Genomic DNA, 44,206 nt, shown 5'->3' with positions numbered 1-44,206 from the left:
GCCCTGAGCAAGGTGATCCCGATGGCCTTCTGGAACGACCTGCGCCAGCAAGGGCTGATCAACGCCCAGGCCCCGGTACCTGCTGTTTAAACCGATCTTGAAGGGCCGCTGCGCGGCCCTACCCGAATCAATGGGGCCACGCCCCGGGAGAATCATCATGGCAACTGCACAAGCTTCCATCACCCTGGCAACCGATGCCAACCATGTTTGGCAACTGATTGGCGGTTTCGACGCGCTGCCCGACTGGCTGCCGTACATCCCCGAAAGCGCCCTGAGCGAAGGCGGCCGCGTCCGTACCCTGAAGACCGTGGATGGCGAGACCATCATCGAGCGCCTGCTGGACTTCAACGAAGCCGGCCGCAGCTACAGCTACACCATCCTCAAGGGCCCGGCGCCGGTGCGTGACTACCAGGCGACCCTGCGCGTGGTAGCCGAGGGCAGCGGTTCTCGTGTGGAATGGTCCGGTTCGTTCGTGCCGGTGGGTGTCAGCGATGCCGAAGCGACCGCGCTGTACACCTCCATCTACCAGGATGGCCTGGCAGCGCTGAGGCAGACACTGGAAGGTTGATGGATGAATTGGGGCCGTAAAACGGCCCCAAGCCTCAGCAGCCTGCCCCGCATCCGAACCGTTTTTACCCGCCGCTGACCACGGCCTTGTTTATTTTCGAAGACTTATATGCTGGACTTCAGGCAACTCCGTTATTTTGTCGCCGTGGCCGAGTTCGAACACGTGGGCAAGGCGGCGGAACAACTGCACATCTCCCAGTCTCCGCTCAGCCGGCAAATTGCCCAGCTTGAAGAGCGCCTGGGCCTGCAGCTGTTCGAACGCAGCCAGCAACGGCTGCGCATTACCTCCGACGGTCGCACCTTCCTGCACGAGGCCAAGGCCCTGCTGAAACATGCCGAACGCCTGGAATCACTCGGCCGCAGACTGGGCCGGGGCGAGTCGGGTGGGCTGTGCATCGGCTACGTCAGTGACGCCATCCATACTGGGGTGTTGCCCAAGGCATTGCGCCAGGTTCGTGAGGAACGGCCGGGCATCCATATCGCCCTGTACAACCTGACGGCTCAAGAGCAATTCGAGGGGTTGCGCCAGCGCAGCCTCGATATCGCGCTGGTGTGCGAGCCGATACCGGCGGGGGATCTGGACTTGCTGGCAACACCGGTATTCGAAGACCCGCTCTACCTCGCGCTACCCTTTGGGCACCCACTGGCAGACAAGGCGCAGATCGAGCCCGTCGATCTTCACGAGCAGGACTGGATCATGGTCGACGGGCACGCGACTCCCAACCGTCGTGAGCGTTTCATGGCTCGTTGCGTGGAGGCAGGCTTTACGCCGCAGATCCGGCTGGAGGCTGCCGAACCGCTGAGTGCGTTGGGGCTGGTGTCAGCGGGATTAGGGTTGGCGCTGATACAGCAGAGCATTGGCAATGGCAGCAACCCTGACGTGATCCTGCGCGAGTTGCCGTGGTTGCAGCAAAGCATCGGCCTCTGGGCAGCCTGGCATCGTGTTGATCTGCGACCGATTGTGGGTGACTTTCGTCAGCTTGTATTGGCTGGTGCGGTGGATTAAGCACCATCGAGGAGCTTCTCGACGTGCCGCTGTTCGTGCGCCAGCACAATGCCCTGGTGGCCAATGATGCCGGGCTTTGTGTGGTGCACTATGCACTGTTGATCCATGGCGCCTGGGCCATTTGCGCGATGAGGTGTTGGGGATCGTGCTCAGAGGCTGTCAGGATCGCCGAAGAACATCTGTATCCGCGACCGCAACCACCGCTCTGCCGGGTCATTGTCCTGCGCCCCGCGCCAGGCCATGTGCAGCTCGAAACTGCGCACATCCAGCGGCAGATCCTCGGCCCGCAACCCACCCGCCGCGGTCAACGCATCCGCCGTGTAGTCCGGCACCGTAGCGACAATATCGGTGCCCGCCAGCAAGCTCCCCAGCCCGTTGAACTGCGGCACCGCCAGCACCACGTGGCGCTTGCGGCCAATCTCGTCCAGCGCCTCGTCGATGAACCCCGACAGGTCCCCGGCAAACGACACCAGCGCATGCGGCCGCGCGCAGAAGTCGTCCAGGGTGATGGCGCCGGGCACGCTGTCGGCGCGCAGCAGTTTCGGCATGCTGCGGCGCAGCACCTTGCGCTTGGCGTTGGCTGGCAGTTCGCTGGTGTAGCTGACCCCCACCGAGATCTCGCCCGAGGCCAGCAGCGTCGGCATCAGCAGGTAATTGACCCGGCGCACCACCAGCACGATACCCGGCGCTTCGGCGCGGATGCGCTTGAGCAGCTGCGGCAGCAGGGCGAATTCGGCGTCGTCCGACAGGCCGATGCGGAACACCGCATTGCTGGTGGCCGGGTCGAATTCGGCAGCGCGGCTGACGGCGGTGGAAATCGAGTCCAGCGCCGGGGACAGCAGGGCGAAGATTTCGTGGGCCCGGGCCGAGGGCTCCATGCTGCGGCCGGTGCGTACGAACAGCGGGTCGTCGAACAGGTTGCGCAGGCGCGACAGGGCCGCGCTGATGGCCGGCTGGCCGAGGAACAGTTTTTCCGCGGCACGGGTCACGCTGCGTTCGTGCATCAGCGTTTCGAACACGATCAGCAGGTTGAGGTCTACGCGACGCAGGTCGTTTCGATTCATCGGTGCGCTTCGCCTAAAGTGGGGCAGAGGTGAATCTTAAGGCCAAAGGCTGGTACCCTGCACGGGTTTAGGGGGACCAATCGCAGGGAAAGTCAGGTGCCCAATCGATGACAAGCATGTCGACTATTAATGACCACTGATGGTCTAACCGGCAAAGCCCGGATAAAGTCCGTGGTAATTAGAGATTCACAAAGGCGAGGTATGCGATGTCCCGCATGATCCGTTTCCACAAGTTCGGCGCTGCCGATGTGCTCCGTTGCGAGGAGCAGGCCGAATCGTCACCTGCTGCCGACGAGGTACAGATCCGCGTCGAGGCGGTTGGCGTCAGCTGGTATGACGTGCTCTGGCGCCAGAACCTGGCACCGTCCCAGGCGCGCCTGCCGGCGGGGATCGGCCACGAGATGGCCGGGGTGGTGACCGCGGTCGGCGAAGGGGTCGAGGATATTGCGGTGGGCGACCGGGTTGCCAGCTTCCCGGCCACCAGTGCCAACGACCACCCGGTGTATGGCGATGTCATCGTGCTGCCGCGTACGGCCATTACCCGTTATCCGGATGTGCTCACCCCGATCGAGGCCAGCGTGCACTACACGCCGCTGCTGATCGCGTATTTCGCCTACGTCGACCTGGCCCGGGCGAAAGCCGGGCAGACCGCACTGGTCACCGATGCCAGCCACTGCGCGGGCCCTGCCTTCGTGCAACTGGGCAAGGCCCTGGGGCTGAAGGTGTTCGCCGCCACCAAGGAGCCGGAACAGCGTGAGTACCTGCTGGGCCTGGGCGCCGACAAGGTGATTGTCACCGAAGAGCAGGACCTGTTGCTGCAGATTGGCAAGTACACCGATGGTCGTGGCGTGGACATGGTCCTGGATGGCATGGGCGGGCCGCAGATGTCGCTGCTGGGCGATGTCCTGGCTCCACGTGGCAGCCTGGTGCTGTATGGCCTGCAAGGCGGCAACCAGACGCCGTTCCCGGCCTGCGCGGCGTTCCAGAAGAACATCCAGTTCCATGTGCATTGCATCGGCAACTTCACCGGCAAGCCGGAGCTTGGCATCAGCCAGGATCAGGTGGCGCTGCAGCGCGCCCTGCGTGATATCAACCAGTTCACTGCCGACCAGTTGCTGACACCGCAGATCATCAAGGTGTACCCGTTCGAACAGGTGGTCGAGGCGCATCGCTACATGGACCAATGCCCGTGCGGCGGGCGTGTGGTGCTGGACATGGCGCAACACTGACAGCGGTCTGCATCTATCAGGAAACCCGGGCAGAGTCCCGGGTTTTTTGTGCCCAATAGAGACTGGTTTTACGTTAAAAAAAGAAGTTTCCTACAATTAAGTACGACGCGGACTATATTTGAACTGATTGCTCCGGGGCTTGCCGAAATATCCCGCCAAGTTTTTTGTCTTGTACTGTTCTCGTCTGGCAGTCAATGTGTTTTCTCACTTCCGCTGAATGGTTTTTTTACCCTGATCTGTATCTTCTATTCGCTTTGCATCCCTCGATAATGGCTCAATGATAGTTTGCGCAAGGAGCGTGGAATGAGCATGGCTATGCCCAGGCCAGGGCGGTGTATGGCAGCGGCGGGGCGTCGCGACGATGCGTTTTTCTCGATGTCATGGCGACAGTGATGGTTACGTCATTACTTCCAATTAGTTGTAGGAAATTTCTTCTGGAAAAGTTCGGGGCATGTTGATGTTCAGGTCCTCTGATCAACGTGCGCTGGCTGCATGAAGTTGATGAGGTGATCTCGTGACTGCTATTCACGACCAGGCAATGCACTATATCTACCAGCAAGTACTCGATCGCTTGCTCAGTCATATGTCACAAGCGCAGCGCGCTTCCTTGCAATTGCTGATACAACGGCTGCTGGTTGCTGCAGGCGGGCCCGACTACATCGGTACCTGCCGCTTGCTGGTGCTGCAAGGCAACGATCGCCGCAGCGCCCGGCTGCTGGCCATGCTGCGTGCCGCACAACTGAGCATCGCCCTGCGTGCGCCGGTAACCTTCCAGCTGCGGGTGCTGGTGGTGAGCCTGCCCGTGGCTGACAGTGCCACGCTCGAATGCCATGAGCGCAGCTTCAGTGCGCTGTTCTTGCAGGATGACCCGCGGGTGCAACTGCAAATGATCAAGGGGCGTGAAGTGGTGCCGTTCAGCCGGCATGCCTCTGCCGCGCCCGACAACTGGCTTTTGGCGAGGGAAGCCATGCTGATGTTCGGTCACCTGGTCGACGCCAGGCCCGAAGCGCTGCTGGGGTGTCGCCTGCACCTGGAACTGGCGGCGGCCGTCGGCTTTGCGCTGCAGGCCCATTCACCTGCGGATGTATTTATCACCGCCATCCCTGCGCGCCAGCGCCGCCGGTACCTGGCCTGGGCACGGCGCAGCCTGCGCCTGGCAGGGGAGCGTGGTCCGCATGTGGTGCACCAGTGCCTGGCGACGCTGGCACAAGGGCTGAGCCGCCTGCACGGCAGTATCGGGTTGCCATCGGGTGCCTTGGCGGGGCCGACCTCGGCGAGCGTGCCGCAGAGTACGTCGGTGCGGTTGATTGCCATTGACGACCTGCTGCCGCCGTTGCTCGAAGAGCAGCAGCTGGACCTCATGCTCGGTTGTCGCTTCGAGGGGGGGCAGGACGCCTGGCCATTGGCCGCGTTCGTCGAGCCGTTGGCCCCGGTGCAGCTGCGGGAGCTGCACGCACGCAGTCTCGAGCCGCAGGGCAGTCGCCCGGCATTGCGGCTGGCTGGCCAGCCGGGCGCCAACAAGCGGCGCGACACGCATCAGCTGCAGTTCGGCAAGGCATATGGCATCAACCAGATCCAACAGGTGTGCCTGCTGTTCAGCCCGTTTGCCCGGCAGGGGAAGAACCTGGAGCGTTTTCTGCAGTGCTGGCATGCCGACATGCTGGTGGCGCTGCCATACCTGCATCGGGCCTTGCAGGGTAAACCCTGCCCTGAAGCGGTGAAAAACTGGCTGGTGAATACCAGCGGCCTGCCGCTGGGGCAACTCCGGTTGATCTATGGCGGAGGCCTGCCGCTGGCCTCCTGGCGTCTCATGAGCCACCTGGCCCGTCGCGATGTACAGCTGAGGTTGCTGCCACGGCGGGCAGCGGGGCGGCGGCGTGGTCATGCGGGGCCGCCTTGATGGAGCAATCGGGCTCCGGCGAGTTCGCCTATCGCAAGGTCTATCGCTACCTGGAAGCCCTGATCGACCAGGCGCCACGCAGTGGCCCGTGCCGATTGCCGTCGTTGCGCGTGTTGGCCCGGCGGTTGCGGGTGTCATTGGCCACCGTGCAGAGTGCCTACAGCCTGCTGGAAGAAGAGGGCCGCGTGCAGTGCCTGCCCAGGTCGGGCTATTACGTACAGGGCGCTGCCAAGGGGGATGCTGCGGCCATGCCCCGGCAGGCACCCTTGCCGGCACAGCCGATGCTTGAGCGCACCCTGTTCACCCACGAGCGGCGCCTGGCACGTCAGCGCACGCACAGTGTCGCCCCGTGGGACGCGCCCGGCAGCGCCCGCCTGCGCAATGCCGTCGCTGAACGCTATACCCGTTCCTCCAACCAGTACTGGCGTGCCGAGGACGTCCAGCTGGCGCCAGATGTGCAGGCTTTGCTGGAGACTTTGCTGGCGGCGCTGGCCCTGCAAGGCGGGACCGTGGTGGTGCACTCGCCCTGTTGCTGGCAGGTGCTGCGTGCGTTGGCCCGTGCCGACATGCGAGTGCTGGAGGTACCACTGGATACCCGCGGCAACCCGGACCTGCGCGCCCTGGCCCGGCTGCTGGCCAGCGAGCCAGTGTGCATGCTGGTCATGCCGTCGTGCCTTGGCATGCCGCAGGGGCGGCTGGTTTCACTGCACTATCAGCAGCAGCTTGGCCAGCTGCTTGGCCAGCACCCTGTATGGTTGCTGGAGAACGACCTGGACAGCGAGCACTGTTACAGCGGGCCGCCGAATACGCGCCTGCGCGATTGGGTCGATCCTCGTTGGCTATTGGTTATGGGGGCGTTCGATGCCGCAGTGGGGAGCGAGGCGCCCTATGCCTACCTGCTGGGCCATGATGCCGGCCTGACCAGGGCTTTCGCTGAGCGTGCATTTCGGCTTGCACCGCTACGCCTGCAAGCGCTGGCGCACATGCTGGGCAAAGGCGAAATCGAGGCGCAACTGGTGCGGCTGCGCACCGACCTGCAAAAGCGCATGCAATGCCTGGCGCGTGAGTTGCAGCTGCAGTTCGGCCAGCGGGTGGTGCTGGAAATGCCGGAGGGTGGCCGGACACTGTGGGTGCGCTTTCGCCAGCCGCTGCCGTGGGAGGGTATTGCAGCAGCGCTGGCTGGTTCAGCACTGCATGCCTTACCGGGCGAGCAGTTCAGCCTGCAGGGTCGCTACCAACAGTGTCTGGCGATGGCGTGGCTGGGTGATCACCCGGGGGAGCTGCAACAGGCGGTAGAGCGCCTGGCTCAGGTGCTGGAACTGCGCTGTGGCCGGCCTGCCGGCGCTACACCTTGAGCCGCCGGGGTTGCGTTGCAACCCATCGCCGGCAAGCCAGCTCCCACGGGCGCAGCGTTTAACTCAAGGTTGTCGCTGTACCTGTGGGAGCCGGCTTGCCGGCGATTAGGCCGTGGCAGGCAAACGCCTCCTGTCAGCGATTCGCTTGCTCCTGCCCTTGCCGCAAGCGGGTACTGACCAGCGCTGCCACCACCAGCAACGCGGCGATGATCCACAAGCCATTGCGGGTACTGCCGGTGGCCTGCTCGATCAGGCCCATCACCGATGGGCCGACGAAACCGCCAAACAGGCCGCAGGTGGTGACAAAGGCCAACCCTGCCGCCAGGGCGCTGCCACTCAGGCGGCTGGAGGGGAAGACGAAGATGATCGACTGCACCACGAACAGCATCAGGGCAGTCAGCGAAAACCCGATCAGGCCGATGAACGAGTTGGCCAGCGACGCCAGCAGCAGCCCGGCCGCCATGGTCAGCAGGCCGCCGAACAGCAGGGTGCGGCAACGGCTCGGCGAGGTGGCCAGGCGTGGGAAGGTAGCAGCGCCGATGGCGGCAGCAATCCACGGTACGGCGGTCAGCAGGCCGACCTGGAAGGGCGACAGCGCGCCGTAGGTGCCGATGATGCCCGGCAGGAAGAAAATCACCGTGTAGATGGTGATCTGGTGCACGAAGTACACCACGATCGCCAGCCAGATCTGCCGGTCGCGGAACATCTGCCCCAACTTGCTCTGCTGCGGTGCGGCGGCCCGCTCCGCAGCCAGGCGGCGCTCGATGTCCGCGGTTTCGGCGGCCGACAGCCAGGGCGCCGAGGCTGGGCCATCGGGCAGTTTCTTCCATACCACATAAGCCAGGGCCACTGCCGGCAGGCCTTCGAGCACGAATAGCCATTGCCAGCCGTGCCAGCCCAGCACACCGTCCATTTCCAGCAGGGCACCCCCCAGCGGGCCGCTGAGGATGTTGGCCAGGCACACGCCCAGCAGGAAGTAACCCGTGGCGCGGGCACGCTGTTCACGGTCGAACCAGTAGGTCAGGTACAGCATCACGCCGGGGAACAGGCCCGCTTCGGCGACCCCGAGCAACAGGCGCATGACGTAGAACGAGGTTTCGCCCTGGACGAAGGCCATGCCCGCCGAGAGCAGGCCCCAGGTGATCATGATGCGGGTGATCCAGAAGCGTGCGCCCACCCGATGCATGATCAGGTTGCTGGGTACTTCGGCCAGGGCATAGGTGAGGAAGAACAGGCCGGCGCCCAGGCCGTAGGCCGCTGCCGACAGGCCGAGGTCGATGCCCATGCTGGCCTTGGCCAGGGCAATGTTGGTCCGGTCAAGGAAGCTCATCACGTAGACAACGATGAGCAGTGGCATCAATTTGCGCAGCAGCAGGCCGTTCAGGCGCTGTTCTGTGGTGGCGGCAGGGGCGGGCGCCGCTGCAGTACCGGTGAGGATTGTCATTGTTTTTTCCCCGTGAAAAGTGCTGGTGGCGTGCCGCGCAAAGGCGGCACACCCAGGTAGGTGGGTCAGGAACGGTTGATGTCGAGCCACACCGCGCCGTTGGGGTACTGGTAGCGTTCCAGGGTCTCGGCATGCATTTCGATGCTGTAGCCTGGGCGTTGCGGTGGCATGTAGCGCCCGCGCCGGATCACCACCGGGTCGATGAAATGCTCGTGCAAGTGGTCGACGTACTCCAGCACCCGGTTGTGCAGCGAGGCCGATACCGCGATGTAGTCGAACAGGGCAATGTTCTGCACATATTCGCACAGGCCGACACCGCCGCCGTGCGGGCACACCGGTACGTCGTACTTCGCCGCCATCAGCAGCACGATCAGCACTTCGTTCAGGCCACCCAGGCGGGCCGCGTCCAGTTGGCAGAAGTCCAGCGCGCCGGCCTGGAACATCTGCTTGAACATCACCCGGTTGTGGCAATGTTCACCGGTGGCCACGCCAATCGGGGCAATGCGCTGGCGGATGGTGGCGTGCCCGAGGATGTCGTCCGGGCTGGTCGGCTCTTCGATCCACAGTGGCTCGAAGGCGGCCAGGCGGCGCATGTTGGCGACGGATTCCTCGACGCCCCATACCTGGTTGGCATCCATCATCAGGGTGCGCTCCCAGCCAATTTCGTCGCGCAGGATGCTGGCGCGGCGAATGTCTTCCTCCAGGTCCGCGCCGATCTTCTGCTTGATGTGGGTCCAGCCATCTTCCACCGCCTCGCGGGCCAGCTTGCGCATCTTTTCTTCGCTGTAGCCCAGCCAGCCCGGCGCGGTGGTGTAGCCGGGGTAGCCTTCGCGCAGCATCTGCGCTTCGCGCTGGGCCTTGCCCGGGGCCTGGCGGCGCAGCAGGGCGATGGCTTCTTCGGGGGTGAGCACATCGGTGACGTAGCTGAAGTCCAGGCAGCGCACCAGCTGCTCGGGCGTCATGTCGGCCAGCAGCTTCCACACCGGCTTGCCTTCGTGCTTGGCCCACAGGTCCCACACGGCATTGATGATCGCGGCGGTGGCCAGGTGGATCACGCCCTTTTCCGGGCCCAGCCAGCGCAACTGGCTGTCGCTGACGGTGAAGCGGTGCCAGAAACCGCCCATGTCGGCCGTGATTTCCTCCAGGGTGAGGCCGACGATCAGCGGCGCCAGCGACTGCACCGCCGCCGCGCAAATCTCGTTGCCACGGCCGATGGTGAAGGTCAGGCCGTGGCCTTCCAGGGCCTCGGCGTCGGTGTGCAGCACCACGTAGGCGGCCGAATAATCGGGGGCGCTGTTCATGGCGTCGGAGCCGTCCAGCGACAGCGAAGTGGGGAAACGAATGTCGCGAACGCTCAGGTGGGTAATACGTATGCTCATGGTCGGCTCTTGTTCTGTTCAAGCACTGGGAGACCTGACTGTAGGTTGTCGAGCGATACAGGCATAATCGCCAAATCTTAACCAGCGATACCGGATTCGATATGTCTCGCTTGCCACCCGACAGCGCCCAGGCGCCTGCCAGCATCGGCGCATTGAAGATCTCCAGCCGGCAGATCACGCTGCTCAACGCCTTGGGCGAGTTCGCTAACCTGCGCCGTGCTGCCGCGGCGATGCACACCACGCAACCGGCAGCGAGCCTGTTGCTGCAACAGCTCGAGGAGCGCCTTGGCGTACGCTTGTTCGAGCGTTTGCCACGGGGCATGCAAGCGACGCTGTATGGCGAAGTGATGATCCGCTATGCGCAGAACGCGCTGCATGAGTTCGAGCACGCCCAGGCGCAGATTGCCGAGCTGGCGCGCGGGGCCCAGGGCCTGGTGCGGGTGGGCAGCGTCATGGGCCCGGTGCCGGGTGTGCTGACCAAGGCGGTACTGGCCTACAAGCGCGACCACCCCAAAGTGCGCATTTCCCTGGAGGTCGGCACCAGCGACACCTTGCTGCCGGCCTTGCTGCGTGGCGACTTCGACATGGTGGTGGGGCGCCTGCCGGACCAGAGCGACAGCCAGGACCTGAACATCGAACTGTTCGAAGGCGGTGAGCAGATGCGCGTTATTGCCCGCGCAGGCCACCCGCTGGCCAATGCCACCGGGCTGCAACTGGCCGACCTGGTGGCCTTGACCTGGATACTGCACCCCATCGGCAGCCCGATGCGCCGCCGCGTCGAAAGCGCGTTGCAGGCCGGCGGCATGGTGCAGTCGCTGGATATCGTCGAAACTGCCTCGATCCTGGCTACCACCGCCATGCTCGAAGCCTCCGAGATGATTGCGGTGGTGCCCGATGACGTGGCCAAGCATTATGCCCGCTATGGCATGGTCGCCATCCTGCCGGTGGAACTGCCACTGGCCATGGCCAACCTGGGCGTGTTGACCCTGCGCTCGCGGCCCAACTCGGTTGCCCTGGACACCTTGCTGCACTACCTGCGGGCGCAATAGCCCTGCCTTTTCACTTGCCTGAGGCCCTGCGTCAATGCCGCCGGACATGACCCATTCCAGCTTTTGCAACTGGATACGCTACAAGCACCTGGTGCTGATCGACACCTTGGCGCGCACCCGCAACATGCACGCCACCGCCACGCGCATGAACCTGAGCCAGCCGGCACTGAGCAAGATGTTGCGTGACCTTGAGGAGCAGTTCGGCTTCGCCCTGTTCGAACGCCTGCCGCGGAGCATGCCACCCACCGAACTGGGCGAATATGTGGTGCGTTATGCTCAAGGCGCGCTGGCCGAGTCGCAACAGTTCGTCGATCAGGTAAACCGCCTGCGCAACGGCGGGCACGGCTTTATCCGCGTCGGTGGGATATTTGCCGCCACCGCGCTGGTGCTGCCGCAGGCCATCGCCGCGATCAAGGCGCGCAGCCCGTTGCTGTCGATCGAAGTGGTGGAGCATTCCAGCGATCACTTGTTGACCATGCTGGAGCAGAACAAGCTCGACATCATGATTGGCCGCTTCACTGAAGAACGCTTCAGCCAGCTGTTCGACTTCCAGCCCCTGGAGCCGGAACCGTTCAGCCTGGTGGTCAACAGCGAGCACCCGCTCAACCAGCTGGAAAGCACGCCACTGACGGCGCTGGGCGACTGGCCGTGGGTGCTGTACCCGGTGGGCACGCCGATCCGCAACCGCCTGGAGCAGGCCTTCCGGGTTGCCGGCATCGCCACGCCTGCCGACAGCGTCGAAACCATCTCCATGCCGATGTTCCTGCAATTGCTGCAGGCGGCGCCGATGATCGCCATGTTGCCGCGCTCGATGGTTGCCGCGCAGCTGGCCAGCGGCCAACTGAAAGAACTGCGCAGCCCCTTGCACCTGGCGGCGCTGGAGTACGGCGTGGTTACCCGCAAGGACGAGCCGCTGAGCGCTTCGGCCCGGGCGTTTGTCGAGATTTTGCTGGAGGGCGCGCGGCGCCGTCAGCAGGAGCAGAGATAAAACCCATGGGGCCGCTGCGCAGCCCATCGCAGGCAAGCCAGCTCCCACGGGTGCAGCGTTGCTCTCGAGGTTGTCGCTGTACCTGTGGGAGCGGCCTTGTGTCGCGAAAGGGCCGCAGCGCGGCCCCAGGATTGATGCGCAACAGTTGAAATTGCTGGGGCTGCTTTGCAGCCCTTTCGCGACACAAGGCCGCTCCCACAGGGATCGCGCCACCTTGTGGAATTTGAGCAAGACAGTTGCTCCCACAGGGACAGCGCATGGCTTGATGTCAATGCAGTCGGTGTGGGAGCTGGCTTGCCTGCGAAGGGCTGCGCAGCGGCCCCAATGGCCCTCAAATGTGATTGATAAACGCGCTCTGATACCTGTTTTTGATAACCCAGGGTTATCGCACGATCGGATCATCTCATTGGGAATGTTGCCCAAGGCTTCTTACAGTGGTCGCAGCCATAACAAGAAGCCAGCCGCACCGCCCTGAGAGGTCCCATGCAACTGATTGCCAAGTCCGGTGACCTTGCCGTCATCCGCCTCAACCCGCTGGACAACGTGCTCATCGCCCGCCAGGCCCTGCCGCAAGGCCTGCGCCTGGACGCCGAGGCGGTTACCGTGCGCCAGCCGATCCCCTCGGGCCACAAGGTCGCTACCGAGCGTGTGGAGCAGGGCCAGCCCCTGCGCCGTTACGGGCAGATCATCGGTTTTGCCTCGCAGGCCATCGACGCCGGCGATCACGTGCATGTGCACAATGTGCAGATGGGCGATTTCGCCCGTGACTACGCCTTCGGTGTCGACACCCGCAGCCAGCCCGGCCTCGAGGCGCAGTTTCAGGGCATCGTGCGCGCCGATGGCCGGGTCGCCACCCGCAACTACATCGGCATCCTCACCTCGGTGAACTGCTCGGCGACCGTGGCTCGGGCCGTGGCCGACCATTTTCGCCGCGACATCCACCCTGAAGTGCTGGCCGATTACCCGAACATCGACGGCGTGGTAGCGCTGACCCACGGCGCCGGCTGTGCGGTGGACCCCAGCGGTGAAGCCTTGGGCCTGTTGCGTCGCACCCTGGCCGGGTACGCCGTACACCCCAATTTCGCTGCCGTGCTGATCATCGGCCTGGGCTGCGAAACCAACCAGATCGAAAGCCTGCTGGAAACCCAGGGCCTGCAGGCCAGCGCCCAGCTGCGCGCCTTCACCATCCAGGGTATCGGCGGCACCAGCAAAACCATTGCCGCCGGTATCGAGCAGGTCAAGGCGCTGCTGGCCGAGGCCAACCAGGTGCAGCGCCAGCCGGTCAGTGCGCGGCACCTGGTGGTCGGCCTGCAATGTGGTGGTTCCGATGGCTATTCCGGCATTACCGCCAACCCGGCGTTGGGCAATGCCGTCGACCGCCTGGTGGCCGCCGGTGGCACCGCGATTCTCTCCGAGACCCCGGAAATCTACGGTGCCGAGCACCTGCTGACCCGCCGTGCGGTCAGCCGCGAGGTCGGCGAAAAACTGGTGGCCCGCATCCGCTGGTGGGAAGACTACTGCCAGCGCATGAACGCCGAACTGAACAACAACCCCTCGGCCGGCAACAAGGCCGGGGGCCTGACCACCATCCTCGAGAAGTCCCTCGGTGCGGTGGCCAAGGCCGGTTCCAGCAACCTGGTCGATGTGTACCAGTACGCGGAAGCGGTGCGCGCCCAGGGTCTGGTGTTCATGGATACCCCCGGTTACGACCCGGTTTCGGCCACCGGCCAGGTGGCTGGCGGGGCCAACCTGATCGCCTTCACCACCGGCCGTGGCTCGGCCTACGGCTGCGCCCCGGCGCCGTCGATCAAGCTGGCCACCAACAACCGGGTGTTCGAGCACCAGGAAGAAGACATGGACGTCAATTGCGGTGGCATCGCCGACGGCTCCACCAGCATCGAGGAGCGCGGCGCGTTCATCTTCGAACAGATGCTGCGCATCGCTTCCGGTGAACGCAGCAAGAGTGAGCTGCACGGCTACGGGCAGAACGAATTCGTGCCCTGGCAGATCGGTGCCGTGACCTGATCGCCAGCCCTGTTCCATTTCCGAGGCAACCGCAATGACTCAAACCACACATTACAACGTGCAAGCGCTCACCACCTTCGTCGAGCGGCTGTTCGAAAAGGCCGGCGCCGATGCCGAAGTCGCCCAGGTAGTGACCCGGGTACTGCTCGAAGGCGAATTGCTGGGCCATCGCACCCATGGCCTGAACCTGGTCAGCCGCTACATCGACGGCATGCTCGGCGGCCAGGTCAAGGCCCGCGCGCAGGTACTGGAGCAGGTATCGGACAGTGGCATTTCCAGCCTGTTCGATGGCCACTACGTGTTGGGGCCGTACTGCGTCAGCCGTGCCCTGGACTGCGCGGCAAAGGGCGCCACTTCGCAGGGTATCGGTATCGCCGTGGTGCGCCGCGCCGCGCATATCGGCTGCCTGGCAGCCTACCTCAAGCCCTACACCGACCAGGGCCTGGTGGCCATGCTGTATTCCTCGGACCCATCGGTAGGGCTGGTCTGCGCCCATGGTGGCGCCGACCCGGTGTACACCCCCAACCCGATTGCCGCGGGCATCCCGACCCAGGGCGAGCCGATTCTGCTGGACGTCAGCATGTCCACCGTCACCCTCGGCCTGGTCGGCCAGTGCCGCGATGCCGGCAGCCGCCTGCCGCACCCGGTGCTGGTGAGCAATGACGGGCAACTGAGCGACGACCCGCGCGACTTCTTCACCAGCCCGCAAGGCAGCATCCTGCCCTTGGGTGGCCAGGCTTTTGGCCACAAAGGTTTCGCCCTGGCGCTGCTGGTCGAGGCCCTGACCTCGGGGCTGGCCGGCCATGGCCGCAAGGATGCACCAGACCAGTGGGGTGCATCGGCCACCGCCGTGGTCATCGACCCGCGTTTCTTCGGCGGCCTGCAAGCGTTCACCGACGAAACCAGCTTCCTTGGTCGGCTGGTCCTGGCCAGCCGGCCACTCGACCCCGAGCGCCCGGTGCGCCTGCCTGGGCAGGCTGGCCTTGCCCTACGCCGCCAGGCCCTGGAGCAGGGCGCAAGCCTTTCGTCACAGCTGGTGGCCGACCTTGACCGCCTGGCCGGGCAGCTGCAACTGCCGGCACTTTCCCAATGAATGACAGTAAGGGTACACAGATGACTGATCGAGCGAACGGCAAGCGACCGCTGCCTCTGAATCACGATGCCAGCGCGTTCGACAGCGGCAGTTGGGTAGGGCGGGCCTGGCTGCCGGAGCAGGGCCCTGCGGTGGTGCTGGTGAAGGCCGGCGCCGTGCACGATATCAGCGCCCATGTAGCCACCGTCTCGGCCCTGCTGGAAGTGGCCGACCCGGTGGCCTACCTGCGCAGCCTGCCGCTGGCCGAGCCGCTGATCGGGCTGCCAGCCTTGCTGGGCAACAGCGACCCGGCCCGGCGCGACCCGCACCAGCCATGGCTGCTGGCACCCATCGACCTGCAGGCGGTGAAGGCTGCTGGGGTGACCTTCGCCACCAGCCTGCTGGAGCGCGTGGTCGAAGAGCAGGCCAAGGGCGACCCGGCCAAGGCCGATGCGATCCGTGACACCCTGGCCAGCCGCATCGGCGCAGACCTGTCGCAGATCGTGCCGGGCTCGGCCCAGGCCGAAGCGCTGCGCAAGGTGCTGGTGGAGCAGGGCCTGTGGTCGCAGTACCTGGAAGTGGGTATTGGCCCGGATGCCGAGGTGTTCACCAAGGCCCAGCCGCTGTCGGCGGTCGGCCACGGCGCCGACATCGGCATCCACCCCAAGTCGAGCTGGAACAACCCCGAGCCTGAAGTGGTGCTGGCGGTGTCGAGTGATGGTCGCATCAAGGGTGCGATGCTCGGCAACGACGTCAACCTGCGCGACTTCGAAGGCCGTAGCGCCTTGCTGCTGTCAAAAGCCAAGGACAACAATGCCTCCACCGCGCTTGGCCCGCTGCTGCGCCTGTTCGACGAAAGCTTCGGCCTGGACGACGTGCGCGCCGCCGAAGTGGACTTGCAGGTGGTGGGCGAAGACGGTTTCATCCTCGCCGGCCGCAGCTCCATGCGCCAGATCAGCCGCGACCCGCAGGACCTGGTGCAGCAAACCCTCAACGAGAACCATCAGTACCCCGACGGCCTGGTGCTGTTCCTCGGTACCTTGTTCGCCCCCAAGCAGGACCGCGACCAACCGGGCAACGGCTTCACCCACAAGCCGGGCGATGTGGTGAGCATCAGCAACCCGCAACTGGGTACCCTGTGCAACCGCGTGACCACCAGCGACCTGGCACCGCAATGGCACTTTGGCCTGCGTGCGCTGATCGACAGCCTCGGCCGGCGCGGGCTGCTGGACGTTGCAACCACCGCGCGCCAGCCTTGAGCGGCGCGCTGCGTCAGGGAGGGCGCAGCATGAACGAAGGATCGCCAAGGCGCTGACAGCGCGGCAACAATAATAATAAAGGTCATCACATGAACCCTATGAAGAAGTACCAACGCGTCACCGTCGTGTTCCTGCTGTTGATCGGCATCGTCAACTACCTGGACCGTAGTGCGTTGTCGATCGCCAACACCTCGATCCAGAAAGACATGATGATCAGCCCGTCGCAGATGGGCATCCTGTTGTCGGCGTTCTCCATTGCCTATGCCTTTGCCCAGCTGCCGATGGGCATGATCATCGACCGCCTGGGCAGCAAGATCGCTCTCGGCGCCTCGCTGCTGGGCTGGTCGGTGGCCCAGGCAGCGTTCGGCATGGTCAACAGTTTTGCCGGCTTCATGGGCCTGCGGGTGCTGCTGGGGATTGGCGAGGCGCCGATGTTCCCGTCGGCGGCCAAGGCCCTGTCGGAGTGGTTCGATGCCAACGAACGCGGCACCCCGACCGGCGTGGTCTGGTCCTCGACCTGCCTCGGCCCGTGCCTGGCGCCACCCTTGCTGACGCTGTTCATGGTCAACTTCGGCTGGCGCGGCATGTTCATCATCACCGGCGTGATCGGCGTGGTGCTGGCGCTATGCTGGCTGACCTTCTACAAAAGCAAGGCCCGCTACCTGGCGGAGCTTGCTGCCGAGGGCAAGCCGTTGCCGAGTGGGCAGCAGGCGCCGGCAGCCACTGCACAAGCGCCGAAGGCCTCGTACTTCGCCGGCTGGCTCGACCTGTTCAAGCACCGCAGTACCTGGGGTGCGGTGCTGGGCTTCATGGGCGTGATCTACATGCTCTGGCTGCACCTGACCTGGCTGCCTGGCTACTTCGAGCGTGAGCACGGCCTGGACCTGTACAAGACCGCCTGGGTAGTGTCGCTGGCCTATGGCTTTGGCGCAGCGGGCACGATCGTTGCCGGGCGCTTCTGCGACTTGCTGGTGAAGCGCGGCATGAGCGTGCTGGCCAGCCGCAAGTTCAGCGTCATCACCGGGCTGGTGCTGGCGGCGCTGTTTACCCTGCCGCTGTCGTTCGTCACCGGCCTGACCGGTTGCATCGTCCTGCTGTGCCTGGCGCTGTTCAGCATCAACATGGCCAGTGCCACTGCCTGGATGATCGTCAACACCATCGTCGACAGCCAGCGCGTGGCCTCGTTTGGCTCGATCCAGAACTTCGGCGGCTACATTGCCGGCTCGGTGGCACCGATCGTTACTGGCTTCAGCATCCAGTACTCGGGCTCGTTCACCACGGCGTTCATGATCAGTGCGGTAGTGGCGCTGTGTTCGGCGGTGGCCTACTTCCTGCTGCTGCAGGCGCCGATTGGCAGTGCCAAGGTCAAGGCGGCGGAGATGGTTGCCGCGACTGAGTAACCTTTGCGCCGTCGCCTGTAGGAGCGGCCTTGTGTCGCGATGGGCTGCGCAGCAGCCCCGGGATTTTGAAGCCAACGCCGAAATCGCCGGGGCTGCTGCGCAGCCCATCGCGACACAAGGCCGCTCCTACAGACTGCGCCACCGAGATGACCCACGGCACTTGCCAGGCATACTGGTCTGTATGTATAACCAGTATCCATTCCAGCCGCCTGACCCCCAGCCCGTGATCGCCCATTCCGTCGACGACCCGTTCTACTACCTGCACAATTTCCGCCAGGTGCTGCTGTGGGTCGAACAGCGCTACGAAGACCTGCTCGACGATCAGGAACTCGCTTTCATCCGCACCTTCAGCCAACTGGACGCCCCGGCACAGGCCCTGATGGTGCGCATGGTCATGCGCAAGGGCGAGCTGTTTCGCAGCGATCGCCTCGACTATGCCGAAATCGGCGATACCGGGCAGGCCCTGCAGCCGCTGCTGGCCCTCGGCTGGGTACGGGAGCCCGCACAACTGGAACTGCAGCAACTGTTCGCCCTGCTGCGCAAGGACGAACTTGCCCGTTGTTTTGCCCCGCAGCTGAGCCGCCCTCGCGCTGCCAAGCATGACCTGCTTGCACAACTGCAACCCCTGGGCCTGCAAGCCCGTTCATTGGCCGAGTGGTTTCCGGACAGCGGCGTACGCATCCTCCAGTGGTGCCTGCAACCCTTGTGCGACCGCATGCGCCTGCTGTTCTTCGGCAACCTGTACCAGGACTGGTCGGACTTCGTCCTCGCCGACCTCGGGTTGTTGCGCTACGAACAGGTGCCGTTCAGCACCGATTCGCGTGCCCTGCAGCAACGCGCCGAAGTCGACCTGGCCATGGCCTTGCACCAGTGCGCCGAGCGCCTGGAGCAGGGCGACGACCCGCTGTCGATCCTGGCAGCCATGCAGGGCCTGCACAGCGACAACCCATGGTTGGCCCGGCGCCATGCGCGCCTGCAATTCGCCCTGGGCCAGCAATGCGAGCGCCTGGGCGACTGGGCGCAGGCCATGGCTGTGTACACGCAGTGCAGCCATGCCCAGGCGCGCATCCGCCAGGTGCGGGTGCTGGAGCGCAGCGAGCAGTGGCCCCAGGCCCATGCACTGGCGCTGCAACTGGCGGCGGCGCCGGCCAACGCCCTGGAAGTGCAGGCGCTGGAACGCATGTTGCCACGCCTGGCACGCAAGCTCGGTGGCCCGCCACAGCGGCGCCAGCGTGTCGCGCCCCTGGAGCTGATCGAGCTGGAACTGCCCCGGGAACTGGCAGCGCTGGGTGTGGAGGAGGCGGTACGCCAGCACCTGGCCGAAGCCGGTGGGCCGGTGCATTACGTGGAGAACACGCTGTTCAACAGCCTGTTCGGCCTGCTGTGCTGGGAGGCGATCTTCGCCCCGGTGCCTGGCGCGTTCTTCAACCCGTTCCAGGCCGCCCCGCAGGACCTGCACGACGGCGACTTCCAGCAACGCCGCAGTGCTCTGTTCGAACGTTGCCTGGGGCGGCTGGACGATGGCAGCCATCACCGGGCGATTCTCGACTGCTACGCCGCCAAGCAAGGGCTGCAGTCGCCGTTCGTGTTCTGGTCCGTGCTCAGTGAAGCATTGCTTGAGCAAGCCTTGGCCTGCCTGCCGGCGGCCCATTTGAAACAGTGCTTCCTGCGCCTGCTGCAGGACATCCGCAACAACCGCGCCGGCATGCCCGACCTGATCCAGTTCTGGCCCGAGCAAGGTCGCTATCGCATGGTCGAGGTCAAGGGCCCTGGCGACCGCCTGCAGGACAACCAGCTGCGCTGGCTGGAGTTCTGCCGGGCCCACGGCCTGCCTGTCGCGGTGTGCCACGTGCGCTGGAGCGAAACACCGTGAGCTACAGCGTAGCGGTACGCGCCTTGTGTGAATTCAGCGCCAAGGTCGGCGACCTGGACCTGCGCTTCACCCCATCACCCACCGCCCAGGAGGGGATCGAGGGGCATCGGCGGGTGGTGGCGCGACGCGCTGCGGGCTACGAGTCGGAAATTGCCCTCGAAGGCCAGTTCGAAACCCTGAAAGTGCGTGGCCGCGCCGACGGTTACGACCCCGCCTGCAACCGCCTGGAAGAGATCAAGACCCACCGTGGCGACCTGTCGCGCCAGCCGGCCAACCATCGCCAGTTGCACTGGGCGCAGGCCAAGGTCTACGGCTGGTTGATGTGCCAGGCACGGCAAATGCCGGCCATCGAGGTGGCGCTGGTTTACCTGGACGTGGACAGCGATGGCCAGACGCTGATCAGTGAACACTGCACGGCAGCCGAACTGCAGGCCTTCTTCGAAACCCAGTGCCAACGCTTTCTGGCGTGGGCACAAGGGCAGGAGCAGCGTCTGGCCGAGCGTAACCAGGGCCTGCAAGCGCTGGGCTTCCCCTATCCGGCGTTCCGCCAGGGCCAGCGACAACTGGCGGAAACCCTGTACAAGGCGGTGAGCACCGGCCGTTGCCTGATGGCCCAGGCCAGCACCGGAATTGGCAAGACCCTCGGTACCTTGTTCCCTCTGCTCAAGGCCATGGTGCCGCAGCAGCTGGACAAGCTGTTCTTTCTCACCGCCAAGACCCCGGGCCGGGCCCTGGCCCTGGATGCCATGCGCCAGATCACCGATGCCACGCCGCAGCCGGCCTTGCGCACGCTGGAGCTGATCGCCCGCGACAAAGCCTGCGAGCACCCCGACAAGGCCTGTCATGGCGAATCCTGCCCCTTGGCCGCAGGCTTCTACGACCGCCTGCCGGCCGCGCGGCAGGCAGCGGCAGCGTTGCCCTTGCTCGACCGCGCCCAGCTGCGCGAAGTGGCCCTGGCGCACCAGGTGTGCCCGTACTACCTGGGCCAGGAAATGGCGCGCTGGGCAGATGTGCTGGTGGCGGACTACAACTACTACTTCGATGCCCATGCCTTGTTGTTCGGCCTGACCCAAGCCAACCAGTGGCGGGTCGCGGTACTGGTGGACGAGGCGCACAACCTGGTAGAGCGCGGCCGCGGCATGTACAGCGCCAGCCTCGACCAGGGCCAGTTGCTGGCCCTGCGCCAGAGCAAACCGCCCGGGCTGGTCAGTGCGCTGGACCGGCTGAACCGGCAGTGGAACGCCCTCTACAAGGAGCAGCGTGCGCCATACCAGGCCAGCGAGTCGCTGCCAGAGGCCTTGCTGCGTGCCCTGCAGCAATGCATCGGGCTGATCCAGGAACAAATGAACCAGACGCCTGCGCAAATGGACCCGCAGGTGCTGCAGTTCTTCTACCAGGCGTTGCAGTTCAGCCGGGTTGCCGAGCTGTTCGACGAGCACTTCCTGTTCGACATCAGCCAGCGCCAGGGCCCGCGCAAGCGGCGGCTGGCCACCCTGTGCCTGCGCAATGTCACCCCGGCGCGCCTGTTGGGCCCACGCATGCAGGCGGCGCGCAGCGTGACGCTGTTTTCCGCCACCCTGAGCCCACGGCACTTCTACAGCGACCTGCTGGGCATGCCGGCCGATACCGCCTGGCTGGAAGTGGCCGCGCCGTTTCGCGCCGAACAGCTGGAAGTGCACATCGCCAGCCAGGTATCCACCCGTTACCAGCAACGCCAGGCTTCGCTGGCGCCGATCGTCGAGCTGATCGCCCGGCAGTATGAGCGCATGCCGGGCAACTACCTGGCGTTCTTCAGCAGTTTCGAGTACCTGCAACAGGTGGCCGGGCTGCTGGCCGAGCGGCATGCACAGATACCCATGTGGGCCCAGGAACCGGGCATGGACGAAGCGGCCCGCCAGGGTTTTCTCGACCGTTTTGTTGCGGATGGCCGCGGGGTGGGTTTTGCGGTGCTGGGTGGTGCATTCGGGGAGGGGGTGGACTTGCCGGGCACACGGCTGATCGGCGCGTTTGTCGCCACCCTCGGGCTACCGCAGGTCAACCCGGTCAACGAGCAGTTCAAGCAGCGTCTGGGGCGGCAGTTTGGTGCGGGGTTCGATTACGCCTATCTCTACCCGGGCGTGCGCAAGGTCATCCAGGCGGCAGGCCGGGTCATCCGGGGCGACCAGGACCGTGGCGTTCTGGTCTTGATCGACGAGCGCTTCGCCGAACCCCGGGTGCAGCAGATGTTCCCGGGGTGGTGGCCAGCGCCGGGTTAACGCGGTCCGGCAATTTGTGCGTCTGCGCTGAAACCTTGGGGCTGCTTAGCAGCCCATCGCCGGCAAGCCAGCTCCCACAGGTACAGCGCAGGCCTTGAGGTCGGCGCGGTCGGTGTGGGAGCTGGCTTGCCGGCGATGGGCCGCAAAGCGGCCCCAATCTGGGCATCAAGGCTAGCCAGGCATACCGTCAGCCCGTGGCCGCAGCAAGATGGGCAGGTAATGTTGCAGGAACAGCAGCAGCGCCAGGCTCCAGCACACTACTGAAAGGCTCACCCCCAGCGGCGTGAACAGCGGCAGCACCACCCGCGCCAGCGTCGCCAGTTGTATCAAGGCAAAGGCCCAGGCAATGCTGGTCGGCACCTGCAGCGGCCTGCCGGTGTGGCCCAGGCTGACCCGTGCCATCATCGCCAGGATCAAGCCGCTCATGGCGCCCACGGTCAGGGCGTGGGTCACCAGGCTCGGGCTCAGTGCCACCCCGGCATGCCACAGCGCCATGCCCAGGCAGGCAATGGCAATCCAGGCATAGGCCAGGTGCAGCGACCACAGCAGGGGCACCCGCCACAAGCCACGGTCATGCCACAAGGCCAGGCGGGCGGTATGCAGGGCGAACAAGGCGCCGAACAGCGCGGCCAGGCCGATACGTGGCGTATCGGCCAAGCCCGAGGCGAAGGCCACCGGTACCGCCACGCTCAGCAGCAGGCAGGCCCGGGCCAGCCAGGGGCGGGCAGGGGACGGGGCCATGTTGCCCAGGCCGCGCCGGGTGAAGAACGGGATCACCCGCCCGCCAAGCACGGTCATCATCGCGGCCACCAGCCACAACCCGGCAAACACCCCGCGGCGCTGCCACAGTTCGTCCTGGCGCAGCCAGCCGACCAGGGTCAGCCACTGGCAGGCGGCGATCAACAGCACCAGGCCGACGATCGGGTAGTTGTTACGCAAGCGCCGTTGCACGATCGGCCGTGCCAGCGCCAGTGCCACCAGTGGCAGGAAGCTGCCCTCGATCACTACCAGCAAGCTGCCCGGTAATGGCAGGAACCAACTCGCCCGGCCCAGCAGCCAAAGCAGGAACAAACCCTGTAGCGCGCGCCCGTTCAAGCCTGGGATGCCGCTCCAGTTCTGCACTGCAGTCAGCAGGAAACCGGCGATGATGGCGGCAGCAAAGCCATAGAGCATTTCGTGGCGGTGCCAGGCGAGCATGCCGCCGGGGGGCGTGGGCTCCAGCGCACCGGCCAGTACGCCGCCCCACAACAGCAAGGCGAGCAGCGCAAACAAACTGCCACCCAGGAAGAATGGGCGGAAACCCAGGCCCCAGACGGCCTGGCGTGGGCGTGAATCGATCGGCTGCACAAGCATGGGCGGACCTTCGTTCGTTCAGTAGGCTCAATTGGGGTAAGATCACGATCCGTGCCAGCTCCGAACCCCTTGTATATCAAGGTGATGGCACCTCTCCGGGTCCGAATGACATGCGTTTTCTGCTGTTATTTGGACCTGCTTGTATGTCGTATTGACTTGCTTCAGGGTCTGGCCGGTTCGCCGCTGGCCAACGCTTCGCTACAGGATTCACGTTTTGTCCGACCTCTCGAAAAATCCGCTGCTGCAGTACATGGCCCGCCTGGCCCCATCCAGCCAGCAAACCATGCGCTACATCCTTCAGGACGCTGCCGACCGGCTGGGGTTTGTCGACTGCAATATCGTCGACGTGCCCTGGCATCGGCTCGAGCCCGGCCATGTGATCGCCCTGGTGGCGGCGCTGCGTGCCGACGGTTACGCACCCAACAGCTCGTCGCTGTACGTCAACGCCATCCGCGGTGTGATGAACGAAGCCTGGCGCCAGGGCCTGATCGATCACGAGCAGTTGTTGCGCATCCGCGAGGTCAAACCGGCCACCGGCAGCCGCCTGCCACCGGGGCGCAACCTGCGCCGCAGCCTGATTCGCGAGCTGATGGATGTGTGCGCGGCCGACCCACGGCCGCAGGGTGTGCGTGACGCGGCGATCATCGCCTTGCTGTACGGCACCGGCATGCGCAAGTCGGAATCGGTGGACATCGACCTGGACCAGGTCGACTTCGAGGCGCGCAGCTTGCAGGTGCTGGGCAAGGGCAACCGCCAGCTGATCAAGTACGCACCGCCATGGGCGTTCGAGAAGTTGCAGGCGTGGCTGGACCTGCGCCGTCAGGACTTGCCGGCAGGGGCCGAAGACGACCCGTTCCTGTTCAACCGCATCCGCCGTGGCAGCCATATCACCCGGGCGCGCATCACCAAGCATGCCATTTACTACATCGCCCGCCAGCGTGGTGCGCAGGTGGGCGTGAAGATCATGCCGCACGACTTCCGCCGGGCGTTCATCACCCGGGTGATCGAAGAGCACGACCTGTCGATTGCGCAGAAGCTGGCGCATCACGCCAATATCCAGACCACCGCCATCTATGACCGGCGTGATGACAACGAACGCCGGCGTGCGGTGGACCGCTTCGATTACTGACGCCTTGTCGCTGTATGAAGGGCTTGCTCGAACCCTGTGGGAGCGGGTTCACCCGCGAACACGGGCGAGGCCCGTGCCATGCACTGGGTTGGATTCTTCGCGGGTAAACCCGCTCCCACAGAGGCCGTGTCGCAGCATCGGGTAATTTTTGCCTTGAGATGGGCTGGCACCGAAGCAGGGCCAAAGCACGCCCCCGCCTTGTGCGCCATCCCCCCGTATGCCCGATGCCAGAGCGGCTTGGGCAAAAGTTTCATCTTCGTTCACCTGCGGAGTTGGCCCGCAACCTGCTATATCCAGCCTGCGAATTTGATCGAGTGGTCAGGCCGCGCGCGCCGTAGCCGTGCGTGCCTGCCCCTCTAAACGGCCAGCAGGCCACGGATTTCAGGGGCCGCAGGATGTCGCTCGCGGAGCAGATCGAACAACAACACGACGATGCCGGCTGGAGCGCTCACCTGCAGTTGCGTTTCGTCAGGCGTGACGAGGTGACCCGCCTTGGTGCGTGGCGGCATTTCGGACCTCTTTTGGTGCAGCGACCGTTCTATCCGGAAGGTGCACCGTGCCATGTCTACGTGCTGCACCCACCCGGTGGGATCGTCGCCGGCGACCGCCTGGAGCTGGATATCCAGCTGGAGCCGGGCAGCCACGCGCTGCTGACCATGCCCGGCGCCAGCAAGTTCTACCGCAGCATCGGCCCGACCGCGCGGCTGGCCCAGCGCTTTCACCTGGCCGCCGGCAGCACCCTGGAGTGGCTGCCGCAGGACAGCATCTTCTTCTCCGGCGCCCGCGCCAGCCTCGACAGCCGTTTCACCCTCGAACCGGGGGCGCGCCTGCTGGCCTGGGAAACCCTGTGCCTGGGGCGCCCGGTGATGAACGAGCGTTTCGAGCAGGGTGCCCTCGACAGCCGCCTGCAAATTGAACTGCCTGACGAAGTGGGCCTGCACGAGCGCCTGCGCGTCGAAGGCGGGCGCCTGGACAAGCTTGGCGGGCATCCGCTGCTGGCCACCTTCTGCGCCGCACCCGCCGACCAGGCCGTGCTGGATCTGGTGCGCCCGCTACTCGACGAGATGGCCAACCCGGCCGGCGCGACCCTGCTTGGGTCGTTGCTGGTGATTCGCGTGCTCGACCATGACAACCAACACCTGCAACGCACCCTGCAACGCCTGTGGCATGTGCTGCGCCCGGCCGTCCTCGGCCTGCCGGCCTGCCCGCCGCGTATCTGGGCCACCTGAGAGAGCGCCATGGAGCTGACCCCGAGAGAGAAAGACAAACTGCTGCTGTTCACCGCCGCGTTGCTGGCGGAGCGGCGCCTGGCCCGTGGCCTGAAGCTCAACTACCCGGAAGCGGTGGCGCTGATCAGTGCCGCCGTGCTTGAAGGCGCCCGTGATGGCCGCACCGTCGCCGAGCTGATGAGCCTGGGGCGCGAAGTATTGAGTCGCGAGCAGGTGATGCCTGGCATTGCCGAAATGCTCCACGACGTGCAGGTCGAAGCGACCTTCCCGGATGGCACCAAGCTGGTGACCGTGCATGACCCCATCGTCTGAAACTGCCCAGGAGCCCCGCATGATCCCAGGTGAAATCCAGGTCGCCGCCGGCGATATCGAGCTGAACAGCGGCCGCGCGACGGTCAGCGTCAGCGTGGCCAACCATGGCGACCGGCCGGTGCAGGTCGGCTCGCACTACCACTTCTACGAAGTCAACGAGGCGCTGGTGTTCGAGCGCGCGCCGACCCTGGGCTTTCGCCTGGACATTCCCGCCGGTACCGCCGTGCGTTTCGAGCCCGGCCAGGCGCGTACCGTGCAACTGGTGGCCTACGCCGGCAAGCGCGAGGTCCATGGCTTCCAGGGCAAGGTGATGGGCGCGCTGGAGGGCAGGGCATGAGCCGCATTTCCCGCCAGGCCTATGCCGACATGTTCGGCCCCACCGTGGGTGACCGCGTACGCCTGGCCGACACCGCGCTGTGGGTCGAGGTGGAGCGCGACTTCACCATCTATGGCGAAGAGGTGAAGTTCGGTGGCGGCAAGGTCATCCGCGATGGCATGGGGCAGGGCCAGATGCTGGCCGCCGAAGCCATGGACCTGGTACTGACCAATGCCCTGATCATCGACCACTGGGGCATCGTCAAGGCCGATATCGGCATCAAGCACGGGCGTATCGCGGTGATCGGCAAGGCTGGCAACCCCGATGTGCAGCCGGGCGTGAACGTGCCCGTGGGCCCCGGCACCGAGGTGATCGCGGCCGAGGGCAAGATCGTCACCGCCGGTGGCGTCGACTCGCACATCCACTTCATCTGCCCGCAGCAGGTGGACGAGGCGCTGAACAGCGGTGTCACCACCTTCATCGGCGGCGGCACCGGGCCGGCCACCGGCACCAACGCCACCACCTGCACGCCCGGCCCTTGGTACCTTGCGCGCATGCTCCAGGCCGCCGACAGCCTGCCGATCAACATCGGCTTGCTGGGCAAGGGCAACGCCTCGCGGCCGGAAGCACTGCGCGAGCAGATCGCGGCCGGCGCCGTGGGCCTCAAGCTGCACGAAGATTGGGGTTCGACACCAGCTGCCATCGACTGCTGCCTGGGCGTGGCCGAGGAAATGGACATCCAGGTGGCGATCCACACCGACACCCTCAATGAGTCCGGCTGCATCGAAGACACCCTGGCGGCCATCGGCGACCGTACCATCCACACCTTCCACACCGAGGGCGCTGGTGGCGGCCACGCCCCGGACATCATTCGCGCGGCGGGGCAGGCCAACGTGTTGCCGTCCTCGACCAACCCGACCCTGCCGTACACGGTCAACACCGTGGACGAGCACCTGGACATGCTCATGGTCTGCCACCACCTGGACCCGAGCATCGCCGAAGACGTGGCCTTTGCCGAGTCGCGCATCCGCCGCGAAACCATCGCCGCCGAGGACATCCTCCACGACATGGGCGCCTTTGCCATGACCTCGTCCGACTCCCAGGCCATGGGCCGGGTTGGCGAGGTTGTGCTGCGCACCTGGCAGGTGGCCCACCAGATGAAGCTGCGCCGCGGGCCACTGGCGCCGGACACCAGCTACAGCGACAACTTCCGGGTCAAGCGCTACATCGCCAAGTACACCATCAACCCGGCGCTGACCCACGGCATCGGCCACGAAGTGGGCTCGGTGGAAGTCGGCAAGCTGGCCGACCTGGTGCTGTGGGCGCCGGCGTTCTTTGCGGTCAAGCCGGCCCTGGTGATCAAGGGCGGGATGATCGTCACCGCGCCCATGGGCGACATCAACGGTTCCATCCCCACGCCGCAACCGGTGCACTACCGCCCGATGTTCGGCGCCCTGGGCGCGGCGCGGCATGCCACGCGCATGACCTTCCTGCCCCAGGCGGCGATGGACCGTGGCCTGGCCGAGGAGCTGAACCTGCGCAGCCTGATCGGCGTGGCCCACGGCTGCCGCCGGGTGCGCAAGCCCGACATGGTCCACAACACCTTGCAGCCGCTGATCGAGGTCGATGCGCAGACCTACCAGGTGCGTGCCGACGGCGAACTGCTGGTCTGCGAGCCGGCCCGCGAACTGCCGCTGGCCCAGCGTTACTTCCTGTTCTGAAGGAGCACCGATGATTGTCTTGACTCGCCGTATCACCGACCCCGGTCAGCTGGGCGAAACCGGCACCGTCACCCTGGACGTGGACAGCCGCATCAAAAGCCGCCTGCGGGTGACCCTGGATGATGGTCGCGAGGCCGGGCTGATGCTCGAGCGCGGCCACCTGCTGCGCGGGGGCGAACTGCTGGCCGATGCCGAGGGCATCCAGCTGATCCGCGTGCTGGCGGCGCCCGAAGCGGTGTCCACGGTGCGCTGCGCCGACCCGCACCTGCTGGCCCGCGCGGCCTATCACATGGGCAACCGCCATGTGCCGCTGCAGATCGAACCCGGCCTGTTGCGCTTCCAGCATGACCACGTGCTGGACGACATGTTGCGTGGCCTGGGCCTGACGGTAGAGGCCGAACAGGCGCCGTTCGAGCCTGAAGCGGGCGCCTACCAGAGCGCGCCGCACAGCCACAGCCATGCCCACGGCCACGATCACCCGTTCGTGCGCCTGCCTGCCCATTCCTGAACTGCCTGGAGCAACCGATGAAAAAGACTTTCGCCCTGTTTCTGCTGATGCTGGCTCTGCCTGCCTTCGCCCACCCCGGGCACGACGCCAACCCGCTGCAGGACGGCCTGCTGCACCCGCTGACCGGCCTTGACCACCTGCTGATGCTGCTGGGCACCGGTGTACTCGCCGCGTTGACCCGGCGCAGCCTGACGCTACCCCTGGCAACCCTGGCGGCGATGTTCGGCGGCGCGGTGTGCGGCCACCTGTTCGGCGATGTGCTGGGCATGGAAACCCTGATTGCCGTGTCGCTGCTGGTGGCTGCCGGTGCCGTGCTACTGCCCAGCCGCCAACTGCTGCTGGCCATGGCCATGCCGGTGTTCGCCCTGTTCCATGGCTGGGCCCATGGCGTGGAAGCCACGCCAAGCGCGTTCTGGCAGTTCAGCGCCGGCTTCGTCACGGTCAGCGGCCTGTTGCTGGCGGCCGGCTTTGCGGTTGGTTGCCTGTTGCGCAGGCATAGCGGCCTGCAGAAGGCCTTTGGCGGTGGCCTGCTGGCCGGCGCCGCGCTGGTACTGGCCGGTTGATGGACAGCGACCTGGCGTTGTTGCGCCTGCTGCAGCTGGCCAGCCCTGGCTTGCCGGTGGGTGGCTTCACCTACTCGCAAGGCCTGGAATGGGCGGTCGAGGCGGGCTGGGTACGGGGCGTGGATGGTTTCGCTGCCTGGCAGCGCGAGCAGATCGACGACACCCTGGCCTGCCTCGACTGGCCGGTGCTGGCGCGCCTGTACCACGCCTGCCAGGCCGAGGATGCCGAGGCCTTTGGCCACTGGAGCCGCTTTCTGCTGGCCAACCGCGAAACCGCCGAGCTGCGCCTGGAAGAACAGCAGCGCGGCGCGGCGCTGGCACGGCTGCTGGACGGCTGGCAACTGGGCCAGGCACCGGCCTGGCGTGCCAGCCTTGAACTCACCCAGCTGGGCGGTATGGCCTGGCTGGCTGCGCACTGGGCGATCCCACTGCGCCAGTTGGCCCTGGGCCATGGCTTCGCCTGGCTGGAGGGCGCGGTAATGGCCGGGGTCAAGCTGGTGCCGTTCGGCCAGCAGGCTGCCCAGACCTTGCTGCGCGACCTGGGGGCGGGGCTGCCCGCGGCCCTCGACCAGGCACTGGGCCTGGGTGATGACCAGCTAGGCGGCGGCCTGCCGTTGCTGGCCATTGCCTCATCGCGACACGAAACCCAATACACCCGATTGTTCCGTTCCTGAGGACTGCCTGCATGCAAAGCTATCAACAACCCCTGCGCGTCGGTGTCGGCGGCCCGGTCGGCTCCGGCAAGACGGCGCTGCTCGAAGCCTTGTGCAAGGCCATGCGCGATCACTACCAGATCGCAGTGGTCACCAACGACATCTACACCAAGGAGGACCAGCGTATCCTCACCGAAGCCGGGGCCCTTGAGCCGGAGCGCATCGTCGGTGTGGAAACCGGCGGCTGCCCGCACACGGCGATACGTGAGGACGCCTCGATGAACCTGGCGGCAGTCGAAGCCCTGGCGCGCAAGTTTGGCAACCTCGAGGTGATCTTCGTCGAAAGCGGCGGTGACAACCTGAGTGCCACTTTCAGCCCGGAGCTGGCCGACCTGACCATCTACGTGATCGACGTGGCCGAAGGCGAGAAGATCCCGCGCAAGGGTGGGCCGGGGATTACCAAGTCGGATTTCCTGGTGATCAACAAGACCGACCTGGCGCCCTATGTGGGGGCTTCGCTGGAAGTGATGGAGCGCGATACCCAGCGCATGCGCCCGCAGCGGCCATGGACCTTCAGCAACCTGAAGAAGGGCGAGGGGCTGCAGGCGGTGATCGACTTCATCGTCGAGCGCGGGATGCTGGGTGTGCGCGGGTGATGTAACGGGTTGAACGCAGTCTGGACCATGGCGCAATTCCTGTGGGAGCGGGTTTACCCGCGAACACCGGCGCAGCCGGTGCCACCCACCGTGTTGGCTTCTTCGCGGCTAAAGCCGCTCCCACAGAGGTCGCGCCGCCTTTGGGAATTTGAGCAAGACAGTTGCTCCCACAGGGATATGTGTTGCTTCACGTTATTTGTGGCAGCAGCTGGGCTTGTCCGGCTGCCCTTCATAACGGTCATGGTGCCGCACCCAGTCCATGGTCCCGGCCTCGTTGCGCCCCAGTGGCGCAATGTCGAGGAAGTTGTAGGTGTTGACCAGGATGTCCAGCCCGCGGGCATAGGTCGAGTAGGTGTGGTACACGCTGCCATCCGGCTCGCGATAGAACGCACTCAGCCCGGGAAGCTCGCTTTCATCGCCCTCGTATGGCTCATAGTTGTACTGCCGCTGGCCCTCGCTGCCAACGCTGACGCCAAAGTCCTCGTTGAACCCGCTGCCATGTGACGAATACCAGGGGAACTGCCAGCCCATGCGCCGGCGGAAGGCCTGGAACTCGGCATACGGTGCCCGCGACACCGCCACCAGCGACACGTCGTGATGCGCCAGGTGTAGGTTGGCGCCGTCAAAGTGGTCGGCCAGGAACGAGCAGCCGTGGCAGCCTTCGCTCCAGCCCTCGGCGAACATGAAGTGGTAAACCAGCAACTGGCTGCGGCCCGCGAACAGGTCGGCCAGGCTCAGTTCGCCGTCCGGCCCCTCGAAGCGATAGTCGTGCTCCACCTTGACCCAGGGCAGGGCGCGACGGGCTGCGGACAGCGCGTCGCGGTGGTGGGTGAAGGCCTTTTCGTGCAGCCACAGTTGCCGGCGGGCCGCCAGCCACTGGCTGCGCGAAACCACCGGGTGCCTGCTTTCGCTCGTACTCATGGTGCTGTCTCCACATTGGGGGATTCACACTCTAGTCGAGCACGGGCGGGTCGAATCGACAGGCCGCGGCGGCCGGGCGATGAGTGGTATTGCTCAGCCCGAATGGGCGATATGCCCTTCGGTCAGTTCATCCGCTGCTTCATCTTCCCCAGGCAGCGCGGTGATCACGCTGAAGTCGCTGACTTCCACCTGGCCACCGCCATAGCCCAGCAAATGGAAGGAAAACGCTTTGCGCGCGGTCGGGTTGTCGAAGCTGAACTCCATCTCCAGCGGCTCGTCGGCGGTGACTTTCACTTCGTCAGGCAAGCCCAGCGGTACGTCTTGCTCCAGCTGCTTGGCCTTGAGCTGGATATAGGCTGCGCGCTTGGGGTCCAGCGAACGTACCTTGACCCGTACGCGGGTATGCGAACCCTCGGGCATTTCCAGGTACTGGGCGCCGATCAGGTTGTCGGCCCAGTCATCTTTGATGCGCTTGCGCAGCTGGATCGGCGATGGGCCGCCGAACTGGTAACGCAGGTTGAGCGGTGTCTGCAGCAGGGACTGGTCGAGCACCCCGGCGAGGGCACCGATCTGCTGGCCGAGCAGGCTATCGCCCGGGCCAAGGTAACGTGCCTGGTCGGCGATGAAGCCCTCGCTGGCGTAACGCCGGCAGCGCTGCTGGAAGTCGCATTCGGTGAACACACCCTGGCCGTCGTGATAACGCAGCATGCCGTTGGTGTAGGAGATCATCTCGCGACCGCTATCGTAGTCGCGGTACAGCGAGCGACCGCCGAGCGCCATGGGGATGGGCAGGGCAAAGTAGTCGAGCAGGGAGGTGGCCAGGTCGATATGGCCATAGGTACCGCGCTTGATCCGTGGCAACTGTGCCTGCTCCGGCGCCAGGGTGAGGTTGAAGCCCCAGGACGAGGCCAGGCGCACACCGTCGATGCCGTGGGACTCGTCGGAAGTCACCACCACCAGGGTGTCCTTGAGTACGCCCTGGCGTTCGAGGTTGTCGAGGAATGCACCGAGTGCGTCGTCCAGGTAGGCGACTGCCGCCTGTTTCGGCGTGTCGTAGCGCTCCAGGTACTCGGCCGGTGCCGAGTAGGGCTGGTGGGTGCCCACGGTGAGCAGGGTCAGCATCCATGGCTTGTCCTGCTTTTGCAGATGACCGACGTAATCCAGCGCACCCTCGAAGAAGGCGCGGTCATCTTTGCCCCAGGGGAAGTCCAGGTAGTTCTTGTTGCGGAACCACTCCTGGCCGTGCACCGCGTCAAAGCCGATGTGCGGCATGATGCGGTCCTTGGCCATGAAGCGCAGGCCGGCGCCCTGCAGGTAGTGGGTGGTGAAGCCGGCCTGGCGCAACTGCGCCGGCAGGCAGGCCTGGTTGCGTTCGTTCTGGGTCAGCAGTTCCACGCCCTTGGGCGTGCCGTTGGCCAGCTTGTCGTAGTCACCGCACAGCATTGCGTACAGGCCACGGATGGTCTGATGGGTATGCAGCACGTAGTCCGGGGTGTTCATGCCGCGCTCGGCCCACTGGCTGAGTTTGGGCATCAGCTCTTCGTCGAAGCGGCTGTGCAGGGCCTGGCGGTTGGGCCGCAGGTAGGCCCCGGGGATGCCTTCCACGGTGATGACCAGCAGGTTGCGGGCGTTGCCTGGCCCGGCGAGCAGGCGCTGGCCATGCAGGTCGGACTGGGTCAGGCCGGTGCTGGCCAGAGGGGTGAAGGTTTGCGTACGGCCCATCCAGCCTTCGACCTGGCGCTGCAGGTTGCCGGCCCCGGCCGACAGCAGCTGGTGGGTGAGGTTGTATTGCCGCCATTGGTCGGCGTCGGAAGGTAGCAGTTGCTGGCTGCCCCAATGGGCGCCGAACAGTAGCAGCGGAATGGCCCAGGCCGTGCGTGGCAGCGGCTGGCTGGGTTGGGTGCGGCTGCGCCAGGCGCTGGCCAGCCAGGCCAGCAGGCCGGCGCCCATGGCCCACGGCAGCCAGGCATGGGCCAGGCCGCCACCGGTCGAGTTTTCCATGAACTGCGGGTCGAGCAGGTACGTCAGGTCGGCGCTGGTGGGCAACCGGCCCACCGCGCTCACCAGTTCGGCCGAAGCCACCCAGAGGGCCGCCCAGGCCAGCAATACGGGGAACGCCAGCCACCATGGCCGACGGTGCAGCAGCAAGACCAGCAAGCTGCCGAGGGCGAGGTCGGACAGGTAACCGAGTGGGTTGGACCAGCCCAGCATGGCGCGCGTACCCAGTGGGATCACCAGTACCAGGGTCGCCAGGGCGACAAGCCGGGTACGTGGGTGGTCTGACAGGTTCTTCACAAAAACATCCCTTTTGCCATTAAATCGTCATGCAACTGTGCTTGATGATAACAGGCCGTGGCAGGGAAGGCGGTCCGGGACAAGGCTGGTAACCAAAAGCCGGGCCCGTTCGCGCAGGCCCGGCCGATGGCAAGTATCAGAAGTAGTAGGGGAATTTCAGGCTGAAGGAAAAGTCCGGCGCGTCATCGGTCAGACCAATGGACAGGTTGGGTACGATGGTCAGGTTGTCGGTGGCAGCGAAGGTCATGCCGATGTTGAAGTTGGCCGCGTTGTAGTCGCTGTTGGAGATCGACTGCCAGTCGCCGCCATCCGGTTTTATCTTGCTCTTGCGGGCGAACTGGTCGGACACCGAGAACGACATGCTCATCTTCTCGTTCAGGGCAAAGGCGATACCGCCGCCGATCTGCCACGAGTCGCCCAGCTTCACATCGCCCGGCACCTTGCTGTTGACCTGTGGGCTGATGTCGCTGAACGAGTCTTCCATGTTGTAGGTGTAGGACAGGCTGCCGAACAGCACGGCGGGGTCGAAGGTCTTGACCAGCGAGATGCCCGGCGTGATCGACCAGACGCCGTTGCCGGTCGGCAGGCTTTCCGGTACTGACAGGTTGTCGTTGCCCTCTACCTGGCGCAGTTTTATGCCATAGGGGTCTTTGCCGGTCGGCGCCTTGATGCGCAAGGTAGCGACGGCGTCAGGCCAGGTCTCGTCTTCGTCGAGGAACTTGTAGGCGACACCGACGTTGACGTCGCCGATTTCCGGGTCGCGGGTTACGGTTTCGTCCGAGGTGCTTGCCCCGGCGCCGCCCGCACCGCCGGAAGAGTAGGTAGATTCGCGGTACACCACCGGGACGTTGATGTCGAACTGCCAGCGCTGGGCGAGGTTGTAGCGGGCAGTCATGTCCAGGGTCCAGTTATCTGCCTTAACCCGGTCAAGATTGATACTGCCGAGGAAGATCGAGTCCAGCGCCAGGAAGCCGTTGAGCACAAGCGCCCGGGTATCGTAGTGGGTATAGGTGACACCGGTCTCGAAGCTGAACTTGCCGCCGCCGAAGAAGCCGCTGGCCTCATCGTACAGGTTGGACACGCTCTGAGCCGGTTCAGCGTCGGCGGTCAGCGCCTGGCCATAGGAGCTGCCGGTGGTGCCCGGTGCACCCGAAGCCACAGTCTGTGCACCTTTGACCCCTTCGGCCGGGGACCTGACCAGGCGTTTGGGTGGGGGGGCTGCCGGGGTTTCCTCGACCTGGCGTACGCGCTGTTCCAGTACCATCAGCGCCTGTTGCTGTGCCTCGTAGCGCTGCTTGAGTTCGAGCAGTTCCTGCTTCAGTGCCTCGACCTGCGGGTCGGCAGCTGCGAAAAGGGAGGTGGCCGGAGCCAGGGTGGTCAAACAGACAATGGCGCTGAGCGTGAATGATCGGTGCATGGATTTGCCGTCCCTTTCGACTGCCTTTGAACTTGGAGATCAATAACCGAATGTGCGCAAGCCCTTGAGCTGTTCGAGGCTGCCGTTCAACGAAGCAGCTGTCGGCACGCTTTCGCGCATCACTACATTGAGCGTGGTGACGTTATTGACCCGGTTGCCATTGCCCAGCAGCGTCGAGTTCTGCATCAGGCCACCCTGCGCCAGGCGCTGCACGCTGCTGCCCTGGTTGTTACTGGCACTGATATTGAACTGCACCCCTACGCCGCTGGCGGACACACTCAGCGCCCCTGCGCCGTTTGCGCCTGTCAGTGTCTGGCCGTTGGCCAGGGCCTGGCCCTGTGGCTGCGCGGTGGGCGCCTGGTCGGCCTTGGAAACATTGATGGCGACATTGTTGTAGGCGGTATTGTTGTCGCCAGCTGCGCGTACCACCTGGGTAACACCCTCTGTGGTGTTGAGGCCGGCGCCGCCTGTAACGGTACCGGTGCCCGGTGCCGTGGCTCCAGCTGACGCTGTGCCAGTGCCGCTTTCGTCGATCAACGACACGTAGAATTGCGGTTTGATGGTCGACTGCTGAATCTGCATCGTGCTCGTCGCGCCGATCACGTCCCCTTTGGCATTCTGCCAGGTGCTGGACATGACAATACCGAAACTCACGATCCGCCCCGGCATCACGTAGCGGCCACGCAAGGTCGCCAGCTCATGGTCCTTCAGCTCGATGGGCTTGAAGGTTTCGGCCTGGGTAGGAAGGCTGACGGTCAGGCATGCGATTGCAAGCCAGAATGCATTCTTCATTGGGGTGCTCCCCGGAGCCTCGTGCTCCTTGTCGTTGCAAGAGTCGTTAGAAGAAGTCGCTTTTGATGAACCCGAAGTCCAGCAGCTCTGCATCCTGCACCGGGGTGAAGTTGTTCACCCGGCCCTTGGCGGTCAGGGGCAGGGGCGGGTCGAGCAGGATGTTGTTCTTGTCGTAGCCCTGGCCGATCACGGCGAAGATGATGCCGTTCCAGCCCTTGAGAAAGTCGTCGACCCTGTAGCGCTTGTGGCCCAGTACCGGGTCACCGATGTACACCCAGCCCTTGTCTACCTTCTGCATGACCACGAAGTGCTTGTAGCCGCGCACGTCCATCAGCACCACGACCGGGATGCGCACGCTGTGCAGGGTCTCGGGCGCCACCCGGTAGCCGCGGGCACGCATACCCAGGCTTTCCACGTAGCGTTTCATGTCGAGCATCGAGAAGCCTTGCGTGCGCACCAGGTCCTGGTCGGCGTGGGCCAGCATGCCTTCGATGATCTGTTGTTCGTCCACGTCCAGCCAGTAGGCCTGGCGCAGGATGGTGGCCAGCGCGGCGGCGCCGCAGCTGAAGTCGGTCTTCTGTTGCACCAGGTCGGCGAACTTGCGCTCGCGTACGCTCTGGATGGGCTTGAACACCACGGCACCGCCCGGCAGTACGGACAGCGGCATTTGCGCCGCTTCGCTCACGCTGGCCAGGCACAGCAAAAACGCCAAGGCAATGATGCGCATGATCGGATGCCTTCCGGTTCTGTTGAAGAAAGGCCCCCCGAAGGGGGCCTCAAGCGCAGCGATCAGAACGAGGTGTTGGAGATGGCCAGCGAGTTGCTCTGCTGGTTGCCCACACCGGCTGCCACGTTCACGCCCAGGTTGCCGCTGCCACCGTTCACCGAACCGCTAAGGGTTGCAGTGTTGGTAACAGGGTTGGCCCAGCCGGTCGGGGTCAGCACTTGGAAGGACACGGTATTGCTCAAGTCGTAGGCACTGCTTTCGCTGTAGCTCTTCGACACGTCGTTCGACGATTGAGACGATTTCTCGCCAGACTTTTCAAACGCCGATTCCGATGCGTTGGCATAGGTCGACTCGTGAGCTTTCTCATACGAGGAGTCGCGAGATTTCTCGTAGGCCGATGCGCGAGTCTTGTCGTACGACGATTCGTGGTTGCGGTCGAAGGAAGACTCGTTCGACTTGTCGAATGACGAGTCAAACGCTTTCTCGAACGACGCGTCGTACGAGCTGTCACGTGTGCGGTCTACATCGACATTGAGCGATGCGTTGAGCGATGCATCGAAGCTGTCGGTGCGGGTGCGTTCGCGACGGCCGTCATCGGTGGTCACGGTACGGCTGGCATCGGCTGCGGCTGCCAGGGTGGCACTCAGGCTGGAGCTGCTGGACGAACTGGCAGTGGCGCCAACCGAGCCACTGGCATTCCAGCTGTTGGAGCCGCTGGCACTGGAGCTATTGGAACCACTGGCACTGGAGCTGTTCGACCCGCTGGCACTGGAGGTCTTCGAGCCACTGGCATTCATGCTGCTCGAACCACTGGAGGTCCAGCCATTGGAACCACTGGAACTGGCACTTTGCGAGCCGGCCACGCTGAAGCTCGAGGACGAGCTGCGGTCGTCGGTCGAGTTGAACGTTCCCTCACGCGAGCTGGAACCGCTCTTGGTGGTGGTGATGGTCAGCGTATCCACCCGGTAGGTGCGGTCGGCGCCGTTGTTCACCGTCAGGCCTGGGCCGTTCTGGTCGGCAGAGGCGGTGGCAGTGGCGTTGCCCAGTGGGGCTCCGGTGTTGGCGATGGCCATGGTGTTCTTCTGCTGGTTCAGGTCGCCGCCAGCGATGTTGACGCCGACGTTACCCTCTGCACCATCGGCCGAGCCGGTCATGACTGCCGAGTTCTGGGTGGACCAGTTGTCGACACGGTTGTTGTTGCTGAACTGGCTAACGTCAGCGGTGGCTTCGGCGGAGCCGAACACGAAGCTGTTGTCCAGGCTGGATTCGGACGATGCGTTGGCAATGGCCGCAGCATTGTCCTGCTGGTTGCCGTTACCGGCCGCCACGTTGACACCTACGTTGCCGCTGGCACCCGAAGCCGAGCTGCTCATCTCGGCTTCGTTGATGGTGCCTTGGTTGGTGATGGTGTTGCCGGTGCTGCGTTGGCTGTCCATGGCGTTGGCGGTGGCAAACACAGGGATCCTGGTGGGAGGAGGCGTGTGCTGCCCGTTGTTGTGGTGACCATTGTGGTGCCCGCCACGCCGGTCGTTCTGATCAGCTTGTACAGCAACAGCCATGACCGCAGCAATTGCGAAAACCAGAGGCTTGATTGCCATCGAGGGTTTCATGGTGATTCTCCGTACGATTAGGTTAAGTGTCGTTCTTGACTGGCAGGGTCAATCCGCGACCCGGATGCTCAGGGTGTTGGCCATGCGGTTTCCCACCCCGGCACTCTGGTTCAACTGAATCACTCCACGGCTACCGGTGAAGGCCTGGTCACTGGTGGTGACCTGGCGATGGCCAGTTGAAGTGTCAATCGGACCGGAGTTGTTGAGCAGCGCCACGTTCTGCTGCATGAGGACGCTGTCGTCGATGCTTTGCGGCTGGGCACCGATACTGATGCTCAGTGCGTTCGCTTGCTGGGTGTTGGCGCCGGCGCTCTGGTTGATCCCGAGGGCGCCGCTACCGTTGCTGAAGGCGTCGCCCTGTATGGTCGAGCGTGCGTTCATTGCGGGGTCTGCAGGGGTGTTCAGGCGCTGGCGGATCTGCGTGGTGGCGCTGGCCTCGGGCCCAACGGCGAAGGCGCGCGCGTTGGCCTGTTGCTGTTGGTCACCGGCCGCTTGATTGACCGACAGGTTGCCCTGGTAACGGCTGCCCGAATTGTCGATATCGGCGTTGTTGATCACGGGAACCGGGGATTGCGCGAAGGTCGATGTACTGCACAGCGTGATCAGGATCAGCAGCGTGTGCTTCATCTCACTTGCCTCCGGTCAGGATCTGCAGCGGCGCCAGGCCGCGCTGCAAGCTCGAATTGACCATGTTCGAGATGCCATTGCCCGAGCCCGTGCCGCGGCCACCGGCCAGGTTGGGCAGCTGGGACTGGTTGTTGAGGTTGCCGCCCAGGTTGTTGGTCTGCTGGGTAATCAGGGTACTGATACCTGCACCGCTGCTGATGTTGGCGAAGTCGCCATCACTCAGTTCGTTGGTTTGCTTGAGGATGTGGGCGGAAGGGTTGGCATTGACGGTGGTGGGGTTGGGGTCGGGTCGTAACGGCGGGACAACGGCGTTGCGTGTCTGCACGTCACGGGTTATCACGATGATGCCGTTGTCGGCCTGGGCCGTCAGGCTCAACGAGCCCAGCACACAGCCCATCAGCAACAGGTGATAGAGGCGTTTGTCAGTTTTCCTCACGACGGCAACTCCTTCAATGAGCGCTGGCCCTGTTCAGCGATGCGAACCAGGCAGCAGAAGGTGTGCCGCTTTTGAGAAGCGTTTTCAGATCAAAAGCTTAAGGTGAGTACCATGACAAGCTGCGGCGTATTCTGTCTCGGGATTGAAACAGGCAGCCGCTGGCGGTGCAGGCAAAGCCAGTGTTGGCCTTGATTGGAAGGGTTTTTGCAGGAGTGTATCAGCGCCTTGACACTACCTTCGACGCCCCGCAAAACCCCATGTTTTCAGGGGCTTCGCCCCACAGGGGTGTGTCGGTGGATTAACACTCGGTGGGGCAGGATGGCGCATCGCTACCAATGAGCTTAGCCACTGTTTGTAGTGCCAGCAACTGGCGTTGCGGCCAATTGCCCTCAATTATTTTGTACGCCTGGTCATGCCGTTGCAGCCAGTGCAGGCTGTCGTCGAAAAAGCGCTGGCGGTCGCGCAGTTCGGGCTGGCTGCGCTGGCCATCGGCAACCCAATCCACGCCTTGCGGGCTCAGCAGCAGGTGCAGGTGGTAATTCCGTGCCAGCAGCGCCTGCTCCAGCCAGGCCGGGCAGTCGCCGAACAGGGCGTGGCTCCAGAGCATGTTACTGAGTAGATGGGTGTCGAGAATCAGCAGCGGTGGTGCCTGCTCGCGGGCGTGGTCTTCCCAGGCCAGCTGGCCGCGGGCGATGGCAGGGATGTCGGCATAGCAGGTGTCGCGGCATTCCTGGTCGATGAAGTGGCGCACGTATTCGGCCACCACCACGCCGCCGAAATGCGCCTGGATCACCCCGCTGAGCCAGCTCTTGCCGCTGGATTCCGGGCCGCACAGCACCAGTACTTTCATGGATTGTGCCGCGCTCATGGCTGCACCAACGCCGGGTCACGGCGCCATTCCAGCCAGCCGCGCACGGCAATCAGGGTGAGCACGGCGAAGAAGCCTGCGGTGAAGTACAGCTGCTGGTGCAGGTACTGGCCCACGTAGATGATGTCTACCACCACCCACAGCGGCCAGCACTGCAGGCGCTTCTGCGCCATCCACAGTTGTGCCACCAGGCTGAAGCCGGTCAGGGTAGCGTCCAGCCAGGGCAGGGCGGCGTCGGTCCAGGTGGCCATCGCCGCGCCCAGGGCGGCGCTCAGCAGCACCCCGCCGGCCAGGCCGGCGAGCAATGCCGGGCGCTGCAGGCGGGTGACCTGGCGGGCGTCTTCAGCATGGCCCGGGCGCTTCCATTGCCACCAGCCGTAGACCTGCAGGATGGCATAGGCCACTTGCAGCAGCATGCCCGAGTACAGCTTCACCTCGTAGAACAGCCAGCCATAGATCAGCACCATGACCAGGCCGATCGGCCAGCACCAGGCGTTCTGCTTGACCGTGAGCCAGACAGCGGTGACGCCGAGGACGGCGGCGATGAGTTCAAGGCCGGACATCGGCGATCCTTGGAGACTGCGGGGGAGGGGCGCGATTGTAGCGGGTCGGCCGGGTAAGGTGTAGGGCGTTGGGGCCTTTGGGGCCACTCCCATAGGACTGCACATAGCTTTGAGTCAGCAGGGACCCTGTGGGAGCGGCTTTAGCCGCGAACACCGGCGCAGCCGGTGCCAAGCACCGCGCTGGATTCTTCGCGGCTAAAGCTGCTCCCACAGGGTACGCGGATTGCTTGCAATTTCAGTTATCTAGGCGACAGCGCAGCCCAAAGGGCTTGGCCATCTCCCACAGGGGCTGGTCTTACACCCGGAACTGCCGCAACAACTGCTCCAGCTCTTCGCTCAGCTGCCCCAGCGCCATCCCGGCATCGCTGGACTGCCGCGCCGCATCGGCGGTCTGCTGGGACAACCCGGCAGTATCCAGCACGTTGCGGTTGATCTCTTCGACCACGTGCGACTGCTGCAAGGTGGCGCTGGCGATTGAGGCATTCAACGCCGTGAGGTTGTTCAGCGCCTGGTTGATGGCATCCAGGCTGGCACCGGCCTCGCGGGCCTGCTCGACGGTCTGGCGCGAGGCCTCGCTGCTGGTGTCGATGGCCTTGACCGCAGCGTCCGACTGGCTTTGCAGGTGCTCGATCATGGTATGGATCTCGGCCGTCGACTGCGCCGTGCGCTGGGCCAGCAGGCGCACCTCGTCGGCGACCACGGCAAAGCCGCGGCCTTGCTCGCCGGCCCGCGCCGCCTCGATGGCTGCGTTCAGCGCCAGCAGGTTGGTCTGTTCGGCGATGGAGCGGATCACGTCCAGCACACCACCGATGCGCGTGCTGTGCCCGGCCAGGTCGCGGATCACCTGCACGGCCTGGTCGATGGTCAGCGACAGCCGGTCGATCTGCGCCAGGCTGCCGTGAATGGCCTCCTGGCCGTGTGCTACCTGCTGTTGCGCGGTGCGCATTTCGCCAGCGGCCTGTTCGGCGGTCTTGGCCACGTCCTGCACGGCGTAGGTCACTTCGTTGACCGCAGTGGCCACCTGGTCCATCTGCAGCGATTGCTGGGCGCTGTGCTGTTGCGCGGCACCGGCATTGTCGCCGACATGCCCGGCGGACCGGGCCAGGGCATGGGCCGCCCCTTGCAACTGGCCGACCACGCCTTGCAGCTTGCCGTTGAAGCGGTTGAAGTGTTCGCCCAGGTGGGTGATTTCGTCACGGCCGTGAGTGTCCAGGCGCCGGGTCAGGTCGCTTTCGCCGCTGGCGATGTTGCCCATGGCCTGCACCGCTTCCTGCAGCGGGCGGGCGATGCTGCGGGCAATCAGCATGACCACCAGCGCCATCAGCAGGGCAATGGCCACGCCTACCAGCGAGGCGTCACGCAACTGGCGAGCGAATTCGGCCTGTACATCGTCGACATACACGCCTGAGCCGATGATCCAGCCCCAGGGCTTGAACAGCTGGATGTAGGACGTCTTGGCCACCGGCTCGCTGGCACCGGGCTTGGGCCAGCGGTAGTTGACCGGCCCGGCGTCCTGCTGCCGGGCCAGAGCGACCATCTCGTTGAACACGGCAAAGCCGTCGGGGTCACGGATGGCCGACAGGTCCTGGCCGTCGAGCTTGGGATTGGCCGGATGCATGATCATCTTCGGCCCCAGGTCGTTGATCCAGAAGTAGTCGTTCTGGTCGTAGCGCAGCGCGCGTACCACTTGCAGCGCCTGTTGCTGGGCCGCTTCGCGGCTGAGTGTGCCGGCTGCTTCCAGGCCTTGGTAATAGGCCAGCACACCGGCTGCGGTCTGTACCACGTGGCGGGTCTTTTCCGCTTTGGCCTGGTACAGGTCACCGTGGATCTGGCGCAGCATCAGCAGGCCCAATACCACCAGCATGGCCACCGCCACCAATAGGATCAGCCACAGACGGCGGCTGATAGACATCGATCTCAGGGTTTTCATACCACAGCTCCCGCATTGTTCTTTTTATTCAGGCGCATCCAAGCATGCTTTGCGCCACGCCCCCACTCGACTAATGGCTAAGTGCTATCCATCCAATAGTCTGCAGCAGATTGTACAAGGCGATTGCAAAGGCGCTCTGCTAGGATTTCGGCCGCGCAAGATGAAACCTTTAGGCGGCGTGAACTTTTCTACTGGCATTGCGCCCAACAGTCGCTGTAAAACAGCCGGGCCGCGCGCGGCAACTTCAAGCAAATCAAGAACAAGGGGCCTGCAACGAGCAGCGCTCCATCGGGGGAACGATGGATTTTTGGACTGCCTTCCAGGCAATCATCTTAGGCGTGGTCGAAGGGCTGACGGAGTTTCTGCCGATCTCCAGTACCGGCCACCAGATCATCGTCGCCGACCTGATCGGGTTTGGTGGCGAACGGGCCATGGCTTTCAACATCATCATTCAGCTGGCGGCGATCCTGGCGGTGGTGTGGGAGTTTCGCGGCAAGATCTTCGACGTGGTCTTCGGCCTGACCAGCCAGCCCACGGCGCGGCGTTTCACCGGTAACCTGTTGCTGGCGTTCCTGCCGGCAGTGGTGCTGGGCGTGCTGTTCGCCGATCTGATTCACGAATACCTGTTCAACCCGATCACCGTGGCGGCTGCGCTGGTGGTGGGCGGGGTGATCATGCTCTGGGCCGAGCGCCGCGAGCACCGTGTGGAAGTGGACCACGTGGACGACATGCGCTGGAGCCACGCGCTGAAGATCGGCTTCATCCAGTGCCTGGCGATGATCCCGGGCACTTCGCGCTCCGGCTCGACCATTATCGGTGGCCTGCTGTTCGGCCTGTCGCGCAAGGCGGCGACCGAGTTCTCGTTCTTCCTGGCGATGCCGACCATGGTCGGTGCGGCGGTGTATTCGGGCTACAAGTACCGCGACCTGTTCCAGCCCGGCGACCTGCCGGTATTTGCCATCGGCTTCGTGACCTCGTTCATCTTTGCCATGATTGCCGTGCGTGGCTTGCTCAAGTTCATTGCCAACCACAGCTACGCGGTGTTCGCCTGGTACCGCATTGCCTTTGGCCTGCTGATCCTGGCGACCTGGCAGTTCGGCTGGGTCGACTGGGCGACGGCACATGGCTGAGGCAGCGCGGGGGCAAAGGGGGGAGGGCGTACGTAATGTGCGCCTGAAGCTGCTGCTGTTGGGCCTGCTGTGCCTGCTGCCGGGCCTGGGCGCGGCGCGCATGGCCTGGGTCGACCAGGCCTGGTGGCCGCTGGCGCTGTACCCGGCAATGAGCCTGATCAGCCTGTTGCTGTATTGGCAGGACAAACAGCAGGCGCGTACCCAGGCCTGGCGTACGCCCGAGAAGGTGCTGCATGCCAGTGAGCTGCTGGGCGGCTGGCCGGGGGCACTGCTGGCGCAGCAGCTGTATCGGCACAAGACGCGCAAGCTGTCGTACCAGCTGGTGTTCTGGGGGATTGTGCTGGTGCACCAGGTGTTCTGGGCGGACTGGCTGTTTCTTGGTGGGCGGTATCTGCCCTTCAGTTGATGTTTGACTGTGCCGGCCCTTTCGCGGGTAAACCCGCTCCCACAGGTACAGCACAAGTCTTGAGGCCAGTGGAGAACCCTGTGGGAGCAACTGTCTTGCTCAATTTCTAAAATCTAGCGCGTCACCTGTGGGAGCGGGCTTGTCCCGCGAACACGGGCGAAGCCCGTGCCATCCAGCGC

At 64.7% G+C, this 44,206-nt stretch carries 39 protein-coding genes; 24 read left to right on the top strand and 15 right to left on the bottom strand.

The window, feature by feature from the left end; genetic code table 11:
• Positions 1-157: 157 nt before the first annotated feature.
• Positions 158-568: an SRPBCC family protein gene (locus tag CAG46_RS26660; RefSeq protein WP_085619289.1), complete on the top strand. Its 411-nt coding sequence runs from the start codon at positions 158-160 to the stop codon at positions 566-568.
• 108 nt (positions 569-676) lie between these two features.
• Entirely contained in the window at positions 677-1,573 is an 897-nt protein-coding gene (locus tag CAG46_RS26655) for a LysR family transcriptional regulator (RefSeq protein WP_085619291.1), read from the top strand.
• Positions 1,574-1,722: 149 nt separating this feature from the next.
• Here CAG46_RS26655 and CAG46_RS26650 read toward each other — a convergent pair whose 3' ends face one another.
• On the bottom strand, positions 1,723-2,637 hold the full coding sequence (locus CAG46_RS26650) for a LysR family transcriptional regulator (protein ID WP_038409468.1): 915 nt from the start codon (positions 2,635-2,637) through the stop codon (positions 1,723-1,725).
• A 206-nt stretch (positions 2,638-2,843) separates the two neighbouring features.
• Here CAG46_RS26650 and CAG46_RS26645 point away from each other — a divergent pair, with 206 nt between their 5' ends.
• The 3 genes from CAG46_RS26645 to CAG46_RS26635 all read left to right on the top strand — a co-directional run bounded on the left by CAG46_RS26645 (position 2,844) and on the right by CAG46_RS26635 (position 7,121).
• The gene (locus tag CAG46_RS26645; protein WP_085619293.1) at positions 2,844-3,866 is read left to right on the top strand and encodes a zinc-dependent alcohol dehydrogenase family protein; all 1,023 of its coding nucleotides are present in this window, start codon (positions 2,844-2,846) and stop codon (positions 3,864-3,866) included.
• Positions 3,867-4,380: 514 nt separating this feature from the next.
• Positions 4,381-5,766: a hypothetical protein gene (locus CAG46_RS26640; RefSeq protein ID WP_085619295.1), complete on the top strand. Its 1,386-nt coding sequence runs from the start codon at positions 4,381-4,383 to the stop codon at positions 5,764-5,766.
• Positions 5,766-7,121, top strand: coding sequence for an aminotransferase class I/II-fold pyridoxal phosphate-dependent enzyme (locus CAG46_RS26635; RefSeq protein WP_085619297.1), 1,356 nt, complete (start codon positions 5,766-5,768; stop codon positions 7,119-7,121). Before CAG46_RS26640 ends, CAG46_RS26635 begins: the two co-directional genes overlap by 1 nt.
• A 133-nt stretch (positions 7,122-7,254) precedes the next feature.
• Here CAG46_RS26635 and CAG46_RS26630 read toward each other — a convergent pair whose 3' ends face one another.
• Positions 7,255-8,565: an MFS transporter gene (locus CAG46_RS26630; RefSeq protein ID WP_085619299.1), complete on the bottom strand. Its 1,311-nt coding sequence runs from the start codon at positions 8,563-8,565 to the stop codon at positions 7,255-7,257.
• Between the two features lie 65 nt (positions 8,566-8,630).
• Positions 8,631-9,944, bottom strand: coding sequence for an L-fuconate dehydratase (locus CAG46_RS26625; RefSeq protein WP_023663021.1), 1,314 nt, complete (start codon positions 9,942-9,944; stop codon positions 8,631-8,633).
• Between the two features lie 101 nt (positions 9,945-10,045).
• On the opposite strand from CAG46_RS26625, the gene CAG46_RS26620 reads away from it, so the two are divergent.
• From CAG46_RS26620 to CAG46_RS26585, 8 genes are all read left to right on the top strand, one after another.
• Positions 10,046-10,993 (top strand): LysR family transcriptional regulator, encoded by a 948-nt coding sequence (locus CAG46_RS26620; protein ID WP_085619301.1) that lies wholly within the window; start codon positions 10,046-10,048, stop codon positions 10,991-10,993.
• A gap of 34 nt (positions 10,994-11,027) precedes the next feature.
• Positions 11,028-11,981: a LysR family transcriptional regulator gene (locus CAG46_RS26615; RefSeq protein ID WP_025339435.1), complete on the top strand. Its 954-nt coding sequence runs from the start codon at positions 11,028-11,030 to the stop codon at positions 11,979-11,981.
• A gap of 483 nt (positions 11,982-12,464) precedes the next feature.
• Entirely contained in the window at positions 12,465-14,006 is a 1,542-nt protein-coding gene (locus CAG46_RS26610) for a UxaA family hydrolase (protein ID WP_085619304.1), read from the top strand.
• A gap of 34 nt (positions 14,007-14,040) precedes the next feature.
• A complete protein-coding gene (locus CAG46_RS26605) occupies positions 14,041-15,099 on the top strand; it encodes an Ldh family oxidoreductase (protein WP_084785199.1) in 1,059 nt (352 codons plus the stop codon).
• A 20-nt stretch (positions 15,100-15,119) separates the two neighbouring features.
• On the top strand, positions 15,120-16,337 hold the full coding sequence (locus CAG46_RS26600; RefSeq protein ID WP_085619306.1) for a fumarylacetoacetate hydrolase family protein: 1,218 nt from the start codon (positions 15,120-15,122) through the stop codon (positions 16,335-16,337).
• Positions 16,338-16,435: 98 nt separating this feature from the next.
• Positions 16,436-17,737 carry an MFS transporter gene (locus CAG46_RS26595; RefSeq protein WP_176240859.1) on the top strand — a complete coding sequence of 434 codons (1,302 nt, stop codon included), beginning with the start codon at positions 16,436-16,438 and terminating at the stop codon, positions 17,735-17,737.
• Between the two features lie 223 nt (positions 17,738-17,960).
• Positions 17,961-19,610, top strand: coding sequence for a VRR-NUC domain-containing protein (locus CAG46_RS26590; RefSeq protein ID WP_085619331.1), 1,650 nt, complete (start codon positions 17,961-17,963; stop codon positions 19,608-19,610).
• Positions 19,607-21,865, top strand: coding sequence for an ATP-dependent DNA helicase (locus CAG46_RS26585; RefSeq protein WP_085619310.1), 2,259 nt, complete (start codon positions 19,607-19,609; stop codon positions 21,863-21,865). The genes CAG46_RS26590 and CAG46_RS26585 overlap by 4 nt, the downstream gene beginning before the upstream one ends.
• A gap of 171 nt (positions 21,866-22,036) precedes the next feature.
• Here the strand turns inward: CAG46_RS26585 and CAG46_RS26580 are convergent, their stop codons facing one another.
• A complete protein-coding gene (locus CAG46_RS26580; protein WP_085619312.1) occupies positions 22,037-23,218 on the bottom strand; it encodes an NnrS family protein in 1,182 nt (393 codons plus the stop codon).
• Between the two features lie 214 nt (positions 23,219-23,432).
• Between CAG46_RS26580 and xerC the strand changes: the two genes are divergently transcribed.
• From xerC to ureG, 9 genes are all read left to right on the top strand, one after another.
• Positions 23,433-24,347, top strand: a complete 915-nt coding sequence (xerC, locus tag CAG46_RS26575; protein ID WP_015270152.1) for a tyrosine recombinase XerC — start codon at positions 23,433-23,435, stop codon at positions 24,345-24,347.
• 395 nt (positions 24,348-24,742) lie between these two features.
• Positions 24,743-25,576, top strand: coding sequence for an urease accessory protein UreD (locus tag CAG46_RS26565; protein ID WP_085619314.1), 834 nt, complete (start codon positions 24,743-24,745; stop codon positions 25,574-25,576).
• Positions 25,577-25,585: 9 nt separating this feature from the next.
• Positions 25,586-25,888 (top strand): urease subunit gamma, encoded by a 303-nt coding sequence (locus CAG46_RS26560; protein ID WP_003256923.1) that lies wholly within the window; start codon positions 25,586-25,588, stop codon positions 25,886-25,888.
• 19 nt (positions 25,889-25,907) lie between these two features.
• Positions 25,908-26,225, top strand: a complete 318-nt coding sequence (locus CAG46_RS26555) for an urease subunit beta (protein ID WP_025339426.1) — start codon at positions 25,908-25,910, stop codon at positions 26,223-26,225.
• Positions 26,222-27,925: an urease subunit alpha gene (gene ureC / locus CAG46_RS26550; RefSeq protein ID WP_025339425.1), complete on the top strand. Its 1,704-nt coding sequence runs from the start codon at positions 26,222-26,224 to the stop codon at positions 27,923-27,925. The genes CAG46_RS26555 and ureC overlap by 4 nt, the downstream gene beginning before the upstream one ends.
• A gap of 10 nt (positions 27,926-27,935) precedes the next feature.
• Positions 27,936-28,433, top strand: a complete 498-nt coding sequence (gene ureE, locus CAG46_RS26545) for an urease accessory protein UreE (protein WP_085619316.1) — start codon at positions 27,936-27,938, stop codon at positions 28,431-28,433.
• Positions 28,434-28,450: 17 nt separating this feature from the next.
• Positions 28,451-28,996 (top strand): HupE/UreJ family protein, encoded by a 546-nt coding sequence (locus CAG46_RS26540; RefSeq protein WP_025339423.1) that lies wholly within the window; start codon positions 28,451-28,453, stop codon positions 28,994-28,996.
• Complete coding sequence (locus CAG46_RS26535; protein ID WP_075045400.1) at positions 28,996-29,670, top strand: urease accessory protein UreF; 675 nt, start codon at positions 28,996-28,998, stop codon at positions 29,668-29,670. Before CAG46_RS26540 ends, CAG46_RS26535 begins: the two co-directional genes overlap by 1 nt.
• 11 nt (positions 29,671-29,681) lie before the next feature.
• The gene (gene ureG, locus CAG46_RS26530) at positions 29,682-30,305 is read left to right on the top strand and encodes an urease accessory protein UreG (RefSeq protein WP_010953755.1); all 624 of its coding nucleotides are present in this window, start codon (positions 29,682-29,684) and stop codon (positions 30,303-30,305) included.
• Between the two features lie 192 nt (positions 30,306-30,497).
• Here ureG and CAG46_RS26525 read toward each other — a convergent pair whose 3' ends face one another.
• From CAG46_RS26525 to mcpP, 11 genes are all read right to left on the bottom strand, one after another.
• Positions 30,498-31,226, bottom strand: coding sequence for a thioredoxin family protein (locus CAG46_RS26525; protein ID WP_085619318.1), 729 nt, complete (start codon positions 31,224-31,226; stop codon positions 30,498-30,500).
• A gap of 93 nt (positions 31,227-31,319) precedes the next feature.
• Entirely contained in the window at positions 31,320-33,521 is a 2,202-nt protein-coding gene (locus CAG46_RS26520; protein ID WP_085619321.1) for an LTA synthase family protein, read from the bottom strand.
• Between the two features lie 136 nt (positions 33,522-33,657).
• On the bottom strand, positions 33,658-34,938 hold the full coding sequence (locus CAG46_RS26515; RefSeq protein ID WP_085591264.1) for a transporter: 1,281 nt from the start codon (positions 34,936-34,938) through the stop codon (positions 33,658-33,660).
• A 39-nt stretch (positions 34,939-34,977) separates the two neighbouring features.
• Positions 34,978-35,730, bottom strand: coding sequence for a hypothetical protein (locus CAG46_RS26510; RefSeq protein ID WP_085619323.1), 753 nt, complete (start codon positions 35,728-35,730; stop codon positions 34,978-34,980).
• Between the two features lie 46 nt (positions 35,731-35,776).
• Complete coding sequence (locus CAG46_RS26505; protein WP_085591260.1) at positions 35,777-36,457, bottom strand: C39 family peptidase; 681 nt, start codon at positions 36,455-36,457, stop codon at positions 35,777-35,779.
• Positions 36,458-36,519: 62 nt separating this feature from the next.
• Positions 36,520-38,067 (bottom strand): heme utilization protein, encoded by a 1,548-nt coding sequence (locus CAG46_RS26500; RefSeq protein WP_085591258.1) that lies wholly within the window; start codon positions 38,065-38,067, stop codon positions 36,520-36,522.
• Positions 38,068-38,115: 48 nt separating this feature from the next.
• Positions 38,116-38,694: an adhesin gene (locus CAG46_RS26495; RefSeq protein ID WP_075045393.1), complete on the bottom strand. Its 579-nt coding sequence runs from the start codon at positions 38,692-38,694 to the stop codon at positions 38,116-38,118.
• A gap of 1 nt (position 38,695) precedes the next feature.
• A complete protein-coding gene (locus CAG46_RS26490) occupies positions 38,696-39,130 on the bottom strand; it encodes a hypothetical protein (protein ID WP_085591256.1) in 435 nt (144 codons plus the stop codon).
• 298 nt (positions 39,131-39,428) lie between these two features.
• Positions 39,429-39,998: an AAA family ATPase gene (locus tag CAG46_RS26485; protein WP_085619325.1), complete on the bottom strand. Its 570-nt coding sequence runs from the start codon at positions 39,996-39,998 to the stop codon at positions 39,429-39,431.
• Complete coding sequence (pnuC, locus tag CAG46_RS26480; protein ID WP_025339412.1) at positions 39,995-40,561, bottom strand: nicotinamide riboside transporter PnuC; 567 nt, start codon at positions 40,559-40,561, stop codon at positions 39,995-39,997. The genes CAG46_RS26485 and pnuC overlap by 4 nt, the downstream gene beginning before the upstream one ends.
• Before the next feature lie 295 nt (positions 40,562-40,856).
• A complete protein-coding gene (gene mcpP / locus CAG46_RS26475) occupies positions 40,857-42,491 on the bottom strand; it encodes a methyl-accepting chemotaxis protein McpP (protein ID WP_085619327.1) in 1,635 nt (544 codons plus the stop codon).
• Positions 42,492-42,790: 299 nt separating this feature from the next.
• On the opposite strand from mcpP, the gene CAG46_RS26470 reads away from it, so the two are divergent.
• Both CAG46_RS26470 and CAG46_RS26465 read left to right on the top strand, forming a co-directional pair.
• Entirely contained in the window at positions 42,791-43,621 is an 831-nt protein-coding gene (locus CAG46_RS26470) for an undecaprenyl-diphosphate phosphatase (protein ID WP_025339410.1), read from the top strand.
• Complete coding sequence (locus tag CAG46_RS26465; protein ID WP_085619329.1) at positions 43,614-44,027, top strand: DUF1294 domain-containing protein; 414 nt, start codon at positions 43,614-43,616, stop codon at positions 44,025-44,027. Before CAG46_RS26470 ends, CAG46_RS26465 begins: the two co-directional genes overlap by 8 nt.
• The last annotated feature ends 179 nt before the right edge of the window (positions 44,028-44,206 follow it).

The sequence above is a fragment of the Pseudomonas sp. B23(2017) genome (assembly GCF_002113725.1).
Classification (GTDB): Bacteria; Pseudomonadota; Gammaproteobacteria; order Pseudomonadales; family Pseudomonadaceae; genus Aquipseudomonas; species Aquipseudomonas putida_Z.
Note: the sequence above shows the minus strand (reverse complement) of the source record. Positions and strands in the feature narration are given on the sequence as shown.

Excerpts from the sequence above, each read along its gene's own strand:
- CAG46_RS26660 (WP_085619289.1), top strand. The coding sequence starts at position 158 with ATGGCAACTGCACAAGCTTCCATCACCCTGGCAACCGATGCCAACCAT.
- CAG46_RS26655 (WP_085619291.1), top strand. The coding sequence starts at position 677 with ATGCTGGACTTCAGGCAACTCCGTTATTTTGTCGCCGTGGCCGAGTTC.
- CAG46_RS26650 (WP_038409468.1), bottom strand. The coding sequence starts at position 2,637 with ATGAATCGAAACGACCTGCGTCGCGTAGACCTCAACCTGCTGATCGTG.
- CAG46_RS26645 (WP_085619293.1), top strand. The coding sequence starts at position 2,844 with ATGTCCCGCATGATCCGTTTCCACAAGTTCGGCGCTGCCGATGTGCTC.
- CAG46_RS26635 (WP_085619297.1), top strand. The coding sequence starts at position 5,766 with ATGGAGCAATCGGGCTCCGGCGAGTTCGCCTATCGCAAGGTCTATCGC.
- CAG46_RS26630 (WP_085619299.1), bottom strand. The coding sequence starts at position 8,565 with ATGACAATCCTCACCGGTACTGCAGCGGCGCCCGCCCCTGCCGCCACC.
- CAG46_RS26625 (WP_023663021.1), bottom strand. The coding sequence starts at position 9,944 with ATGAGCATACGTATTACCCACCTGAGCGTTCGCGACATTCGTTTCCCC.
- CAG46_RS26620 (WP_085619301.1), top strand. The coding sequence starts at position 10,046 with ATGTCTCGCTTGCCACCCGACAGCGCCCAGGCGCCTGCCAGCATCGGC.
- CAG46_RS26615 (WP_025339435.1), top strand. The coding sequence starts at position 11,028 with ATGCCGCCGGACATGACCCATTCCAGCTTTTGCAACTGGATACGCTAC.
- CAG46_RS26610 (WP_085619304.1), top strand. The coding sequence starts at position 12,465 with ATGCAACTGATTGCCAAGTCCGGTGACCTTGCCGTCATCCGCCTCAAC.
- CAG46_RS26605 (WP_084785199.1), top strand. The coding sequence starts at position 14,041 with ATGACTCAAACCACACATTACAACGTGCAAGCGCTCACCACCTTCGTC.
- CAG46_RS26600 (WP_085619306.1), top strand. The coding sequence starts at position 15,120 with ATGACTGATCGAGCGAACGGCAAGCGACCGCTGCCTCTGAATCACGAT.
- CAG46_RS26595 (WP_176240859.1), top strand. The coding sequence starts at position 16,436 with ATGAAGAAGTACCAACGCGTCACCGTCGTGTTCCTGCTGTTGATCGGC.
- CAG46_RS26580 (WP_085619312.1), bottom strand. The coding sequence starts at position 23,218 with ATGCTTGTGCAGCCGATCGATTCACGCCCACGCCAGGCCGTCTGGGGC.
- CAG46_RS26565 (WP_085619314.1), top strand. The coding sequence starts at position 24,743 with ATGTCGCTCGCGGAGCAGATCGAACAACAACACGACGATGCCGGCTGG.
- CAG46_RS26560 (WP_003256923.1), top strand. The coding sequence starts at position 25,586 with ATGGAGCTGACCCCGAGAGAGAAAGACAAACTGCTGCTGTTCACCGCC.
- CAG46_RS26555 (WP_025339426.1), top strand. The coding sequence starts at position 25,908 with ATGATCCCAGGTGAAATCCAGGTCGCCGCCGGCGATATCGAGCTGAAC.
- ureC (WP_025339425.1), top strand. The coding sequence starts at position 26,222 with ATGAGCCGCATTTCCCGCCAGGCCTATGCCGACATGTTCGGCCCCACC.
- ureE (WP_085619316.1), top strand. The coding sequence starts at position 27,936 with ATGATTGTCTTGACTCGCCGTATCACCGACCCCGGTCAGCTGGGCGAA.
- CAG46_RS26540 (WP_025339423.1), top strand. The coding sequence starts at position 28,451 with ATGAAAAAGACTTTCGCCCTGTTTCTGCTGATGCTGGCTCTGCCTGCC.
- CAG46_RS26535 (WP_075045400.1), top strand. The coding sequence starts at position 28,996 with ATGGACAGCGACCTGGCGTTGTTGCGCCTGCTGCAGCTGGCCAGCCCT.
- ureG (WP_010953755.1), top strand. The coding sequence starts at position 29,682 with ATGCAAAGCTATCAACAACCCCTGCGCGTCGGTGTCGGCGGCCCGGTC.
- CAG46_RS26525 (WP_085619318.1), bottom strand. The coding sequence starts at position 31,226 with ATGAGTACGAGCGAAAGCAGGCACCCGGTGGTTTCGCGCAGCCAGTGG.
- CAG46_RS26515 (WP_085591264.1), bottom strand. The coding sequence starts at position 34,938 with ATGCACCGATCATTCACGCTCAGCGCCATTGTCTGTTTGACCACCCTG.
- CAG46_RS26510 (WP_085619323.1), bottom strand. The coding sequence starts at position 35,730 with ATGAAGAATGCATTCTGGCTTGCAATCGCATGCCTGACCGTCAGCCTT.
- CAG46_RS26505 (WP_085591260.1), bottom strand. The coding sequence starts at position 36,457 with ATGCGCATCATTGCCTTGGCGTTTTTGCTGTGCCTGGCCAGCGTGAGC.
- CAG46_RS26500 (WP_085591258.1), bottom strand. The coding sequence starts at position 38,067 with ATGAAACCCTCGATGGCAATCAAGCCTCTGGTTTTCGCAATTGCTGCG.
- CAG46_RS26495 (WP_075045393.1), bottom strand. The coding sequence starts at position 38,694 with ATGAAGCACACGCTGCTGATCCTGATCACGCTGTGCAGTACATCGACC.
- CAG46_RS26485 (WP_085619325.1), bottom strand. The coding sequence starts at position 39,998 with ATGAGCGCGGCACAATCCATGAAAGTACTGGTGCTGTGCGGCCCGGAA.
- pnuC (WP_025339412.1), bottom strand. The coding sequence starts at position 40,561 with ATGTCCGGCCTTGAACTCATCGCCGCCGTCCTCGGCGTCACCGCTGTC.
- mcpP (WP_085619327.1), bottom strand. The coding sequence starts at position 42,491 with ATGAAAACCCTGAGATCGATGTCTATCAGCCGCCGTCTGTGGCTGATC.
- CAG46_RS26470 (WP_025339410.1), top strand. The coding sequence starts at position 42,791 with ATGGATTTTTGGACTGCCTTCCAGGCAATCATCTTAGGCGTGGTCGAA.
- CAG46_RS26465 (WP_085619329.1), top strand. The coding sequence starts at position 43,614 with ATGGCTGAGGCAGCGCGGGGGCAAAGGGGGGAGGGCGTACGTAATGTG.